Consider the following 57,671-nt stretch of genomic DNA (forward strand, 5'->3'; position numbering starts at 1 on the left):
GGGACGCTCAACCTTTATGATGGAAATGGTTGAAACAGCAACGATTCTCAATCATGCTAGCCACCATTCCCTTGTTATTCTAGATGAAATAGGACGTGGGACATCAACCTTTGATGGACTTTCTATTGCCTGGGCTGCTGTTGAATATCTCCATGAAGTTAACCATTGTCGTGCTATTCTGGCTACCCATTTTCATGAAATGACTGCTCTTACCGAAAAACTTGACAGACTGCATAATGTAACCATGAAAGTCAAAAATTGGGATGGTGATGTAGTTTTTCTTCATGAGGTCACACCAGGAGCTGCTGACCGTTCCTATGGTGTACAAGTCGCAAAGCTTGCTGGACTTCCCCCAACCGTTATTACACGAGCAACAGATGTACTCCATCAATTAGAACAAGGTGAAATGGCTGGAAAAGGACATAAACTCATTGATGATTTACCACTCTTTTCTCTTAAAGCAACATCTCCCGTCAATGAAGCAAGAAACAAACATTGTGTACTTCACGAAGCTTTAAAAAATATCCATCCCGATGAACTCTCTCCTAAACAAGCTTTAGAAGCAATTTACCACCTCAAAAAGCTTGAAAAGAGTAACCCTTTATAGAAAAAAGATGTTATTTTTTATTAAAAAGCTTCCTTAATAGAAGAAAGTATCCCTTTTTGATATGCCACAGCACAAACTTTTGTTTACCGTATTCCCATCGCTTTTCTACACAATATATTTTGATAAGTGTAATGCATATAGAAGCAAAATCCTATGCATTTATATTTCATATTTCCTTAAATCAATATTGGCTCTTATACACAAAATTGGTCAATATCAACTATTTTTACAAGATAGTCGTTTTTTGTAAAGATTGTCATGAAATCTCCTCCACCTTGCAAATATGTAATATTTAATGAATTATGCTTTTTCACGATCAATATTATCGTTATCATAGCAACAGTTTTAGTTTAAAGCTGTCAGTGTTTGGATATCACCTCATTTTATATAATAAATTCATGGATAATGGGTCTCACATTTTCTTCACATTTTAAGTTATAAAGAGCTCTTTTACTGTTTTCATATGAAGCATATAATCAGATATATCACAGTAGCATTTTATTTTCCTAAACATCATTTGAACTCCTTTCTGCACCTCAAAGGATAAAGATTTTCATTCGAAGTCTGCAAACAGACTAGATTCTAACAGACGTACCTTGACTTCCTAGTCATCTGATTCACTTAAACTCAAAGCTTGACAAACAAGTCTAAGAATATTCACACACACTAAAAAACACTTAATATATTAAGAAGGATGCCGTACATTAAAGCCCTAAATGACAGTATTTTACGGTACAACAAGATAATGCCACCAATACAATAAATATCTTTCATAAATATGAGAACAGGAAATCGTAATTTCGTATAAAACTGGAATATGATATGAAAAATAATCATATCATATTTATCTTTATCTATCTTACATAGTTGCTACAATAAACAATCCGCAGCAGCTTTTAGTTATATTGATAGCTTTTTAATCATACTTATTATGACTTGAAATATTCTGATAAGTTCATAAACTCATAAAATAATTAGCTTAGAATATCGTGCAAAAGGTGCAAAAAACAGAATACTATCTCTCTTTTTAAGATACTTCATTCATCTCATCAAATATTACGTACTGCACCCTTTGCAGCAGATGTGGTCATCGCTGCATAGGCTTTGAGAGCCTTTGAAATTTTACGCTGACGCTTCTCAATCGGTTGCCAAGCGCCTTTTCCTTTTGCTTTCATCTTAGCACGGCGCCGCTTCATCTCAACGTCATCCACAAACATATGAATTCTACGATTTGGAATATCAATTTCTATGATATCCCCCTCCTCCACTAACGCAATTTCTCCTCCTTCAGCAGCTTCTGGTGAAATATGTCCTATCGAGAGCCCTGAACTTCCCCCTGAAAAACGTCCATCCGTAACAAGTGCACAAACCTTGCCCAATCCTTTAGATTTGAGATAACTTGTTGGATAAAGCATTTCTTGCATTCCAGGTCCACCACGTGGACCTTCATAACGGATTAAAACGACTTCACCTGTTTTAATCTTATCAGTTAATATAGCTGAAACCGCTGAATCTTGGCTTTCAAAAATTCTTGTCGGACCTTTAAAAGTTAAAATTGATTGATCAACGCCTGCTGTTTTTACAATGCAGCCATCTTTTGCAAGATTTCCATAAAGAACTGCCAATCCTCCATCTTGTGAATATGCATGTTCTCTATCGCGAATCACACCTTTTTCACGATCAAGATCAAGGGTCTCATAGCGACAAGATTGGCTAAAAGCTGTCTGTGTTGGAATACCACCAGGAGCAGCACGATAAAATGCACGAACTGTTGGTTCATTAGTTTGTTTTACATCCCAATGGTAAAGAGCTTCTTGCATCGTTTTTGCGTGAACCGTATAAGTTGACGTATCAATGAGTCCCGCCGCATCCAGTTCGCCTAAAAGCCCCATAATACCACCAGCGCGATGAACATCTTCCATATGTACATTCGCAACAGCAGGAGCAACCTTACATAAAACCGGAACACGACGTGAAAGATGATCAATATCCGTCATGGTAAAATCCACCTCACATTCTTGCGCCGCGGCTAAAAGATGCAGTACTGTATTGGTTGATCCCCCCATGGCAATATCAACGGTCATTGCATTTTCAAAAGCCTTGCGTGAAGCAATAGAACGCGGCAAAACTGTTTCATCATCTTTTTCATAATAACGTTTAACCAATGCAACAATCTGTTTTCCAGCTTCTTCAAAAAGCATCCGTCGATCTGCATGTGTTGCTAACATTGATCCATTTCCGGGAAGCGAAAGCCCCAATGCTTCCGTTAAGCAATTCATGGAGTTGGCCGTAAACATTCCTGAACAAGAACCACATGTAGGACAAGCAGCACGCTCCATTTCAGCAACTTCTTCTTCTGAGTTCTGTTCTGAAGCCGCTGCAACCATGGCATCGACCAAATCAACTTTTAGATCTCGATCCTTCCATTTAATCTTACCTGCTTCCATAGGACCACCTGAAACAAAGATTGTCGGAATATTCAACCGTAAAGCAGCCATTAACATACCAGGCGTAATTTTGTCACAATTAGAAATACAGACAAGTGCATCCGCACAATGTGCATTAACCATATATTCTACAGAATCAGCAATAATTTCACGTGAGGGCAAAGAATAGAGCATTCCATCGTGCCCCATCGCAATTCCATCATCTACAGCAATGGTATTAAATTCTTTCGCAACACCACCGGCAACTGCTATCTGTTGTGCGACTAATTGCCCAAGATCTTTTAAATGGACATGCCCTGGTACAAATTGTGTAAAAGAATTCGCAATCGCAATAATGGGTTTACCAAAATCTGTATCTTTCATCCCTGTTGCACGCCAAAGCCCGCGGGCTCCTGCCATATTACGCCCGTGTGTCGATACTCTTGAACGGTAAGAAGGCATTGTTTTTTCCCCTCAAATAATTCCATTTTTCTTGTTGTGCTGTAACTTCATTATAAAAACAAGAGCTTTAATATTCAAAAGAGAAAAATATCTTGTTGAAGCAGTTGAAGCACAAAGTTAAAAACTCTGCATAAACTTTTTCGTAAAGCTTTTGTTTTTTTATTACCTGTTAATCAACATCTAATCCCTGTGCAATTCCACGTTTGAGACAAATATCAAAACGTTTCAATGTGGTACGAACTGTTCCAGATTTTTATATGCCAGATTGGGTCAATATTTTGGTCAATATATTGTATCTATCTGTTTGCGTAACTTCCGGAACAAGAAGACAGCCTAATTTGGAAAGAATATAAAGGCATCATGGTCAAAATCTATCATCTCCTTACAATTCAGCTTTACATTTTTCAAAAGCATTCATAGCAATATCTTTTAAATAATGATGACGCATTATCTCATGCTTTTGTTTTTACACTCTTCAATGGAGTTACTACCCTCAGGAAGAACAGAACACCCCAAACAAAATACATTTGTATAGCCTTCATATACTCATTTTAAAGAAACATCTTTCAATGCACTCGAGCCCATTCCACGATAGCGCCCATGAATGGTATAACAGCCCCCGTGAATAATATAAATCTATAGAGGACATCTTCACACTTATGAAGAAGCAAACTGACACCATCATACATTTTTCTTATCCCCAATATTGCGAACGTCCTTGGTAAGTAAGACAATTCACAAGACATATTTTTATCCCTTTCTTCAAGTGTCTTTTATCCACACAACTCTCCCTGCTTATGACATACAAGTAAATGACTTTAATTGTTGCAATATAAGAGGATCTCACATGAGAGAACCTTACGATATTCAGGACTCTCATTCCAGTTGTAAAAAATTAATTATGAACATAAATCAATACTTATCTGATTATAACTCACATTACACCCTTTACGAAAAAACAGATAGAATTTATTAAAGAGTACAGCTTCTTCTCGTAAGGTAATCTAGTGCAGAGTTACAATTTGTAGTTCATGCTCATTAGCTCCAGCAAGGGCGATAGAACGCTCATCGGATAAAATGATAGGATAACCTGTTTCACCAAAGAGAGCCCATATCGTAATGCCTGGAGTCATTGGTGGAAGATCTGGAAAGTTTTTAGCCAGATCATCTGTACAAACTTTTTTTAAATAGGCAATCTGTCCTGCATCAGAGTAGGATGTGTTCTGAAACGACAAGTTTTGTTTATGTTCTCCCATTTCACTGTTCCTTTACGCCTTAACTTTTATGACTCACCACTACTGACTTTAATTGGAATCTGTTTTACTTCTTTTTTTAATTTCGGTTGATACAGACTAATTGATAAAAGACCATTTTTCAACTCTGCATTTGTAACATGCATCCCTTCCGCGAGAACAAAGGTTCTCTGGAATTGCCGCGCAGCTATACCACGATATAAATATTGATGATTTTGGTTGTCTGTTTGTTTACCATGAATAACCAATTGATTATCATCGAGCAAAATATTAAGATGGTTAATCTTAAATCCAGCAACAGCCAAAGTTATCCGGATATGATTTGCATCATCATTTTTATGCAAACGTTCAATGTTATAGGCTGGGTAAGCCTCATCAGCTTTACCGATACGTTGCAATATTTTTTCTACGGTTTCAAACCCTAAAAGAAAGGGATTGGAGAAAGGTGTCACATGTGTCATTCATGAGTATCCTCTTTAAAACGGCTTTACTTAACCAAACTCTATAAAAGTGTTCGCTGCATTCCTCTCATATGGCGAGCGTGAATAATAACTTCAAGAGAAAAGATTTAAGAGTGTTCAATGCCTCAAAGTACCATAAAATTGTCAAAAGTGCGAAATTTATCTGGTATATTATATAATGAAAATGAAATTGCAGAAATATTTCGCCGTTTTTCTGTGCAACGCCCAGCGCCTAAGAGTGATCTTATCTATATAAATACTTTTACACTTTTAGTTGCCGTTGTGCTTTCGGCTCAAGCGACAGATGGAAGCGTTAATAAAGCGACAAAAGAATTATTTTGCCTTGCTGATCAACCGGAAAAAATGGTTGCATTAGGAGAAGAAGAAATAGCAAATCATATCCGTTCAATTGGCCTTTGGCGTGCAAAAGCACGTAATGTTTATGCGCTTTGCAACTGTTTAATTGATTATTATGGCGGTCAAGTACCCGATACGCGTGAAGCACTCATGGCCCTTCCTGGAGTGGGGCGCAAAACCGCTAATGTGGTCTTGAATGTTGCTTTTGGTCAGCCTACATTGGCAGTAGATACACATATTTTTCGCTTAAGCAATCGTCTTGGTTTGGCGCCTGGCAAAACACCAGAAATTGTTGAGAAAAAATTATTAAAGATTATACCGGTTCATTATATTCGCCATGCGCATCATTGGCTGATTTTACATGGTCGCTATATTTGTCAAGCCCGTAAACCACAATGTACGCAATGCATTATTGCCGATTTATGTAAAGCAGCCATCAAAACAAATGCAATTCCAGCACCTTTGGTTGAGCTTCAAGGCAATGGAGCGCCGATTTTTTTGTAATACGGTCTTGCTATTTTGTGTATACTAGCTTATGAAAACGTCTTTAAGAGCCGCCCGGCAGGGCATGCCGTGGCTGTTTAAATGCTTGTTCAAGCGTTGGTCCGCTTGAGTGAATAAAATGTTTGATTGAATAAATTAATGTACGGAGTAGCAAAATGCCCAAGATGAAGACCAAATCATCCGCTAAAAAGCGGTTTAAAATCACTGCGTCAGGCAAAATTAAAGTAGCAGCTGCCGGTAAGCGCCACGGCATGATTAAGCGTTCGAATAAATTTATTCGCGATGCACGTGGAACAATGGTTTTGTGTGAACAAGATGCTAAAAAAGTCATTCAGCATTATTTGCCGAATGGTATTTAAACCTTACGCTTTTGATTTTGAGGAGATTATAATATGGCTCGTGTGAAAAGAGGTGTGACAGCACACGCTAAGCACAAAAAAGTTCTTAAACAGGCTGAAGGTTTTTACGGTCGTCGTAAAAATACCATTCGTGCAGCTAAAGCAGCGGTTGATCGTTCAAAGCAATACGCTTATCGTGATCGCAAAAATAGGAAACGTACTTTCCGTGCTTTGTGGATTCAGAGAATTAATGCGGCTGTTCGCGCAGAAGGTTTAACTTATGGACGTTTTATTGATGGCTTATCAAAAGCCGGTATTGAGGTTGATCGTAAGGTTCTTTCAGATATAGCAATCCATGAGGCAGAAGCATTTTCTGCTTTAGTAGCTTCGGCAAAAAAAGCTTTAGAATATTTAAAAGATACGACACCTAATGCTTTCGAAGGCGCTGTCAAATAAGCCAGTCGTGTTCTCTTAAAGCATTCATTTATTCGAGGTCCCGTGCTGGCTGTTGCGAGTGCGGGTTTTTTCATTAAAAAAATAGGCAAAAATATGAACGATATTGAGCGTCTGGAACAAGAAATTTGTTTAGCCTTAGAGGCAGCGGATGATGAACAGGCACTTGAAGCAGTGCGTATTGCAGCATTGGGTAAAAAAGGTATAATTTCTGAAAAATTAAAAGCATTAGGGAAGATGGATGCTAGCGAGCGCCATAAAGTTGGACCAGTTCTTAATGGATTAAAAAATCGCATTTTAGAATTATGGGCACAAAAGCGTGATCTTCTGAAAAGACAGGCAATAGATGCCCGTCTTTCTCGTGAAACAGTTGATGTTACCTTGCCTGTTCGCTCTTCACCTATAGAACGGGGACGCATTCATCCTATTTCACAAGTGATTGAGGAAATTATTGCCATTTATACAAAGTTGGGTTTTTCTCTTGCAGAGGGACCTGATATTGAAACAGATTATTATAATTTTACGGCATTGAATTTTCCTGAAGGGCATCCAGCGCGTGAAATGCATGATACCTTCTTTTTTGATGTTGATAAAATGGGAGAACGAAAATTATTGCGAACCCATACATCACCCGTACAAATTCGTACACTAGAAAAACAAAAAGCACCGATACGAATCATTATTCCTGGAAAAACTTACCGCATGGATTCGGATGCAACACATTCTCCCATGTTTCATCAGGTAGAAGGTCTTGTTATCGATAAAACCTCCACCATTGCCCATATGATGTGGCTACATGAAACCTTTTGTAAAGAATTTTTTGAAGTTCCTTCTGTAAAAATGCGTTTTCGTCCCTCTTTTTTCCCTTTTACCGAACCATCTATGGAAGTGGATATTCAATGTGATCGTTCTGGTTCAGAAGTAAAGTTCGGAGAAGGACAGGATTGGTTGGAAATTTTAGGATGCGGAATGGTGCATCCCCAGGTTTTGAAAAATGTTGGTTTAGATCCCGATGAATATCAAGGTTTTGCATGGGGCATGGGCATTGATCGTGTTGCCATGTTGAAATACGGTATGCCTGATTTGCGGGCTTTTTTTGATGCTGACCTGCGTTGGTTAGACCATTATGGCTTTCGTTGCTTTGATATGCCTGCTTTTTTTCCTAATAAAAACGTGTGATCTTAGTCATCGCTTTCATGTGAGGTTTTAAAATGAAGTTTACATTGTCGTGGTTAAAAGATCACTTAGAAACAAATGCATCTTTGAATGAAATTTGTGAAAAATTAACCGCTATCGGTCTTGAGGTTGATCACGTTGATGATCGGTCTTCTTTAAAAGGTTTTATGATTGCAAGAGTTTTAACAGCAATAAAACATCCTGATGCCGATAAACTTCAAATTTTATCAGTGGATACAGGAACTGCTACACCTGTTCAAGTTGTTTGTGGAGCACCAAATGCACGAGCAGGTCTTGTAGGTGTTCTGGCACTACCAGGCACTTATATCCCAGGACTTGATGTGACATTATCTGTAGGAAAAATCCGCGGGGTTGAAAGTTTTGGGATGATGTGTTCGCAAGCGGAGCTTGAATTATCAAATGAACATGAGGGAATTATCGAACTTCCAGAAGATGCACCTATTGGAGATTCATTTGCAGCTTATGCTGGTTTAGGTGATCCGATCATTGATATTGGTTTAACCCCCAATCGTTCCGATTGTACAGGTGTTCGCGGTATTGCCCGTGATCTTTCTGCCACTGGAATGGGAAAATTAAAAGAATTATCTTTGTCAAAATTTGAGCCTTCTTTTGAAACACCTCTCGATGTTTCATTAGATTTTTCGCAAGGTTCATCATTATGTTTAGGTTTCGCTTGGCGTGAAGTACGCAATGTTCAAAATGGCGAATCACCACAGTGGATGCAACAGCGTTTGAATGCAATTGGTTTGAGACCGATTAATGCGCTTGTTGATATGACCAATTACATCAGTTTTGACCTTGGTCGTCCACTCCATGTTTTTGATGCAGATAAAATTAAAGGTAATTTGTGTGTACGTTGCGCGCGTGAGGGAGAGCAGCTTCAAGCACTGAACGGAAAAATCTATCATCTGGGCGCTAAGAATTGTGTCATTGCAGATGATGAGGGGGTTGTTTCGATTGCCGGTATCATGGGCGGTGAAAGAACGAGTTGTGATGAAACAACACATCGCGTTATTATTGAATCGGCGCTTTGGGATGCGCGAAGCATTGCACAAACAGGAAGAGCATTAGGTCTTATCAGTGATGCACGTTATCGATTTGAACGAGGTGTTGACCCGGCTTTTATAGAAACAGGACTTGAGATTGCAACAGAATTGGTCTTACGTCTTTGTGGTGGTGAAGTATCTAAAAAGAGGATCGTTGGCTATCAGCAACAAGAAATCAAACAGATCGCTTTTCCTTTTTCTGAAATTAAACGTTTAACAAATTTGGAAATAGAGCCTGAAAAAGTCATCTCTATTTTAACAAAACTTGGATTTTTTGTTGAAGGAAAAGGAGATGTTATTACGGTAAAAGTACCATCATGGCGCCCTGATATTATGGGTAAAGCCGATTTGGTGGAAGAGGTTATGAGAATTTATGGGTTAGATAAAATTAAACCTATTCCTTTGGAAAACTTTGCAGAAGGAAAAGATCAAATTTTAACATGCGCACAAATTCGTTCACGTGCTACACGTTTGGCTCTAGTGCAACGTGGTATGAAAGAAGCGGTAACATGGTCTTTTATTTCTGAAAATCAAGCTCTTGCTTTTGGAGGAGGTCAAGAAGAGCTTAAATTAGTTAATCCTATTGCTGCTGATATGTCAATGATGCGTCCTTCCCTTTTACCTGGTTTGATTATAGCGGCACAGAGAAATGCTGATCGGGGTTTTTCCGATCTTGCTTTGTTTGAAGTTTCCAGTATTTATGAAAGCGATACCCCTGATAAACAGCACCGTGTTGTTAGTGGGATTCGTCGCGGAACAGAGCAATTTAAAGGGGCTGGGCGTTTTTGGAATGGAAATGCAACCGTCGTTGATGTTTTTGATGCCAAAGCAGATGCTTTAGCTATTTTAGAAGCATGCAATATGGATATTAGGAAAGTGCAGATTGAAGTTGGAGCGCCCGATTGGTATCATCCTGGTCGTTCAGGTGTCATAAAACTTGGATCAAAGATTATTCTTGGTTTTTTTGGTGTTTTTCATCCTGCTACATTAGAAAAGTTAGATGTCAGTGGCCCTTTATGCGGCTTTGAAATTTTTCTAGACCGAATTCCAGAATCAAAGAAAAAAACGACCAAAAGCCGTCCTCCTTTGAAACTCTCACCTTTTCAAATGGTGCAACGTGATTTTGCCTTTATAGCGGATAAAACTGTTGCCTCTTCTCTTATTATTCGTGCGGCAAGTGGAGCCGATAAAAAACTTATTCATTCAGTGCAGGTTTTTGATATTTTTGAAGATTTAAGCTTTGGTGAAGATAAAAAATCTGTTGCGATTGAAGTAACTATTCAGCCCATAGAACGGACTCTAACAGATGAAGACTTAGAAAAGCTCGCCTTAAAGATCGTGGATAATGTTACCAAAATGACAGGTGCATATTTGCGCTACTGAGTATTCTTATTTTTTATGAGATATTTTATATGAAGTGGGAGCATTTTTGAGTGCTTCCTTTTGGTTTGGCATTCAAGAACTATAAAGCTTCTTGAAAGCGAAGCTCCTTACCAAAACAAGCTGCTTAAATCATTAATTTTTTCAATATGAAAAAAGTTGTTTTTAAACATCTTGAAAAGTTATTTTTTCTCTTAATCCTTCATTGCAAATGTAAAGGATAACTGCTATTGCTAAATGATAATGCAAATTATTTGCAATAAAAAAAGGCATATAAAGGAAAGAGAGAATCAATGAACGTAAGAACGTTTTTCACCATAGTTTTTGCAAGTGTTATGTTTTTTACACCCAATTTTGCTTTGTGTGTTGGTAAATTTAAAGCTGTTACAACATTCACTATCATTGCTGATATGGCACGCAATGTAGCGGGTGATGCCGCTGATGTTGAATCCATTACAAAACCAGGTGCGGAAATTCATGAATATCAACCCACCCCACGCGATCTTATGCGTGCTCAGGGAGCTAACCTTGTATTGTGGAATGGATTAGAGTTAGAGCTTTGGTTTGAAAAGTTTTTTCAAAATATCAAGGATGTTCCAAGTGTTGTTGTTTCAAAAGGTATTGTACCCATTAAAATTGGTGAGGGCCCCTTTAGCGGTAAACCCAATCCTCATGCGTGGATGTCACCGACCTCTGCTTTGATTTACGTCGATAATATTCGCGATGCTTTTGTAAAATATGATCCTGAACATGCTGCTATTTATAAAGAGAATGCTGAAATTTATAAACAGAAAATTCGTGCAACGATTGATCCAATTAAGGCTGAATTAAAAGCCGTACCGCAAGATAAACGTTGGCTTGTGACCAGTGAGGGAGCTTTTAGCTATTTGGCGCGTGATTTTGATCTAAAAGAACTTTATTTATGGCCCATTAATGCTGACCAACAAGGAACACCACAGCAAGTCAAGCATGTTATTGATATGGTTCGCAAATACAATATTCATGCAGTTTTTTCTGAAAGCACTATTTCCCCTGCGCCTGCTAAGCAGGTTGCCAGAGAAACAGGGGCTAAATACGGTGGTGTTCTTTATGTTGATTCTTTAAGTGAGAAAAATGGTGAGGTACCCACTTATATTGATTTATTACGTGTCACGAGTGGGCGTATTAGCAATGCTTTATTAGAGGGAGTAAAAAGCCAATGACGGAATGTGGAATATTTGCCCAAGGAGTAACGGTAACTTATCGTAATGGACATACAGCTTTACGCGAAGTAAATTTTGAAAGTCCAAAGGGTTCTATTACGGCATTAGTTGGTGTTAATGGATCCGGTAAGTCAACGTTATTTAAAGCGATTATGGGATTTGTACGCCCCTCAAAGGGAAAAATTCGTATGTTTGATTTGCCCGTTGATATAGCTTTGAAAAAAAACCTCATTGCTTATGTTCCTCAAAGTGAAGATGTTGATTGGGATTTTCCTGTCTTGGTTGAAGATGTTGTATTGATGGGGCGGTATGGTCATATGAATTTCTTTCGCTATGCCCGTACACAAGATTATGAAGCCGTTCGTATTGCCTTAGAACGCGTTGATATGTTGGCTTTTGCCAAGCGCCAAATTGGAGAACTTTCTGGTGGGCAGAAAAAGCGTGTTTTCCTAGCGCGCGCTCTTGCACAAAAAGCAAAAGCTATTCTGTTAGATGAGCCGTTTACAGGGGTTGACGTTACAACAGAAGATAAAATCATTGCTTTGTTACAAGATCTTCGTAAAGAAGGAGCAGTGATCTTGGTTTCAACTCACAATTTGGGTTCTGTTCGCGAATTTTGTGATCATACAGTTTTAATAAAAGGAACCGTTTTAGCTTCTGGGTTAACAGAAAAAATCTTTACAAAGGAAAATCTGGAGAAAACTTTTGGAGGGTCTTTGCACCACCATATTTTTGATCTTCAAAGCACAAAAAAAAATGATGTTTTCATGGGAAGAAAGCAGTCTGCAGTTTGTGAAGATATTGAAAGAGTGGAGCACGTTGCATGATTTCTTGGTTGCTTGAGCCACTGAGCTATCAATATATGGTGAATGCAATGTGGGTTTCTGGGTTAGTTGGGTGTGTTTGTGCCTTTCTTTCGGCTTTTTTGATGTTAAAAGGTTGGTCATTGATTGGTGATGCTCTTTCCCATTCGATTGTTCCTGGTGTAGCAGGAGCTTATCTTTTAGGGTTACCTTTTTCACTCGGCGCTTTTTTTTCTGGTGGTCTTGCAGCAGCAGCAATGCTCTTTTTTAACCACCGGACAAAGCTTAAAGAAGATACCATTATTGGGCTCATTTTTTCTTCCTTTTTTGCCTTCGGCTTATTTCTCAAATCATTAAAACCAATGGCTGTTAATATTGATACCATTGTTTTGGGAAATATTTTAGCAGTTAGTTTAACAGATATTCTACAATTGGCTTTTATCGGCTTTTTTTCTTTACTTATATTGCTTTTGAAATGGAAAGATCTTCTTGTTTCGTTATTTGATGAAACGCATGCGCATGCCATTGGATTAAACGTAAAGTTTTTAAAAATTCTCTTTTTCACATTGCTTGCCGCTTGTACTGTTGCTGCTATGCAAACCGTTGGAGCGTTCTTAGTCATTTGTCTTGTTGTGACACCTGGAGCAACGGCCTACCTTTTAAGTGATCGTTTCGTGAATATCTTGGTTATTGCAGTTGTAATTGGAACCTTCACAAGTATCTTGGGTGTTTATGTGAGTTATTTTTTGAATGCACAAACGGGAGGGGTTGTTGTGCTTTTTCAAGCATCTTTATTTTTTTTGGCTTTTATTTTTGCTCCTAAACACGGTTTTATTGCTGCGCGCTTACGCAGAAATGCGGCAAAAAAGGGTGTAATATTATCATGATTGATCAGTTACTGCTTCCGTTTCAGTTTTCTTTTATGCTTAAAGGTATGCTTATTGTCATGATTCTTTCTATTCCCATGGCGATGCTTTCCTGTTTTCTTATTTTGAAAGGATGGGCGCTGTTAGGCGATGCCATTTCTCATGCAGTTTTTCCAGGTGTTGTTGTTGGTTATATGACAACACCATGGGTAATTGCATTTTTAACTTCTTTGCCACTTGCTTGGTTTCAGCATATGCGTCCAGAGAATATTACAATGACTTTGATTACTTGCGGTGCTTTTGTTGCAGGAATGGTGTGTGCACTATTAACGGGTTTTTTAGGTAGCAATAGCCGTATCAAACAGGACACGGTGATGGGAGTGGTCTTTTCTTCGATGTTTGGTTTGGGGCTTGTTTTAGCCACGTCTATTTATAGTAGCTTAGATTTGAATCATATTCTATTTGGTAATCTCTTGGGTGTTAACTGGCTTGATATAACGCAGACGGCGATCATTTCTGCTGTTGTCACTTTTATTTTAGCAGCAAAATGGCGCGATTTTATGCTGTATATTTTTGATACAGTTCAAGGACATGCAATGGGGTTACCAATATCTCTACTCCACTATACCCTTCTAACGATGATTTCTCTTACAATTGTTGCGGCTTTGAAAGCTGTAGGTATCGTGCTCGTTATTTCTTTACTGATAGCACCAGGAGCAATTGCCTATCTTGTTACAAAGCGGTTTTCTTTTATGTTAATGATCGCGATACTTGTTGCAGCTTTTTCTGGTTTTTTAGGGATTTATCTCAGCTTATTTATCGGCTCAGATTCTGCTTCCACAATTGTATTGATCTTGACGTTGATTTTTATGGCTATTTTCATGATAATTTTCTTTCGGCGAAACACAGTTCAAGAAACTCGAAAGTGTTAAATTTCATGCATATCAGCCATGCATTTTTATATATTGTTTCTCATTTTTATTTTAATTAGAGTTCTGAGTGCTAGGTTATTTTTCCTCCTAATGTCTAGCAGATGAATGCAGTGCATTTTCTCCCCCCCAAAGCTGCATTCTTAATTAAGAGGCTGCATTGATTTATTCTGCAGCCTTTTTATTTTTTTGGTTTTCTAAAATCTCTTTTCTTCTCTTTTCTTGAAATCACTTAAAATGATTATCATATTGCATAAGCTATTCGGTATTTTCAAGGAACTTATAACAACAAAAACGCTTACGGCATGAAGGGGTAGAGCGTAATTTTGCACTCAGACATGTAAACAGAAAAAAACAGATACAATGTTTTTGTATAGAGTTTTGCGTAGAGGAAAATAGTACGAGAGAATGAAAAAAGATTTGAAGATATCGCACCTTTTGCGTATCTGCTATTATATAGCAGGATGGGCAATGGTTATATTAGGTATTATAGGTGTAGTATTGCCTATTATACCAACCGTGCCTTTTTTGTTGGTTGCCTCATGGTGTTTTACACGTTCTTCTCCACGTTTTCATCAATGGTTGAATAATCATCGTATTTTTGGTCCCCCTATTAAGCGATGGGAAGAAAAAAAAGCAATCTCTCCATTCGTTAAAGTTTTTGCAATAATGAGTATGATAGGAGGATTTTTATCTTTTTTCGTAATGGTACACCCTCCTTTGTGGATTGCCTTACTTTTTGCGGTTATATTATTGCTGATTGCCATTTATATTGTAACACGTCCATCTTCATAATGATAGAAAAGGTTATGAGATACTCTTTTTAGATTCGACTTATTTGTAAAAAAACTATGAGGACTTTTAAGTTGTGAATATAAACCCTTCCATATCCAAAATGCATATGAAATAGTAAGCTTTTTGAAAGCAATTAATTAATAATATGTTGGTGAAATATTTTTATGGACAAAGAAGACTGTTTACGAACACTAAAAATGTTCTCACTTGGTAAACAATGATAAATCAGATTCATGGAAAAGATCATTATTTTTGTAAGGCATGTTTGTATGAATCTCTATACATACATCATGGATATGATAGCTATTTCTTTCTAAAAAGACATTTCATTTGTTTTCATATCTCTTAATGAGGAGATAATACGAAGCTTACTAAACAGCATCATTTTTATACTTATACAGTTAAGAAGCCGGCCTATTATATCAATCTTTAATGTTATATCTGTTCTTAGCTTAAGAATAATTCATAAGAAACAGCAGAGTTTTTCAAATAGTTTTATACATACACGCATTCTTATTATAATATGCAAATAAATAAATTCTCTGTCTTTTTATAAAGCTTATTCAAAATAAAAATATTATTGCATTCTCTATTTTTTAATGAGGTCATGCCCCTCACGTAAAACAAAAGTCCTCCCAAATCATGTTATTTACACATTTATTTTAATGAAACATTTCTCAACGCTTTACTCATTTCATGATAGCAAACCATACATAGATAAAGTAAAATCTCCTGTAAAGTGTATAAAATCTATTTGAGCACCATCATCCTTGCCTTGCAAAATGCACACCGATAGTCACTATGTATTTGTCATCCTCCAATGTTGCCTTAGCAATTCCTAATGTTACAATTGTAGCTTATCATCTGGTTTTGTACCAATTTATTTTTTTCAAAGAGTTTTAAAGGTGTCCTCAAAGGGTTTTCAAAGCCTTTTCTCATTTTTACTATGGAAACACACTTTTTTCTAATTTTCGGTAATTTTTGCAATTTTAGGTGTCAAAATCTATTTTGACAAAACGCGCATTTAATAGTAAAAACTGTACATAAAAACAACAAATTACCACGTATCCCTCCTTAATCCTTTCCCACTTAGTACAAAACCTACTGTCAAACTACAACAATAACCCTTAAAACATGAAACCTTCATACATGCAAGGAGATGAGTGTGCTTGATTTAACAGGGTTGAAATGAGAAAACTTATGATATTCGTGCGCGCTCATTCAACATGCAAAATGATCGTATCTTGTTATGCCGTATAACACCGTTATGTATGACAATGATATAAGGAGGACTCCTTGGCTAAACTTCCCTAGCATGTTAAGTATTTTTTAATGCCTAGTAGAATATTTTAAATCTGATCTGTCGATCCTTATGTAAGTGAAGCGTACGCGTGGTAGGCCGAGTAGAATCTGCTCAAAAAACAGCCGAACTATTTACAGACCAGCAAAGGTTAAGAATCCTCATCCTTAGGGTAGGACAAAAATCAATCTTATAAACAATATGATGAGTCAATATACTCGTTTTAAAGAACCGGAAACTACGTCTTTATAGATCTAGCAATTCGCTTTTTATTACCAAAAAAATTGAGATAACGTTGTACTTCTTTTGAATCACCGATCGTTTTTTCAGGATTATCTGAAAGTTTTACGGCTGGTCGACCATTGGCATAGGTTACCTTACAAACAAGGGAAAGAGCATCAAGAGTTTCGATTTCCTGAGGTGCACAGCCTGTAAAGTCATTGGTAAGATCTGTGCCCCATCCAAAACTCATGCGCACTCTACCATGGAAATGATGATAAGTTTTTTCAATTGTATTGACATCAAGAGCATCAGAAAAAATTAAAAGTTTTTCGCGTGGATCTTTTCCTTTTTCTTTCCACCATTGAATAATACGTTCGCCCCCTTCAATAGGGGGTGCACTATCGGGTCTGAAACCCGTCCAATCAGCGACCCAATCTGGTGCATCGCGTAAAAATGTTTCTGTACCAAAGGTATCAGGTAAAACAATGAGAAGATTTCCACCATAATAACGGTTCCAATCTTGCAAGACTTGATACGGAGCTCTGCGTAATTCATCATCTTTGTTGCTGAGAGCCGCAATAACCATGGGCAATTCGTGTGCATTGGTTCCAAGAGCTTCTAAATCCGTATCCATGGCAAGAAGAACATTAGAAGTTCCAGTAAAAGAATTACCAATGCCTTCTTTCAATGCTTCTACACACCAGCGCTGCCATAAAAAAGAATGGCGGCGCCTTGTACCAAAGTCAGATATTTTAATATCAGGCAATTTTTTAAGACGTTCAACTTTACTCCACATTTTTGCTTTAGCACGCGCATAAAGCACATCAAGAGCAAAACGATCTAGTTTTTTGAGAGCAGCACGTGAACGTAATTCACTGATGATAGCAAGAGCTGGAATTTCCCACATAGAGCTATAAGCCCACGAACCATAAAAATGAAGAATATACTGGCCATTTTTACGGGTTAGTTCATATTCTGGGAGTTGAAAATTCTCAAGCCACTGAAGAAAATCTGGTTCAAAAATTTGTTTGCGTCCATAAAATGTATTACCAGCAAGCCAGATCATTTCTTTTTTTGTAAAGCGCAAGCTAAGAGCGTGATCAAGTTGAGCACGTAATTCACTCTCATCAATATCATCAGCAAGACGTATTGTTTTAGAGCGATTTATGAGGGAAAAAGTAACATTAACATTAGGATACAACCCCCAAATCATCTGTACCATAAGAAGCTTATAAAAATCCGTATCAAGAAGTGAACGAATAATGGGATCAAGTTTCCAAGTATGATTGTAAACACGTCTAGCAATATCCGGATGATTCATAACCTTTTTCTTTCAATTTCATAAAATCTAAAATATTATGCACCAAAACGGACAATATAGGTGGTGCAATATAACAAATCTACAGTTTTGGGCAAGAATAAAAAGGTCTGCTCTCTTTTTTCATCTTCATCTTTAAGATTTAACAATACGTATAATTTCATGCTGACCTGTTTTGTGTAACTTTATCCCTGCATGAACTTCGGTATATTTTTTGCCATTAACATGAAGCATATTTTTAGGTCCCCATTTTACTTTAATGGTATAAACGGCATCATAAAACTTCATTGTTGCTTCATATTTTGGCCAAATAGAGGGTAAATGTGGCTGTAAAAAAAACAGATCTCCCTGACGCTGTATTCCAAGAATAGCTTGTGTTGCGGCGCGATAAAACCAACCGGCTGAGCCTGTATACCACGTCCAACCGCCTTGACCACATCGTGGTTCAACAGAATAAATATCTGCGGCCATCACATAAGGTTCAACACGATAAGTTTCAGGATCTTGTCCATGGGTAATCGGGTTAATCATAGAAAATAACGCATAAGCTTTATCGTTTTGCCCCATTTTTGCCAATGCTAAAATACTCCAAATGGCACCATGCGTGTATTGACCACCATTTTCTCGGATTCCTGGAGGATAACCTTTTATATAACCGGGCTCAAGTGTACTTTTATCAAAAGGTGGCCAAAAAAGGCGAATGAGTCCGCTTTTTTTATCATAGAGATGTTCTAACATTGATGTCATTGCTTGCTTTTGATGTTCAGGCGACGCCATTTGAGAAATGACAGCCCAAGATTGAGCTATGGTATCAATTTGGCATTCATCATTGATTTTAGAACCAAGAGGTGTTCCATCATCAAAATAACCACGTCGATACCAAGCACCATCCCAGCCGTTTTCCTCTAGGGATTTTGTTAAGCGTTCAAGGTATGTACTCCATATTTGCATGTGGCTGTTATCACCACGTTTTTTGGCCAAAGGAATAAATGCTTGTAATGTAGTGCCAAGAAACCATCCTAACCAAGTACTTTCACCTTTTTCTTCCACACCTACCAAATTCATGCCATCATTCCAGTCCCCACCTAAAATAAGAGGGAGACCATGGGGTCCACAACGTTTAATGGCAAGATCTAAAGCTAAAGCACAATGTTCATAAATTGTTGCAACCTTTGAGGATTGGGTGGGTTGAAAATAAGCATCCTGTTGCCCACTTTTGAGAACATCGCCTTCAATAAAAGGAATGAGCGTATCAAGAAAGGCATCATCGCCAGTGGTATTGACATAAAGAGCTGTTGCATATGCAAGCCAAACGATATCATCAGAAATGCGCATACGAACACCAGCATTTGTATCAGGTAACCACCAATGTTGCACATCCCCTTCAAGAAATTGGTGCGCGGCGGCGTTTAACAATTGTGCACGTGCCAGTTGTGGTTCCAGCAATAATAAAGATAAGCTATCTTGTAACTGGTCACGGAAGCCAAATGCACCACTAGCTTGGTAAAATCCTGCGCGTGCCATGATACGGCATGCATAGGTCTGATAAGGGAGCCAATGATTGACCATAATATCAAAAGAGGGATCCGGTGTTTTAACTTGAAAAGGAGAAACAAAATCACTCCATTGCTGTTTTTGTTTTGTGAGTAGAATTTCAAAATCACTTGCACGTACTTGATTGAGTAATTTTTCAGCTTCTTGTCTATTTTCAGCACTGCCAAGATAGAAGATGATTTCTTTTGTTTGCCCTGCTTGAAGATCAATATCATAGGAAAATGCTGAACAAGGATCACATCCTGCTTCAATGGTATTTGAAAGAGCACCAGCTTTACGGATCACAGTTGGATGCGTTACGGTTCCCGTTGCACCAATAAATTCAGCACGATTGGTTGTGGTGCTGTTTGGCATTTCAGATGCCAATAAAAATGTGACTTGTTGAGATTTTTCAATGTGATACGGATTTTGAATAAAATGTACACCCCTTTTGTCCTCATAAGAGAAAATAATGAAGGGGGCATATTTTGTATCGATATTTCCCAAAACCCATTCAACATAATTATAAAGGCGTAAACTGCGTGGTTTTTTCCCTTCATTCGTGAGGGTAAGACGTGAAAAGCGAACTGGTTTTTCCGGATCGAGTGTATGAGTTAGTTCTAATGCAATTTCTGAATGTGTCGATTTAAAAGTTGAAAATCCAAAACCATGACAAGCCTCATAGACAATATTTTCATCACATTCTACAGCAGAAACGGGTGAAAAACGTTTTAAAGACTGGCGATCAACCAGATAAAGTGCTTCTCCTGGCCGGTTAGACGTTGGATCATTTGCCCAAGGAGTTAATTTATAATCGCGGCTATTGTTAACCCAAGTAAAAATTGCTCCTTCAGCAGAGACATGAAAACCAAATTTGTGATTAGCGATGACGTTAATCCACGGGCGGGGTGTAGTTGTACGTCCATGAAGACGTATTATATAATGGTTATACTGGTTAAAACCACCGTAACCATTCCAATATTTTAGATCTTCTCCATTTGTGGGAAAAGGTGATGGTTTTTGTTGGCTAATAAGACCAATGGAAGCAAAAAAATTTTGTTCAGTTTGTGTTGTAACTTTCTTTCCTTCGTTATATTTTGGGGAATCTAATTGATCATGAAATTCATGATGATTTTTATGAATTGTAAGATCAAAATCACTCTCATCAAGTCGTTTAAGCTGTTCAGATAAAGAGCCATTTTGGGCATCAAGAACGATGCGCGCTGATGCAAGAAGCGTTTTAAAATTTTGTTCATTTATTTTATCACGCTGAAGTATGAAAATATGTTGGCGTTCATCTGCTTCTTGTGTGTGGTGTCGATAAGATTCACAGACCCATTCAAGAGCCCGTTGTGTATTTTGTATATAAGAAAATGCTTGTTCATTGAGAACCACCAAATCAACGATGAGGCCGCGCATACGCCAATACTCGTGTGCTTTAAGGAGCTCACGTAGTACAGTAATATTTCCCTCGTTATTTAATCTAAGGAGACAGAGTGGATTGTCTCCTGAAATGGACACAGGCCAAAGATCAGACTGTTTTCCAAGCGTTTTTGCTAATATTTCAGGAGGAAGACGCCATGTTCGATCAAGGTAGATAAGCGATGTGGCATATTTTTGATAGACAATAGCTTCTTTAGGCTGGGTTCCGCTCTGATACAGTGCGACTTGTGAGCGCGTCCATGCCCTTGAAAGTTCTTTTTGAAACATATCAGGTTGTCGATAATGTTTTATATGATTATGCAGCGCTTCTTTTGTATGAGCAGCAAAAGTCCAAAAAATAAGTTCTGCTTTTCCATATGCTGAAATTTTTATACGGCATCGCAATGACATAATAGGATCAAGAACACAACCTTGACTGTTACTGAAATGAGCATTTTGGTCAAATGCAGCGGGCCGATGAATGGATCGACCCCGCCCAATAAACAACGAACGATCCGTTTCAGCTTCTGTCTCTTGAAGAATATCTGTTGTACTGGAGACAAAATGGGCAACATAGATTTCAGGATCGCTAGGTGAGCGTTTGCGCCTTTTGGCAAAAATTGTTTTACCTTCCTCAGCAATTTCTGTCTCTATAAACATACGGGAAAAAACAGGATGAGCTTGGTCTGTATCCATTGTGGCAAGCGCTAATTCACCATAAGAAGTCACTTCAATGAGGCGGTCTTTATTTATCGTATTCATCAGTTGAATACGTCTACCTTCTCCACATCCTTCAGATGTAATAAGACATTCAAGTGTTGATTTTATACCATCAACCATTTTTGTGTATTCAGCCTTTTCATCTGTAAAAATGCTGACAGATTCTTCTTCAATAACACGTGTTGGTTCACCAGTAACAGACCACCACCGCCCACTATGCGTATCGCGTAAGAAGAATAAAGTACCTTGTTGATCTTCTGTTGCATCAGGAATAAAGCGCGTAATCGCATAATCATGCCAACGGCTATAACCAGAACCATTTGCTGTTAACATAGTAAAATAAAAGCCATTAGACAAAAGTAAAGTTGCTCGTGGTTTAAGCAATGGATTTGTAATAATGCGCAAAGAGGCTGCGTCAAATGCTTGAGACTTATTGCGCATACGATTAATAGCTTTGGTATGAATAATAGGAATGAGATGAGGCGCTCTTTCCTGTAACAGCAATTGCGTTGCTTCAACAACGGGATCACGGTGAAAACGATCACGCATTCGCCCTTGAAAAATAACATTGTTAAGAGCAAGGATAGACATACCATGATGGTGCGCATAATAATTGCGTACAACAGCGTATTTTTCCCCTGTTTTCACGCGTGAAGGGGTAAAATCGACAGAGTCATAATAACCATATGTTCCTAAAGCTCCAAGATTACGGAGTCGTTTTAAATTAGCGACAGCGCAAGCAGGAGCATATTGTGCCGCTAGAAGGCTAGCATAGGGAGCAATGACAGCATTGCGTGAAAGACCACGTTGGAGTCCGAGGTTTGGAACACCAAAATGAGCGTATTGATAATTCATTAAATGATCGCGAGCGTTAAATGCGGCCTCTGAAATCCCCCATGGCAATCCCCGTTTATGAGCATATTGTATTTGACAACGAATAATCAATCGATTTGTTTGATCTAGGAGAGATCCTAAAGGTTCATGCATTACGAGAGATGGCATAAGATATTCGAACATCGATCCAGACCATGATAGGAGCGCACCTTTCCAACCTATGGGTACGAGGAGTCGACCAAGACGAAACCAATGTTTAAGTTTTATATCTCCTTTTGCGATGGCAAAAAAGCTTGCAAAACGTGCTTCTGAAGCAAGTAGATCATAACAATTTTCATCGAGTTTGTTTTCTTGAACACGATATCCAATGGATAAGAGATGCCGTTTAGGCTGTTCTAAAAAGTCAAATTTCATATCAAAGGCTATTTGCCGTGCCACTATAGCCAGCCTGTTTAGTTTTTTACGTAATTTTTCAGTATCACAATGAGCAGTCGCATCATGATGATAAGCGTTACAGGTATCGATAAGGCATTTAGCCCAAGAAAGCGCACGAGAAGATTCTATCGTTTGAATTTTGTGGTCAAGTTCATCGACTAAGTGCACAATATCGTGGGCTGCAAGTGAAAGGTCTATGATGTGAGAAGGAATCTCATTTTCTTGTTCTACAAACGTGAAGACAGAGTCATGAAAACGAGTGATGTTTTCTTCGATTTTTTGGCGTAAAGAGCGTAAACTGGGTTGATGATCTGGAATTTCTCTGACAGTTTCTTCAAGAATAGCAAGAACATCTGATAAGCCTTCTCGATTACTTTGAAAAAAAAGATGCGGTTTTTCCGCCCATTCACTTAAGGCAGAAGAGAGTGTTACCAAATGACCGGCAAGATTTCCTGAATCAACGGTTGATACATAAGTAGGTAAAAGAGGCTTGAGTGTATCTGTTTCATACCAATTATAGAGATGACCACGGAACTTTTCCATTTTTGTAAGAGAACGTAATGTACATTCAATACGGGTAATCGTCTCTTCAAAACCAGTCCAGCCAAAATCACGTGCAGCAATAATAGAAAGGAGATAAACGCCAATATTCGTAGGAGATGTACGTTGAGCAACAAGAGGTTCAGGATCTTCTTGAAAATTATCGGGAGGCAAATAGTTGTTTTGTGCATTGACAAAGGTTGCATAATAAAGCCATGTCCGCCGTGCAATAGAGCGAAGTTGTTTTTCATCTTTTGAAGAAAGATCAAGGCTATCTTGAAAGGTTGAAGGTTGACTCACAATCCAAGCAATGAAGGGTGAAAAAAACCATGCTATCCCAAAAGGTAGAGCAATCAAGCTTGCAAAACTATCAGAAAAAAGAGGGAGTGCTACAGTAAGGACACCAATAAGCGATGCTGGTGCCATTGTAAAAATATAGAAAGGCAAACTATTGGGCATTGATTTTGTTGAGGAAGAAGTTTTCCATTCAAGAAGATGCTGTTTTGAAATCGTCATACGATAGAGTGTACGAATAATCGCATCGCTCATAAAATACGCCGAATGAGCAAGAAACGTCGTTTTAAGAAATATATCAGCGCTTGTAAGAGCAGTTTTGTTCCAAATTAATTGAAAATGTCCACGCAAAGAATGATCTATATTGGACGAGACAAGCGTTTTTAATACACATAGAATGGGTGAAATGAAGGAGCTAAACAACAAGAATATTTGCCAGACGATTGCACTCTTTAAAGACAAAAAAGCCCATCCTGCAAATGCTGCAATTAACCACATAAGTGGAGTGAGAGAACGACGTAAATTATCCTGCATTTTCCAACGCATCACGGAACTTATTTGACGGTGGGAAAAAAGATAAGGCAAAAGTTGCCAATCACCGCGAATCCAGCGATGATAACGCATAACATCAATATTATAAGCGGTTGGATAATCTTCAATGACTTCTATGCTACTTACCAGAGCAGTACGAGCATAACCTCCTTCTAAGAGATCATGACTAAGAATAGTATTTTCTTTAATTTTGCCATCAAGCGCTTGTTCAAATGCATCAATATTATAAAGACCTTTACCGATAAAGGTGCCTTCTCCTAAAAGATCTTGATAAGTATCAGAAACAGCAAAAACATAAGGATCAATGCCACGGTTGATAGAAAAAACCCGTTGGAGAATTGATGTTTTTTTTCCTGTTGTAAGAGAAGGAATAATGCGTGGTTGTAAAACGCTATAGCCTTTTACAACCTTTCCACTTTGCGGATCAAAAATGGGATGATTGAGTGGATGGTTAAGCTTTCCAACAAGTTTCGTAATGCTGTCTGGAGTAAGACGTGTATCACAATCCAGCGTCATAACAAAACGGCAATCCATAGGAAGATGTGGATTGGGAGGATAAAAGCTTGTGTTTTTATCGCCTCTTAAAAGCCGATTAAGTTCATGAAGTTTTCCTCGCTTTCGTTCCCATCCCATCCAACATTTTTCGCTTGTATTATAAAGGCGTCGGCGATGTAAAAGGAAAAAAAGAGGAAGTTCATCACCATGATAACGACTATTGAGTTTATCAATACTCTTTTGCGCATAGTGCAATAAATCAAGATCATCTTGCGTTTCTCTCAATGGTGCATCCACCCAATCTGTAATTAGTGCAAAATGAATGGCACCTTTAGAATTGGAAAGATAGTGCACTTCAAGATTGCGCACTTGTTCATCAATATCATCGCGTGATGTCATCAAAGTAGGTACAACAACCATTGTCCGTGCATGTTTTGGAATACCTTCTTTATATTCATAACCAATGAGTTGTCTTGATGGGACAAACCACGAAACAACAGTGTTAAATAAAGCAAAAGCAGCATCGATAGCAGGAAAAAGCGCTAATACAGTAAAGCAAAAAGTCATCCATTGTGTCATGCCAGATATTTGTAAAAGGGCGTAAATTACAAGCAAAAGAGCGAGCGTCAGAAAAGAGACAGGAATGGCGATCACTCTCAATTTTGAACAATAGGAAGCGCGTATCCATTTTATGAGAAAGGGCGGGATATATCCACAAGCCTTTTCAAATATGCCACGACCCTCATCAACAAGGTACCATCCCACACAAGAATGATGAGGCATATCTTTAGAAGTGGAATTTGCCATTTCTACAACTTTATGTGCAATTTCCAGCTCACTAAGAGGCGAAAAGCGTGCAACTTTTTCAATGACTTGTCGGTAAATATTGCGTGAGTGAGAATCAATTTCAGAAAAATCACTATTTTTACGCAAAATAGAATCGACACAACTCACTGTTTCAAACCATGCTGTCCAATCAACATCATCTATAGCTTTAAGAGCACGGATGATATTTCCCATGGTCACACCATCTGCTGCTTGTCGGGTATGTTCATCGGCTGTTGCAATCTCTAAGCTACTTCCTTGGCTTTTCAATTGGTTTTCAAGCCAAGTTAATGCTATGGTTGAATCAACAGATGCACTGCGCAGGCGATAGAATAAATGTGCTGAAAAAGTTGGATCAACAGTAAATGGTTTATACTGTGTAAAAAGAGAGTGTAGATTTGTTTTATTTTCTACAAGAGAAATTTTATCGGCCACTTGACTAGCAAGATGGCGCATATGTCGGGCTTTTTCGATACGTACTGAAAGACGACGGACATTTTCAATGAGCAGCATTTGCATAACAGAAGGAAGAGCCCACAATTCACCAATTGTGAGCGCACAAACTTCTTGAAATCCATTGGTCATAGCCGTGAGTGTTTCTTGTGAAAAGCTGCTATCGGTATGCGCAATATAAAGCCACGTTAAAGCAAAAATTCGTGGTATTCTCGCTTTGTGTGTAGAAAGAGGAAGTTGCTTTATAAAGGACTTGGGTAGATTACGACGTAGCTTTTGTATGGTTTTATCAATGGTGTAATGATTATCAATGAGCCATTGAGCAGACGGTGCGATAGTCTCATCATTTCGGGCAGCAAAATCACTGGTATGAAAGGCATGAAAAATAAGTTTAGCATTTTCATTCAATCTCTTGCGAAAATCTTCTACTCCTTCATATTCAGGGAGTAAAATTTCTTTACCAGAAGCTATATCATGCCCTAAGTTATAAAGATCTTCCTGTACCTTATAAATTGCGCGAAGAGGAAAATCCGTATTAATAAAATGATTTTTTTCTCTTTTTGAGAAAAAAAGCACTTTATGAAAGGTATTATGCACGTCATAATGTCCTATTGTTATTCAATTACATCATTTTTTATTTAAATTGTAAGCATTTTATCTGAATAGTGAACCGTTGATAGACAAAAAACAAACTTTTTGTTTTTAGTTGCAAGCATTTATAATTTTTGATGCAATAATTAGAAAATAAGCAGACAATTTTTTTAGAAAATAAAAAAGGTCACCCTAAAATGAGTGACCTTAATAACACCGTCAACTTTAATGATTGATGATTAATCTTGTTCTTGTTTTTTCAAAGCTGCACCAAGAATATCACCAAGAGAAGCACCTGCATCTGTAGAACCATATTGTGCAACAGCTTCTTTTTCCTCTGCAATTTCTAAAGCTTTAATCGATACTGAAATTTTACGTGTTTTTTTATCAAATGCTGTGATGCGAGCATCAACCTTTTGCCCAATTGCGAAACGCTCAGGACGTTGCTCATCACGATCACGCGCGAGATCAGCACGCCGAATGGTTGTCTCAAGGTTGTGGTCAATCAATTTCACACCAATGTCATTGTCGTTAACAGCAATCACTTCGCATGTTACAACAGCACCTTTTCGCAATTCGCCAGAAGCAGCTGCTTCTCCAACTTTATCACTGGAAAGCTGCTTAATTCCAAGAGAAATGCGCTCTTTTTCAATGTCAACATCAAGGACTACAGCTTTAACGATATCGCCTTTATTGTAAGTATCAATGACTTGTTCACCAGGACGGTTCCAATCAAGATCAGACAAATGAACCATACCGTCAACATCGCCTTCAAGCCCAATAAACAGACCAAATTCTGTTTTATTTTTAACCTCTCCTTCAATTTGAGAATTGACAGGAAATTTATTGGCAAAAGCTTCCCATGGATTTTCAAATGTTTGCTTTAAGCCAAGAGAAATACGCCGTTTAGAAGGATCAATCTCAAGAACAACCACTTCTACTTCTTGTGATGTAGACAGAATTTTTCCAGGATGAACATTTTTCTTTGTCCAGCTCATTTCAGAAACATGGATCAGCCCTTCGATTCCTGGCTCAATTTCAACAAAACCACCGTAATCAGTAATGTTGGTAACAGCACCCGTAATTTTTTTACCAATCGGATACCGAACACTGATGCTTTCCCAAGGATCACTTTCAAGCTGTTTCATTCCAAGAGAAATACGGTGCGTATCTTGATTAATGCGAATAATCTGAACTTTAATCGTTTGACCAATTGTGAGGACTTCAGATGGGTGGTTAACACGCCGCCATGCCATATCTGTAACGTGCAAGAGACCATCAATCCCACCAAGATCAACAAAGGCACCATAATCTGTGATATTTTTCACTACACCTTCAACGATTTGGTTTTCTTCAAGGTTTTGTACAATTTCTGAACGTTGCTCGGCGCGACTTTCTTCTAAAACAGTACGACGTGAGACCACAATATTGCCACGACGACGATCCATCTTCAAAATTTCAAAGGACTGAGAATTATGCATGAGAGGTGAAACATCACGAATGGGACGAATATCCACTTGGCTGCGCGGCAAAAAAGCAACAGCACCATCAAGATCAACTGTAAACCCACCTTTTACTTGGCTAAAGATCACTCCATTAACGCGTGCACCAGCATTGAATTTTTCCTCCAAACGGACCCAACTTTCTTCGCGCCGTGCTTTTTCACGCGATAAAACAGCTTCACCCATCGCATTTTCAATGCGTTCAATGTAAACCTCAACTTCATCGCCAACTTGCAAAGAACCGTCTTTTGCTTTAGCTCCAAATTCTTTGAGAGGAATACGTCCTTCGACTTTAAGACCAGCATCAATAATGGCCATATCTTTTTCGATTGCAATAACACGACCTTTAACAACAGATCCTTCATTAAGGTCATTGGTTTGAAAAGATTCTGTTAAAAGGGCTTCAAAATCCGCTGTTGTGGGATTGTATTGTGACATAAGAACTCCTAATATATACCTTGTATTACAAGGTATGAGCGCTAGGTTAGTGTTAACATAAGGAACTCCCTGCCTTTTTCCTTGAATAAAGGAAGAAAAGTTAGCGCTAGGCTGGAAGTCACCTGAACGAATTTATCTAATTATATGCATTTTTATGATTGGATCAATAAAACTACATGCAATTTCAAATGTTGCTTCTATACTCAATTCTGACGTATCAAGCAAGTGGGCGTTTTTTGCTGGTTTTAGTGGACTTTGTTTGCGCGTTATATCGCGACTGTCGCGCTGTTCAAGTTGAGCTAGAATTTCATGATAATTTGCTTGAACACCCTTTTTTAAAATCTCTTGGTAGCGACGTTTTGCGCGTGTTTGAACATTGGCTAGAACATAAAACTTGATATCGGCATCAGGAAAAACAATAGTTCCGATATCACGCCCATCAAGCACACATCCGGGCAAAACTTTAGCAAAGTCGCGTTGTTTTTCGACAAGAATTTTGCGTACAGCAGAGTTAATCGCTATTTTTGAAGCCGCTTCACCAAGTTCATGTGAAGAAAGAAGATCAGGATTTAAAGTATTAAAATCAAGTTCTTTAGCATAAATAATAGCATTTTTTTCATCATTAAGAGCTAAATTTTGTTGTAAAAGCGTATGAGCAACACTACGATAAGTGAGACCAGTATCGAGATGGTGAAGACGATAATGTGCAGCAATTTTGCGTGCTAAGGTTCCTTTGCCTGAGGCTGCAGGTCCATCAATGGCAATAACAAAAGGATTCAAGCGATTTTCCCCCCAAGTTGTTTTATAAAAGGAATAAATTCTGGAAAGCTCGTAGCGATCATTCGTTTATCATCAATGGTAACAGGTTTTTCTGATACAAGCCCAAAAATGAGAAAACACATAGCAATTCGATGATCAAGATGTGTAGAGACATGTCCACCACCCAAACCTTTGGCAGAACCTTTCCCATAAACAATAAGAAAATCTTGACCTTCTTCACAGTCTACGCAATTAATTTCGAGTCCTTGAGCAACAGCAGACAGTCGATCTGATTCTTTTACACGCAATTCTTCAATTCCTAGCATCACTGTTTTGCCTTCTGCAAAGGCTGCTGCTACTGACAAAGCAGGATATTCATCAATCATCGATGGAGCACGTTCTTTGGGCACCGTAACGCCTTTAAGAACCGATGATTTTATCCGTAGATCAGCAACATCCTCTCCACCTGTTTGACGTCGGTTCAAAAATTCAATTTGAGCCCCCATTTCCCACAATGTTTCGATCAATCCTATTCGAGAGTTATTTATCAAAACATTTTCAATGGTGATATCAGAGTCTTCTACAAGAAGGGCTGCGATAATTGGAAAAGCAGCAGAAGAAGGATCACCTGGAATATGAATTGTTTGCCCAGTAAGATGAGGTTGACCATTAAGATGAATCAAACGCGCACCTTCGTTATCTTTTTCTATTTCAAGTTGCGCACCGAATGCTTTTAACATTTTTTCCGTATGATCTCGTGTCAGAACTGGTTCAATAACAGTTGTAATGCCGGCGGTATTGAGTCCAGCAAGCAGGATTGCTGATTTAATTTGGGAGGAAGCTATTGGAACACGGTAACGAATCGGATTAGCCATTTTCGGACCATAAAGAGTTAAAGGAAGGTGATCTTCGTGCGTTGCCTCAATTTCAACCCCCATGAGACGCAGTGGATCAAGGATACGTCCCATTGGACGTTTAGAGAGAGAAGCATCACCAATAAAGGTTGTTTTCATATGATACGGACCAACCATTCCCATAACCAAACGAGCACCTGTTCCAGCGTTTCCAAAGTCTAAAGGTTTTTGTGCAGCTAAAAGGCAACCATTCCCTGTTCCTCGTATGGTCCAGAAGTCATCTTTTTTAATAATACAGGCACCCATAGCTTGCATAGCAGCAGCTGTATTGAGTACATCAGCGCTTTCAAGTAATCCATGAATATATGTCTCACCACTTGCTAATCCTCCCAATATAAGAGAGCGATGAGAGATTGATTTATCTCCTGGTATTTGAATTTTTCCAGAGAGATTACTCGATTTATAGGTGGTTATAGGGATTGCTTTTTGCATGGAAATTCTATTTAATTCTATCTAACTTTTATGAAATTGTGTATCCTTTAGCACATGCTTTAAAAGACGTCATGAAAAAATCACTGTGGAACAGTGTATTTATCTTTGACAAAGGCATTATTTTTCGATTAAGCACCATAAAATTTATCTTTTAATGGAATAATAGTTAATCAAAGAGGCACGGTTTATGGCAAAACAAGAACTTGGAACTAAACGTGTTGATCCAGAAACAGGAAAAAAATTTTACGATCTAAATCGCGATCCTATTGTGTCGCCCTATACAGGAATTTCTTATCCGCGTTCTTACTTTGAAGTTGCAGCAGCTGAAGCAAACAATGAAGAAGAAGTTGATACTGAAGAGCTTGATACAGCACTTGAAAAATCTGCTTTTATGCTTCTTGAAGAGGATGATGAGGATTCTAAAGATGACGATCTTCCTGATTTAGAAGATAGTGATGTAGATCTCGGTGATGACGATGATACATTTTTATCTCATGATGATGACGATGAAGATGATGATGTTACTGATATTCTCGGAGGCGGTGTTTCTAATGATGACGATGCTTAAGAGAAGTAAAAGAGGACATCTTTTCCATTGAATGTAAATTCTTCTTGATCTTCAATTTTGATCGTTCTAGAAAAGCTGAAATTGTATACTGTCCTTTTGGAAAAAATTTTTTTTATAGGGGCTATAGCTCAGTTGGGAGAGCGCTTGCATGGCATGCAAGAGGTCAGCGGTTCGATCCCGCTTAGCTCCACCACAAGGACCAGCTTATTCTATCAAGGGAATTAATTATTATAGAGAATGTGTGCATTAATTTAAAGGTTTATGTGCTATTTAATCATCATTCCAATAGTGCCTGTTCCTTGCATTTTAATGATATTATAATACATTTTTAATCATTTGTTGGGTTATGCAATTTTACTGTCCTAACCGTGAAAGTAGATAATTTTTTATGCTTTGCACAGAAATAGAAAATGAGCTGTTTAACTTACGCCTTGTTTTAAAGAACAAAGTTTGAATTCCCTTTACTACAATATTTCCACAAAGTCATAATATGTTGATTATCGATGTCTTTTTAAAAGGTACGAAGTACCTAAACAAAGATTAGAGAATAAAATATTAAAATATACTTCTCAATTATTGTGAAGCAGGACTTTTTTCGAGTATTTTTAGCCTGATCATATGTCCTGCAAATTAAAAAATTATCCACCTCGAGTAGCATCTACCTGCTCAATACTAGGTATATTAATGCTTAGATAATATATTGAATCAATTAATTTTGTTTCCTTGCACATCACAAACAAGGTTGGGGTATGAGAGCAAAGGGCGCCATCATTATATGTGCTAATTCCCAATATTACCGATAATTCTTACATTTGAGAATGTTCATAAGAAATATTTTTAGTCTTTTCTTTCACAGTTTTTATCCACATGCCAATTGCGCTTGTTATGTGCAAGCCAATTGTTTTTATTGATTCAACCTCAAGAGATCTGAAACGATAAAACCCTACGCATTCGAGATTCTTACTTTAATATGGATAACGATATATTATCTTTATAAATCAATATGCTGTAAACCATTTAAGAAAAGAATAAAAATGCTTCTCATAAATATTCTCAAATGCAAAAGCTATCACAACATTGGAGGCTGACTTGTTACTTCATAGGTGCCACAGACAAATCTTTCTCTGAATATTCCCTACCCTTAATATTCATTGTTTGTAAAGTTGCATATACTTTACCATCCTATAAACGATAGTATTTCTACAATACAATCAGATAACTTCTTTCAATTAAGATGGACTGGATAGACGAATATGTTTCATTTCATACAATACTAAATACTATTAGTCCTTTTGTCCTTTTGAAAACTGTAGCGTCCTCTTTATACAAAGCAACGTTTTATGAAGCAATGTTTTTTCGTTTAATGCATTTCTCATTTTTTTATATTGAATGTTTTACCTTTTTTATGATGCTCAAATTGCATTTTTTTGATTGCTATTTTATACGCCTAGCAAAGAAAATATTCATGTAATAATCAGCCAATAATATGCATAATGAAAATAAAAAATGATATTATATTTTAAAATTTTTCTTCAATAATCTCTGGTACTTAGCCCTGTACGAAATGCCAGTGCCAAATAAAAGATAGTTTCCATTGTAAATTTTTTAAACAACGGAGGTAGAAATATCGAGAGCGCACTCAAATATATTGTGCATTGCAAAAGCTTTCTGTCTTTTGGGTTTATTCTAAAAAATAACAATTTATTTCATTTGACAATCAGAAAAATGATACAGCCTTACCATGCCATAAGAAATTTGGCTCTCAAATAATTTTACCACAACAATTCCCTAATTGAGATTTTCAAAAATCTTCCCTAATACCATCCACATCTCTTTAATTGCTGTTCATAAAGCCTCGATATTCTTGCCATGCGCTGTGCGGCCTGTGAAAGTGCAGCAGTGGCATGCCCGCCACTACGCGCATAAGCACCATGTCCCATATGATAATTTAAATAAAGGCTATATGCATCATTAAATCTCACTCCATTGCGTTGAACACTTTGGCGATGGTACCAAGCAATAAAATCAGCAGAATCTGCAAAATTCGTACGCCATGCAAAAGATCTATCCGTAGAGCGAAGATACATTGCCCATGTACTGTCAAGCGCTTGAGAATAACCATAGGCTGTCGATTGACGCTTCCATGGAATAAAACCAAATAGTTTTTTACGTGGAGGACGTGCATTGTGTCGAAAGCTCGATTCCATATTAATGGTTGCAAGAATAATAGGCATAGGAATCCCATAGCGCATTTCTGCACGTTTAGCAGCTTTACCCCAATTGTCAAAAAAACCATTTTTTTGTGCTAAAATAGCACAAACATTGTTTGTGTGTATGGGAGTAGTTGTTGCACATCCCTCTAGCAGAAACACCAGTGCCCCTAAAAACAAAAGGTGTCGCATATTCCTATTCCTCTCGTTTAAGAAATAAAACAAGATAGAGATACTAAAAAAGTATTACCAATCAATAAAGAACATGATCTGACGTGTGATATTTAAGAAGCTTGCTTTGCTTTATTCCTCATCAGCAAAACGCAATGTTTACGATTGATCCAATGTTGTCATTTTTGTTGGTTCAGAGTAATTTTCTTTTAATTCGACAGTTTCAATGCGATTTGCCCGTTTCATAATTTTGGAGGACGATATCAAAATTCCCTCTATATCTTCACCTGCTTTGTGAACGTGCTTCTGTAACGCACGAACACGCGTATCCATTCGTCCAAAATCTTCCATCAATTTTGCTACTTCTGATTGAATTAAATGCGCTTGTTCACGCATCCGTGCATCTTTCATAATGGTTTGTACCACTTGAACAGAGAGCATCAACAAAGATGGTGAAACAATAATCACATGGGCTCTATTGGATTTTTGTACCAATGCCTCAAAGTCCTCATAAATTGTTGCAAAAATCGATTCAGATGGCACAAAAAGGAAAGCAGTGTCATGGGTTTCTCCAGGAATCAAATATTTTTGTGCAATATCACGAATATGGACTTCCATATCAGTACGAAATTGGCGTTCTGCCTCTTGACGCTCTTGCGCTGATTCTGCCTTACGCATAGCATTCCAAGCCTCCAGAGGGAATTTAGCATCAACAACAAGAGAAGGGGCTTTATTGGGCATATGAATGAGACAATCTGGGCGCTTTCCATTGGAAAGAACAGCCTGAAAAGCATAAGCATTTGTTGGTAAGGCATCGACAATAATTGCTTCCATCCGCCCCTGACCAAAAGTACCACGTGTCTGCTTATTGCTTAAAATGGACTGCAACTGAACAACTTGTCCCGTAAGCGATTGAATATTATTTTGTGCCGCATCAATTACTGCTAAACGCTCTTGCAAACGATTCAAATTTTCATAAGTGGATTTGGTCTGTACCTGAAGTGTTTGGCCTAAGCTTGTTGTCATCCCATTGAGTTGCTCACTGAGTGATTTATTTAATTCAGCCTGCCGTTGACCAAAAATTTCCGCCATCGTTTGCATTCGCCCTTGCATTTCAGCTTGTGTTTTCAGCAAGGTAGCCATCTGCATTTTTGCCTCACGTGCGCGTTCAGCAATTTCATTTTCCCAAAATGCTTTTTTTCGATGAGAATGTATCAACATAAAAAATGCCAAACAGACAAGTACAAATAGAAGTAAAAGCATTAGTTTAGAAAAAAAATCACCAGCGAGTATGGAAAAAAACGAATCAAACATAAATTGTAATATAACGCTCTTATTTTAAAAAAATGCAAGAATCCGTTATTCAATATTGACCAATAACAAACCATTGATTAATCTCTACTTATGCCAATGAGGTCTTTAGTTACTTTACCTGATCCGATTTTACGGGAAGTGTCCAAACCCGTTGAGCAGGTTGATTCAGCTCTCCAAAAACTTGCGGATGATATGTTGGAAACCATGTATAATGCTAAAGGCGTTGGTCTTGCTGCTATTCAAATTGGTGTGCCGCTACGTATGTTGGTTATAGATGTCTCTGGGAATGCTGAAGATGAGCAGAAAAAACCATTTGTTATTATCAACCCTGAAATTTTATGGCTTTCAGATGAGCGTAATATTTACAAAGAAGGTTGTCTGTCTATTCCTGACTATTTTGCAGAGGTTGAACGTCCTAAACGCCTTTGTGTTCGCTATCAGAACCGTGAAGGAAAACAAACAGAAATTGAAGCAGACGATCTCTTGGCAACTTGCTTGCAGCATGAAATTGATCATTTAGATGGGCGCCTTTTTATTGATTACATTTCAAAGATCAAACGCGATATGGTGATACGAAAATTTAAAAAACGCGCAAAAGAAAAAAACATGCAGGAATCAGTTTTGTAATGGCTTTACGATTAAGTTTTATGGGGACACCAGATTTTTCTGTTCCTATTTTGCATGCTTTATTGGATGCAGGTCATGATGTTATTGCTGTTTATAGTCAACCCCCTCGCCCAGCAGGACGTCGAGGACTTAAATTAATCCCCTCATCTGTTCAAAGTGCAGCGCAAGAAAGATCCATACCTGTCTTCACGCCTCAAACGCTTAAAACAATCCAACAACAGGAGCAATTTGCAACACTTTCTATTGATGCTGCTATTGTGGTAGCTTATGGACTCCTTTTACCCAAAGCTATTCTCGAAACGCCGCGTTTTGGTTGTTTTAATGCCCACGCTTCACTCTTACCACGTTGGCGTGGTGCTGCACCTATTCAACGAGCGATTATGGCTGGTGATAAAGAAACAGGTATCATGATCATGAAAATGGAGGAAGGACTTGATACGGGACCTATCGCTCTTTCTCGCTCCATCCCCATTACTGATAACACTACCACTGCTGAGCTTTCAAACAAACTTTCACATATTGGCGCAGAACTTATGATAGAAACTTTATCAACTCTTGAAAAAGGACAACTTAAACTGACCCCACAATCAGAGGAAGGCATCACCTATGCTGCCAAAATCAAAAAGGAAGAGACTCGCATTGATTGGACAAAACCTGCAGAGTTTATTCATAGGCATATCCATGCGCTCTCTCCTTCTCCTGGTTGCTGGTGCAATATGAGTATTGGGGGACGAGAAGAACGTATAAAAATTCTTGATAGTCGCTTAACAACAGGCCCTTCTCTTGAAATTGGACGGATAGAACCAGATTCTTTGATTGTCCATTGTGGACAGGGGCGGATAGAAATAACCTCTCTCCAAAGATCTGGCGGTAAAGTCCTTGAGAGCGCAACCTTTTTGCGAGGTGCTCATATTTCTGCTGTTTTTTAAGATGCCACGTTTTAAACTCACTCTTGAATATGATGGTTCAAATTATGCTGGTTGGCAGCGTCAAGCAAAACTTCACACTGTACAAGGAGCTCTTGAACAGGCACTCTTTTCCTTTAGTGGACAACAATTGACCATAACAACAGCAGGAAGAACCGATGCGGGCGTACACGCTACAGGACAAGTTGCGCATGTTGATTTCATAAAAAACTGGCTTCCCCATACTGTACGTGATGCGCTCAATGCTCTTTTACGTAAACAGAGAGAAGCGATTTCAGTCTTAAACGTACAAAATGTCCCTGATGACTTTGATGCACGATTTTCCGCTGTAAAACGCCATTATCTTTTTAAAATTCTTAATCGTCGCTCTCCACCAGCCTTAAATGCCAAACGCGTGTGGTGGTTGCCAAAGCCTCTTAATGCTGAAGCCATGCATGAAGCTGCTCAAAAGCTTGTAGGAAAACATGATTTTACCACTTTCCGTTCAGCACATTGCCAAGCTAAAAGCCCTATTCGCACCCTTGACCGCCTCGATATTCAAAGAGAAGGTGAAGAAATTTTCCTTTATGCGCAAGCTCGTTCTTTTCTTCATCATCAAATCCGTTCATTCGCAGGAAGCCTCATGGAAGTGGGTATCGGACGTTGGACAGCTCAAGATCTCGAAGCAGCTCTTCATGCTAAAGATCGTAAACACTGTGGTGTTGTTGCTCCTCCTTCAGGACTTTATTTAACCAAAGTAGAATATTAATTATCCTTCAAGAGTGAACGTCTTAAAAGTCGTTAAGGCAGTTTATAAAAAGAACGAATTTCTTCAAAGGCCTCTGCTGCTGTATTGACAAATTTCACAAAATTAACATCAGTAGGAGAAATTGTACCTTGTTCAGACAGATACTCAAAATTGATAGTATTGCTCCAAAATTCTTTGCCAAACAATAAAATTGGTACCTGTTTCATACGCCCTGTCTGTACTAAAGTTAACGTCTCAAACAGCTCATCCAGAGTCCCAAATCCTCCAGGAAAAATAGCTAATGCTTTCGCTCGTACTAAAAAATGCATTTTGCGCATCCCCAAATAATGAAAATTGAAACACAAATGCGGCGACACATACGAATTAGGTTCTTGCTCATGTGGTAAAATAATATTCAAGCCAATCGTTGGGGCACCAACATCACAAGCACCACGATTTCCTGCCTCCATGATTCCTGGTCCGCCCCCCGTAACAACCACAAATTCACGATATTCTGTCGTAGCAGAATAAAGTGAGCACAAACGCGCAAATTCTCTTGCTTCATCGTAATAATGTGACATAGCATGCAAATTTTTCTTTTGTATTTCATTTTTTGCAGCCCACGCTGCTTGCCCAGGTTCAGGAATACGCGCACCACCAAACAAAACAACTGTTGATTGAATATCATATTCTTTAAGGGTTATTTCCGGCTTTAAAAATTCAAGACCAATACGTTGTGAGCGCAACTCTGGTCGCATCATAAAATCTTGATCGATATAGGCTAAACGATAAGTAGACGAACACATTTGTGCTGAATTAGAGATTTTATGTATTTGTTGTAGAGCATCCTTCGTATGGAGAAGTGGTGTCCAGTTTTCTTGCTTTCCTTTTCTTTTTTCTTTACAGCCTTTTTTCATGCACCTGTCCTACTTCCTCATCGTTTTATTGACTGAACACATTTCTTCGCGTAGTTCATAGAGAATAAATCTTGAAGCTTTCAACTTGTTTAACGGAACTCTCGTCATGACCCATCTCACACAACTTGAAATGATTATTGAACAAGCTTTTGACGATCGCGATTCTATCAATACTACCACAAAAGGCGAAATCCGTGAGAGTGTCGAACATGCATTGCACCTTCTTGATAAAGGTGAAATCCGTGTTGCAGAACAACAAAAAAATGGACAATGGCATGTTCATCAATGGTTGAAAAAAGCGGTTTTGCTCTCTTTTCGGCTTAATCCTATGCAAATTATTACTGGTGGAATCAATGGAACACATTGGTGGGATAAAGTTCCTTCAAAATTCTCTGGTTGGCAAGAAGCAGATTTTAAAAGTGCTGATTTCCGTTCCGTTCCTGGAGCCATTGTACGTCATTCTGCTTACATTGCACCCAACGTTATATTGATGCCATCCTTTGTCAATCTTGGTGCTTTTGTCGATGAAGGCACAATGGTTGATACATGGAGCACCGTTGGTTCTTGTGCACAAATTGGTAAACATGTCCATCTTTCTGGCGGTGTTGGTATTGGGGGTGTTTTGGAACCCCTGCAAGCAAATCCAACAATCATTGAAGATCATTGCTTTATCGGTGCTCGCTCTGAAATTGTTGAAGGCTGTATTATTCGTGAAGGTGCTGTTTTGGGAATGGGAGTCTTTATCGGAAAATCTACAAAGATTATTGATCGTACAACAGGTGAAATTTTTATCGGTGAAGTACCAGCCTATTCAGTGGTCGTGCCAGGTTCTTTCCCTGGAAAACCTTTACCAAATGGTGAAGCAGGACCAAGCCTTTATTGTGCTGTTATTGTAAAACGCGTTGATCAAAAAACACGAGAAAAAACATCCATTAATGATCTTTTACGTTCTTAGACATAAGATTAATTCACAATAATATTTCATCGTTTTTTAACTTGAATAATAAACTCAAATACAAGGATTCTCTCATTTCAAATTCTTTCATAGTGAATCAATCACTATCATTTCCTTGCACATTACAAACGCAGTTGGTGTGTGGGTAAGAAACACTTTAAGAAAAGAGTATGATAGGTACGCTTTGCACCTTTGTAACGCGTAAAGACGGTGATGCCAAATGGATTTTATATCATTCACAATGTATTTTACTTTATATTTTTCACAACCCCCATTGTGAAATGGAGTTTGATGCATTGAGTGATGATTCACTAAAACAAGCACGCCAATATGCAACATAAATGTTTTTCGTTTAAAGCATTCTGTTTTACGTGAGAAGCATGACACCATTACGCAATACACAAAAACACGAAGCACAGCGCAATTCTATTTAAAATTGTTCTTTAAGCATCTGTACCAATCGACAAAAGCAACAGCGCAATCAATGAGAGAAAATACTCCTTTTTTCATTATTTGTTCATTTTGAGCGCTTGAATAAATGCCGATTGTGGAATTTCTACTTTTCCAAATTGACGCATCCGCTTTTTGCCTTCTTTTTGCTTTTCCAAAAGTTTGCGCTTACGCGTGACATCACCCCCGTAACATTTCGCTGTTACATCTTTACGCAAAGCACGAATTGTTTCGCGCGCTATAACTTTACCACCAATAGCCGCTTGAACTGGAATCTGAAACATATGCTGGGGAATAAGATCTTTCAGTTTTTCACACATGGAACGCCCGCGCTTTTCTGCAATCGTTCGGTGCACAAGCATAGACAATGCATCAATAGACTCTCCATTTACCAAAATAGACATTTTAACTAAATCCCCTTCTGCATAATCTGCCATCTGATAATCAAAAGAAGCATAACCCTTTGAGATTGATTTTAGCCGATCATAAAAATCAAAAACAACTTCATTCAGTGGTAAATCATATGTTACCATAGCGCGGGTTCCAACATAGGACAAACCAACCTGTATTCCCCGACGCTCTTGGCATAGTTCTAAAATTGACCCAAGATAATTATCAGGAGTCATAATTGTCGCACGAATCCATGGTTCTTCGATGGAAGAAATTTTAACCACATCAGGCATATCTGCTGGATTGTGCAACTCTTTAACAGAACCATCATTCATATTCATGCGATAAACAACCGAAGGTGCTGTCGCAATTAAATCCAAATTAAACTCACGCCCTAATCGCTCTTGAATAATTTCAAGATGAAGAAGTCCTAAAAAGCCACAGCGAAAACCAAACCCCAAAGCCGCAGATGTTTCCATTTCAAAAGAAAAACTCGCATCATTTAAGCGTAATTTGCCCATGGCTGCACGCAAATCATCAAAATCGGCAGCATCAATTGGAAAAAGACCACAAAATACAACTGGTTGCGCCAGCTTAAAACCAGGCAAAGCATTTTCACAAGGACGACGCTCTTCAGTAATCGTATCCCCAACTCGTGTATCTGCTACCTCTTTGATAGAGGCAGTGATAAAACCAATCTCTCCTGGTCCTAATTCATCAACCTGTACCATTTTAGGTGTAAACACTCCAACGCGCTCAACTGGATATTTTGCCCCTGTACCCATCATACGAATCGTTTGGCCTTTTTTTAAAATACCATCTATCACCCGTACCAAAACAATGACACCAAGATATGCATCATACCAGCTATCAACCAACATTGCTTTCAAGGGGTTTGTAACATCGCCTGTATGGGGAGGTGGTAATTGTGTAACAATTGCCTCCAAAACATCAGGAACACCCAAACCTGTTTTTGCTGATATTTCTACTGCTTGAGATGTATCAATGCCTATCACATCTTCAATTTGTTCTTTAACACGCTCAGGTTCTGCTGCTGGAAGATCAACTTTATTGAGCACAACGACCAACTCATGGGAATTATCAATGGCTTGATAAACATTTGCTAACGTCTGCGCCTCTACACCTTGACTTGCATCCACCACCAACAGAGAACCTTCACAAGCTGCCAATGAACGTGAAACCTCATAAGCAAAATCCACATGACCAGGTGTATCCATAAGATTTAAAATATAGGTTTCACCATTCTTTGCCTTATAGTGTAAACGTACCGTTTGTGCTTTAATAGTAATTCCACGTTCACGCTCAATATCCATAGAATCGAGTACTTGTTCTTTCATCTCACGTGTATCAAGCCCACCTGTGATTTGAATTAAACGGTCAGCTAAAGTGGATTTGCCGTGATCAATATGCGCCACGATGGAAAAATTACGAATATAATTACGATCTATTGTCATATAAGGCGATTTAGCAAAGAATAATACAAAACGCAAAGACCAATTATGCTCCGGCTTCTATCAAAAGAATATAAACCTAAAGAGCTTCTCAAAACACAATTTTTCATAACCTAAAAAATGAGGCTTTTATTTGCTAAATTAAATCCAAGGGTACTAAAACATATGCTGGATAAGCCGGTACCATCACACACTTTGCCAACCTCCAATGTTGCGACACTCCTTTACACTTGAAAGAGATATGCCTTTCTTGTACAGTTTTTACCCACATAACCCATCCGCTTGTGACGTGTACGCAAGTGGTTTGGATTGATTTAACATGAAAACGATTTGAAGTGAAAAAGTTTTACGGTATTCAGGGTTCTAATTCAATGTGAATAACGATATATTATACATTATAAATCAATGTATTGTAATGATGAGCGTGTATATCACTTAGGTTTGCAATAAAATTCGCAAGAAATGCTTTTTATTTATACGCAATAACCTACTTTTTTAGCAATCTTATATAAAATAACATGAATATCGAGGGCGTTTCTTCTCAATTTTTAAAACTTTAGAAATATGCTCTATTGAGTGATGTTTTTATGTATTTTTATACAATTCCTTCCTCTCTCTATTAAAGATAAAAAACACAAATCTTTCTCGATTTATTGGATAATACATTGATTTATAATGATTGTTTATTGTTTTGCAATTTAAATGAAAACTCTGAATATCGCGAGCCTCTTTCATTTTAAATCTTCTCATAGTGAATCAATCAAATTTTTTGCTTCCCCATTATAAATCAAGGCTATAGTGTATGGATTAAAACGTTTAAGAACGGACCATCAATGAATATGATGTATATTGAGAAAATTGTCTTTTAAAAAAACGCGTTAATATACAACATTATGGGAGGCTGATTTAGGCGTTCTATTTTACGTGAAAAGCGTGATCCTATGAAAGAACAAAAAGCATAATGTGCAGCAGTGCGTAATTTTTATTATTCAAAAAAATTACCGTGGATGTTTTTGAAACTTGTAAAGCTAAATTTTAAAATAACAGTAAAGATGAGAGCTGTTTTTGTCTTTACCACTTCATGCTTTGACTCAATGAAGGTTGATTTCCCGTTTCAGAGGTTAAGCAAACAGATAAATATTATTGCTCCAATTTGCTATACAAAAGCTGGAATAGCTTATAAAACCTTCCTTATCTTCATATTAAAAAAAGCCTCAAAACTGAAAACTTTGCAAGCAAAAATCTCATGCAATAAAATCGTAATAGAAAAGGTGCATAGCTAATCAATTTTTTCAATTGCTTTATTTTTTTTACGCCATTGTGAAGGTTGTAATTCAGCCACAATGATCCCAATCAGAATAAGCAAGCCACCTAATAATGCTAACGAGGATAAATGCTCTCCAGCCAAACGCCCTACAATACCAGCCCATACCGGTTCACCTGCGTAAATGAGTGTTGCACGTGTAGGGGAAATAGACCTTTGTGCCCAATTCATAGCCAATTGAATGATGGCACTCATTAATGCTAATCCGATGCCAATACTAAACCATACCCACGAAAATTCAGGAATGCTTTCACCCATCAAAGGCATACAAGCAAATGAAAAAAAACCACTAAAAAATAACTGGATAATGGTCACACGCCGACTATCAACCTTATTGGCAAAAATTCCGATGAGTATGACTTCTCCAGCAATCGCTAAAGCGCCTAACAAAGTCAAAATTTCGCCTTTTGAAAAATCAAAATTTCCCGGCTTTTGTCCTGAAATAAGTACAAGCCCAATAAAAGCGAAAATAATACCAACCCAACAAGTAAAACGGGGAGGTTTCTTAAAAACAATCCATTGCAAGATTGGAACCATAGGTACATAAAGCGCTGTAATAAAAGCCGACTGACTACTAATAATCGTTTGAAGACCAGCTGCTTGAAAAGCATAACCTAAGAACATGGCTAAACCAATCGCCATCCCAGCGAAAACTTCATAAACCGTTACACCTTTTATAGAGCGCCAAAAAATTGTCCCACATATAAGAGATGCAACAATAAAGCGAAATCCAACAAAAAATAGAGGACCACTATAGCGTACCGCAATATGAATGACTAAAAATGTGATACCCCACAATATTGTTGCAGCAAATATTGCCAATTCTGGCTTACTTAATAAAGGATATTTAAACTGTTTTATATTTGTCATGAAAGGCTTTCTCCTCCAATTTTCCGCACAATTTATGAAACAATAAGCGTTCCAACTCCCTGTTCGGTAAACAGTTCTAGTAAAACAGAATGAGGAGTTTTACCATTTAAAATGACAACACCTTCAACACCATTTTGAAGGGCTTTCATACAAGTCTCTACTTTTGGAATCATGCCTCCTGAAATTGTCCCATTTTTGATAAGTTTCTCTGCTTCAGAAACTGTCAATTCTTTTAAAAATTTACCCTGTTTATCCAAAACACCAGGAACATCAGTAAGAAATAAAAGGCGTTTAGCCTCTAATGCACCAGCAATAGCCCCAGCAAAAATATCAGCATTAATATTATAGGTTTTACCATCGCGTCCTGGAGCCACAGGAGCAAGAACTGGTATCATTTCAGAACATGCTAAAAGATCCAGCAATGTGCGATCAACTTCAATAGGCTCACCAACAAATCCCAAATCTAAAACACGTTCAATATGCGAATCAGGATCAATGACAGTTTTATAAGCCTTTTCGGCAAAAACCATATTGCCGTCCTTGCCACATAATCCTATTGCCCATTCACCTTCTGCATTGATGAGAGCAACAATTTCTTTGTTTATGGAACCGGCCAAAACCATTTCAACAACTTCAACAATCCGCTCGTCGGTTACCCGTAAACCATTTTCAAATCGTGATTCAATCCCCATTTTTATCAAAATTTCAGCAATTTGAGGTCCTCCACCATGAACAACAACAGGATTAATTCCCGATTGCTTTAATAGAGCAATATCACGCGCAAATGCTCGCCCCAAGGCAGGATCACCCATAGCATGACCGCCATATTTTACTACAACTGTTTCATTTTCGTATTTTTGCATATATGGTAAAGCAGACGATAAAAATGCTGCTTGTTTTTCTAAAACATCTACAGCACCGTTTTTAGCATCATCCATTAATAGAGCCTCCTCATCACTTTTTACCATCTTTTAGTGGAATTTAGGAAAAGTAATAACGAAATGAAACAAGAAAACAACTTCCTCAAAAAATTGACAGCGAAGAATTAAACAAAACAGGCATACAAAAAGTCTTTATTTTATGATTTTATGTATAAAATTGAAAAGCAAAATTCTGAAAAATTTTAAGCTATGCTGTACATTCAACTCGTTAGTTTACGCCTATGATACTTAACAACGAATAAGAATATATACAACCATTGATTTTGAAAACAAAATTTTCTTATAATAATAAAATTAACATATCACCAAGATAAGCAGTGGATTGACTTAGCACTGTAACCTTATCCAAGCAATTTTCTAGAAGAGATCAGTAAAGCTATACGATGGTTTCTTTATGTTAACTGTCTTCATGATAATTGAAATTGTTCGGAAATCCGAATGAAAAATCTTTCTAAAGCTTATCTATATAAAAAACTTTTAAAAGAATTCTGAAGGATTTTACTAAAATTTTACGATACAAATAAATTCTGCTTTTTATATCCCATTAATTACTGTCTTTAATCAGACAACATCAATCCCTACAAAAGGCAATAAAAGAAGTACGCTACAGTGTAATCCTTATACCTCTCTATAATATCTTGTTATAGAATATTATCATAGCTTGTAAATTTATTGCGAATAGCTCTTAATGCTCTCCAGAAGTATCTTTATAAAATCATTTAATTGTTTAGATTGCTACCTTCGTAAAGTTTTATAAAATTTTTCATTTTCATGATCTGTTTATTAAGTTTTTCTTTCTGTACAGAAAGACATGCTTAAACTATTCAATGTCTTTTAGAATTTTTTAATTCTCTTAAGGCATTGTTTTAATTATGTTATTTTATGACAAAAGATTTACTTCATAAACTTCTCTTTCCATATCACTAATCACTTTGGACAATATATCATACTGTTTTTTAAGCATATCGTGCCATTTTTTTATTGTGTTTATTTTTTCTTTTTGAAAGTAACTCCCTCTTTCTCTCCATAAAATTTTTATCATGTCAATAAATTCAACTAGGTGAATTCCATCGAATTCTGTTTCTCCAAAAGAGAGGTGTATCAAGTATCTCAAGACATGTTTTGTTATGTCTTCTTTAGTATTCAACATGAATCATCTCATTTCATAATTTCTTTGGAACAAAATAAATTTGATTATAGCGTTTTTTTATTATCTGGAAGAAGTATTTTATGACACCAGAAATACAAAACAAAATCCGAAAAAAACAAATGAAGCTGGTATGAGGCATGTAAAAGCTATTCCGAATAAAACCCCTTATTTAAAGGGAGACAGTAGCTAAGACTCTCAAAAATGCCAAAAATAAAATTGGTTATGAGGAATTAATATTTTGTTTGAAAGAGATGAATTGTCTAACAGCTTATTTAGCATTTTTTGGTAAGCTACTACCTATTTTACAGTTTTAGTATAGGGCTTTTAAAAAGGAATTATTGAATAAAACAATAAATACAAAAAATTCTGAATGCATAAAGGCAGTTATCATGACACTGGAAATCAGTCACTCAATTGCGTTTTTCCTGTATGGATAAGCCCTTTTTAAAATATCATAGACACTCAAAAATAAGACTTATCCATAAAACTTGTGAAATGTAAAAAACTATCAGTGGCAGGAACTCATCCTAAATTAATCGTTTCTTTCTTTTCAAGAAAAAAATGCTTTTCAAAGACGATAAAACTATAGAAAGCTTAATTAAAATAACTTTCCAAAAGTTTTTTCTAATCTATTCTGAGAACATTCACATATTTTAACCAGAAATATTTTCAAAAAATTCTTTCATACGTGAAAAAAAGCCATGTGATTGCGGTGAATTCTCATGATTTGAAAGTTTTTCAAATTTTTGCAATAGTTCACGTTGCTCTTGCGTTAATTTCTGTGGTGTCTCAATCGTGATATGGATGTAAAGGTCACCCCTTGCTTGCTGCCGACGCAACATGGGCATACCCTTGCCTTTAAGGCGGAATTGACGTCCATTTTGTGTCCCTTCTGGGATCTTAACACGCGCTTTAACACCATCAAGATCGGAAACTTCAAACTCTCCTCCTAAAGCAGCTGTTACCATTGAAATAGGAACGCGACAGTGAAGATCTGCTCCTTCTCGCTGAAAAAATTCATGTGGTTTAACAGAAAGGAAAATATAAAGATCACCATTGGGGCCACCACGAATACCAGCATCACCCTCACCAGAAAGGCGAATACGCGTTCCATCTTCAATACCAGCTGGAACATTCACGCTCAATGAACGTTTTTTCTCTATGCGTCGTGTCCCCTGACATTTAGGACATGGATCCGTAATAGTTTCACCACGTCCATGACATGAAGGACATGTTCGCTCAATGGAAAAGAAACCTTGTGCAGCACGCACACGACCAGATCCATGACATGTTCCACAAACTTGCGGCTTAGAGCCCTTTCTCGCTCCTGAGCCTTCACAAACATCGCACGTAACGGAACTGGGAATAGTAATTTCTGCAGTTTTTCCTGAAAATACCTCTTCTAAGGTTATTTCCATATTATAACTCAGATCTGCACCACGTTCGCGACCATCACCACGCTTACGGTGCGCACCTCCCATAATTTCGCCAAAAAAATCTTCAAAAATATCAGCAAATCCACCACCAGCAGCAAAACCGCCAAAGGGATTCTCTCCCCCTTGACTACCGCTATTTTCAAAAGCTGCATGACCAAATCGATCATAAGCAGCACGCTTTTGGGGATCTTTAAGGACTTCGTAGGCTTCGCCAATTTCTTTGAATTTTCGCTCTGCCTCTTTATCCCCGGCGTTGCGATCAGGATGATATTGCATTGCCAACTTACGAAAAGCAGATTTCAACTTTTTATCATCACATTCACGAGTCACGCCAAGAATTTCATAATAGTCAACCTTCATCATGTATTCCTGATAATTTCTCTATCATCCATCTTTATGGATAGGATTTCTTTTAATTTATATTTTTAGCAACAAAGTTGCAACTCACTCAAATAATAAAGCCCAGCCTTATATTTCAAAGGCCGGGTTTATAAATTAATCAACATATATGCCGACACTATTTCTTCTTATCATTAACTTCTTCAAAAACAGCATCAACAACATCATCATTTTTTTCTTCTGTTTCAGTGTCAGCGCTCGCTGCTTGTGAAGCTTCATACATAGCCTGTCCAAGCTTCATACTGACTTCAGCTAATTTTTGCATCTTTGTTGTTACTTCTTCAGTATCACTGCCTTCAAGCGCAGATTTCAAATCAGATATTGCTGTTTCAATCTGTCCTTTTTCTTCAGTTGATACTTTATCGCCATATTCACTGAGTGACTTTTCAGTTGAATGAATAAGGGCTTCCGCTTGATTTCTGGCTTCAACACCTTCACGGCGTTTTTTATCCTCAGCTGCATGCTCTTCCGCATCCTGTACCATTTTTTCAATATCAGCTTCACTCAAACCACCTGATGCCTGAATACGAATTTGATGCTCTTTACCAGTTCCCTTATCTTTGGCTGAAACATTAACAATACCATTCGCATCAATATCAAAAGTAACTTCAATTTGAGGTATACCACGCGGTGCTGGAGGAATACCAACAAGGTCAAATTGAGCCAATAACTTATTATCACTCGCCATTTCCCGTTCTCCTTGGAAAACACGAATAGTCACAGCACTCTGGTTATCATCAGCTGTTGAAAAAACTTGAGATTTTTTCGTTGGGATAGTGGTATTGCGTTCAATGAGACGTGTAAAAACCCCACCCAAGGTTTCGATCCCCAAGGATAAAGGTGTTACATCCAGAAGCAACACGTCTTTGACATCGCCTTGCAATACACCCCCTTGAATGGCAGCACCCATTGCAACAACTTCATCAGGATTAACGCCTTTGTGTGGATCCTTACCAAAGAAGCTTTGCACGACTTGCTGGATCTTGGGCATACGTGTCATACCACCCACTAAAACAACTTCGTCAATCTCACCGGACTTTAATCCAGCATCTTTCAACGCAGCTTTACAAGGCTCGATGGTGCGCTGCACTAAATCGTCAACCAGAGATTCAAATTTTGCCCGAGTCAATTTCATTGTTAAGTGTTTAGGACCTGATTGATCTGCCGTGATAAATGGTAAATTGATTTCTGTTTGCTGTGACGAAGAAAGCTCAATTTTTGCTTTTTCTGCCGCTTCTTTTAAGCGCTGTAAAGCTAATTTATCATTTTTCAGATCAATTCCTTGCTCTTTTTTGAATTCATCTGCAAAATAACCAACCAAGCGCATGTCAAAGTCTTCACCCCCTAAAAACGTATCTCCATTGGTTGATTTAACTTCAAAAACGCCATCTCCAATTTCAAGTACTGAAATATCAAATGTACCACCACCAAGGTCGTAAACAGCAATTGTTTTTCCATCCTTTTTGTCCAAACCATAAGCTAAAGCAGCAGCAGTCGGCTCATTAATAATCCGTAAAACTTCAAGTCCAGCAATTTTACCCGCATCTTTAGTCGCTTGACGTTGCGCATCATTAAAATAAGCAGGAACAGTAATAACCGCTTGTTCAACTTTTTCACCCAGATAAGATTCAGCTGTTTCCTTCATCTTTTGCAAAATCATAGCTGAAATTTGCGATGGAGAATATTTCTTACCTGCTTCTTCAACCCATGCATCACCATTGTCACCTTTAACAATTTTATAAGGTACAAGTGCTTTATCTTTTTCAACCATAGGATCATCAAAACGACGCCCTATCAAACGTTTAACTGCAAAAACTGTCCCTTCAGGATTTGTTACCGCCTGCCGTTTAGCAGGCTGTCCAACAAGCCGCTCTCCCCCATCAGTAAAGGCAACAACGGAAGGTGTTGTTCGTGCTCCTTCTGAGTTCTCGATAACTTTTGCGTTTTTGCCATCCATAACAGCCACACAAGAGTTCGTTGTCCCCAAATCAATACCAATTACTTTTGCCATATTATAATCTCCATTCAGCAAGCTACCTCAACCTTCATAAAGCATCTTTTTAAGACAGCTCCTCATCACACTCAAAGCCCGTATATTGCTTCAAGCAACATAAAATAATAATAAATCGCAAGATCGCAATAAGCCTTGCTGCCTCGTATATAAGAACAGGCTTTTATTGCTACAAGAGAATAATGAGAGAAACATCTCCAAAATAAAAAATTTATTTTAAAATAAGCGTTCTAATGACCCATAAATACCATATTCATAAGAGACTTGAGATTATAATATATTTTTCTTGCAATTCTCAATAAATATACCCTTCTATAAAAATTAAAAAAATAAAAGAGTGATTGCACTCTCGCTCTTGATCTTCTCATCATTAATAAAAGATACTCACGTAAAAGCTTTTTAAAAGGCGAATAATTTATATCACGAATATTATAAATTTTCCTTGGACTAAAATAGTCAGCATATCTAATGCTCATATCAGTAAAGATATTATCTATCGATCTCCTTTCAAAATTCTCCTTCTAACGGTTTCATTGTTTATTGCTATTTGAAAGATGTGCTTTAAACTCACCTAAAGCGTTTTTTCTTAACTGTATAATTTGAACTTTGAAAATATATAAAAATGCCTCTGTATAAACGCTTTAAAATGCTAAGAGTTGTCGTAATATTAAAAACTGGTAAATTAGTTTATGATTGTTCTGTATTATATCTTTATTGAGTAAAATAGTAGTGCATCATAGATTTTATACCATTTACAAATAATATTGTGAGATGAACACGGAAGCGTTGAGGAATGTTTTGTCATTGTAAACCTTATTTACTTCCTTTAGAATCCAAGCATTCTATGATTTTTATTCTCATATTCAAATCAATTTCATTTTAGCATTTCTTTCTTTTATTTTAAATAAAAGCTCTGCTAAAATAAAAAAATATTCAAAGTGTAAATCTTATGAAGGAGGGTAAATCAATGATGACATCTATTATTAAGAAAATAACAAATCTCATCTTTAAGAATATAATACATACACAATATACATACAAAAAGGTTATCATAAATATTGTGTGTGCTCTTCTCTTTGCTGGTATAACCCTGCCAGCAGGTGCTCAGCAATATAAACTTGGCGACATAGAAATTCTCAATCCTTGGACACGCGAAACACCTAGAGGTATAAGAGTTGGTAGCGGTTATCTTTACATTATTAATCACAGTAATACCCCAGACCGTTTGGTTTCTATTTCCACAAACGGAGTAAAAACAACAGAGATACACTCTATGGCTGTCGTTAATGATATTATGAAAATGGAAAAAATGCACAATGGCATTGAAATTCCGGGAAATGGCGAAATCATGCTTAAGCCTGGCGGTGATCATATTATGTTTATGGAGCTTTCACAACCATTCAAGTTAGGTGATAAAATTAGCGCAAAATTGACATTTGAAAAAGCAGGAACGATTGATGTTGATTTCTCTGTAAACGCTATGAAAGCACCATCACCTTCTAAATCCTCTCCTGTTCACTAAGCTCCTTTTATTGTAAATACACATATTATAAATACACACTTTTAAAATGAAGAAGCGTGAAATTTTTATACGCTTCTTCATTTTTTGTTTAATGCCATCAGTAAAAATTATCCGCTTTGATGCATTAACTATGGTCAATTTCAGGAATACGCAAAACTTGTCCAGGATAAATTTTATCAGGAGATTTTAGCATTGGCTTATTGGCTTCAAAAATAAATGTGTTTTTATTACCTTGCCCTTTTCCATAAACCTCTTCAGCAATTTTCCAAAGATTATCACCAGATTTAACCTCATAAAAGCGAGAAGGTTTTCTAGGCGTTGTATCTATAACCTTTAATTGATCAACGTCTACAGAAGAGATACCTTGTGAGTTGCCAACAACCAGCAGTGCTTTTTCAAGTGTCTCCCTGTCTAGAACTTCACCGCTTAAAATAGCTTTACCGTCTTCAACTTGAATATTTACTTTTTCTGTACCGAGTTGAAAATGATCAAATGCTGTCTTAAAATCTTTTTCTTTTGGTTCATGGTCCCCAATACCTAACTTTTCCCCTACAGTTTTAATAAAATTAAAAAATCCCATTACAACCTCCTTTCGTGTAGCAGAAACAAATTTTTGTGCATATATTGCCACATTCTTTTCTTTGCTCTTAAAACAAATAGGTAGATTTTCTAAACTTCAACAATCAAAACTATACCTGTTCAATTATGGGACAAATACAATAATAAACTTTGTAATAAACCTTGATAGAAAAAGCCTTTATGAAAATTTTCTCTCAAACGAAGGGATCTTAATAGACGTAGAAACATTATAAATTATGAAAGCAAAACAAGATTTTACAGTAATGACAAAAGGTTTTTTACTTTGCTACAATTTGTATCATATTTGTTTTGCAAAAAAAATATGAACTCCCATATAAATAAGTGTGGGTAATTTGCTACCACAGCAATAGAAAGGTCTAAGAAACCATGAAAGATACACCAACAATCACGCAAACGATTGTACTTGTTGATGATGATCGCAATATTTTGACATCTTTATCTTTTGCGCTTGAGACAGAAGGATATCGGGTTGAAAGCTATACAGATGGAGCATCTGCACTCAAGGGTCTCACACTTCACCCTCCACACTTAGCTATTTTTGATATTAAAATGCCCCGAATGGATGGGATGGAACTCTTGCGTCGTTTACGTCAAAAATCTGATCTTCCAGTTATTTTTCTTACCTCTAAAGATGATGAAATTGATGAATTATTTGGTCTCAAAATGGGAGCTGATGATTTTATCACTAAACCTTTCTCCCAACGTCTTCTCATTGAACGCGTGAAAGCTATTTTGCGCCGTTCTAATGCACGTAACCAACCGCTTTCTATAGGAACTTCTTCCACCTCTTCTCTTAAACGTGGAGATCTTGTGATGGATCAAGAACGCCACACCTGTACATGGAAAGATAAACCTGTTATTTTAACCGTTACGGAATTTTTAATTCTGCAGACCTTAGCACAAAGACCAGGAGTTGTAAAAAGTCGTGATGCTTTAATGGATGCTGCCTATAGTGATCAAGTCTACGTAGATGATCGCACCATTGATAGTCACATTAAACGTCTGCGTAAAAAGTTTAAACAAGTGGATGATGATTTTGCAATGATTGAAACACTTTATGGTGTAGGTTATCGTTTCCACGAGGTGTAAAACTACTTTGTCGCAAAAATTTGAACGGCAATCAAATCGATGACAGACAATTCTCAACTGGAAACTTTACAAAAAACAACCGTTAATGGTACGTCCTCAACGCCATTTCTTATGTTTGCTCGTTTGCATCTTCGAACACAACGTCTCTTTAGACAATTGCTTTTTTCCAGCCTCACACGTCGCATTGTTATATTAAACATTGCTGCCCTTGCCGTTTTAGTTACAGGCATTTTATATCTTAACCAATTTCGCGATGGTTTAATTGAAGCAAAAATTAAAAGTTTATGTACCCAAGGAAAAATTATTGCTGGGGCTATTGCTGCTTCTGCAACAGTAGATACAAATTCTATTCTCATTGATCCCCAAAAACTCTTAGAGTTACAGACTGGTGAAAGCGTTACACCTGCCCCTCAATCAACCGATTCCTGGGATTTTCCTATTAACCCTGAGCAAGTTGCCCCTCTTTTACGGCGTCTCATCACACCTAAAACGACAAGAGCACGTATTTATGATCGTGATGCTACTCTCCTTCTTGATTCGCGCGTTCTTTATTCTAGTGGAGAAGTTTTTAGTTATGATTTACCCCCACTTAAAAAAGAACAAAACATGTGGGATCGCCTTACTTCATGGTATTTAAGCACATTTTATGGCAAAGGTATTGCTCTTGACAGAGAACAAACAAAAACCAGTGGTATTGCTTATCCAGAAGTGTATCGCGCATTAAACGGATCTCTTGCTACGGCTAAAAGACGCAACAGACAAGGTCAATTAATTGTTTCTGTTGCCGTTCCTGTTCAACGCTATCGCGCAGTGGTTGGAGCTCTTCTTCTTTCAACCACTGGTTCCGATATTGATAACATTGTAAAAGGCGAAAGACTGGTTATCTTTAAAGTTTTTGCCGTTGTAGGCAGCGTACTTTTGGTTCTTTCTCTCTTTTTAGCCCATACGATTGCCCATCCATTAAGTAAATTATCTGCCTCGGCTAATCGAGTACGTAATGGCAATAATCAGCGTGTAGAAATTCCTGATTTCTCAATGCGTGAAGATGAAATTGGTCACCTTTCAACCTCTATTCGTGATATGACCAATGCCCTTTATATGCGTATTGAAGCCATTGAACGCTTTGCTGCTGATGTAAGCCACGAACTAAAAAATCCTCTCACCTCTCTACGCAGTGCTGTTGAAACGCTCCCTCTGGCTAAAAATGAAGAAGCACAAGAGAAATTGCTTGAAATTATTCAACATGATGTGCGCCGTCTTGATCGGTTGATTACAGATATTTCTGATGCATCGCGGCTCGATGCAGAGCTTGCACGAGAAACCGCAGAGATTGTTGATATGAAACCGCTTTTGGAAAGTCTTGTTCATGCTGTTCAGGAAGTGTATCGTAATACGCAAACCATTGATATAAGCCTTAATATTGTCCCACGTCCTCATGGAAAAGCCTATCTTGTATTGGGACATGAACTCCGTTTAGGGCAAGTGATTTCAAATCTTCTTGAAAATGCACGTTCTTTTATTCCTCGGAATCGTGGCAAAATTTGTATTACTATGAAAAGTCATGCTTCAACCCTTATTTTAACCATTGAAGATAATGGCCCAGGTATTCGTTCAGAAAATATTGAACGCATTTTTGAGCGTTTTTATACAGATCGACCAAACGAAGATGTTTTTGGACAAAACTCTGGACTTGGCCTTTCTATTAGTCGGCAAATCATCGAGGCTCATAATGGGACAATTACAGCCGAAAATATTATTGATCCTACGCTTGGGAAGTGTAAAACTGGTGCACGTTTTATTATTATGCTTCCCCTCGCTAAATAAATCTTTTATCCAAAGTAAAAGGTATGAAAACAAAATGTGAAATACTCCACGCAAATTGCCTTCAATTAGGCGGCAAGGGGCTGTTAATTATAGGTCCATCGGGATCAGGAAAATCAACCCTTACCCTTTCTTTGCTCGACCGTGCTGAGTGGTCAAAACGTGAAGCGAAGCTTATCAGCGATGATTATACAATGTTGCGTGCGGAAAATGGAAAGCTCCACGGATACACTCCTGATAATTTAGAGGGCGGTATCGAGATTCGTGGCGTTGGTCTTTATATGATAGAGTTTGAAAAGCACACAACTATCGATTGTGTTATTTTTCTTGGTCCGGAATCTGAACGTTTTTCCACAAATAAAACTTTTCAATTTGAAGATTTGCACGTTCCTCTCTTAAAACTTCCCTCTCTTCGTGAAGCCGATTGTACAGCCATTTGTCAAGCTATTGAAGCATTTTTGTTTAGAAAAATATGGCAAAAATCTGTCTAATTCTTTTCTAAAGATAAAAAAATCACAATTTTTGCCTTTTTTTTGCAAATTTTTCTTGGCAGCAAGACAAAGCCTTGTAAAATGTCTTTCCCACCAATATGGTCGGATCTTATTAGTTAACAGGAGTTTGCGTAAATGATTGGACTCGTGCTTGTAACGCACGGTGAGCTGGCTGTTGAATTTTTACATGCTGTGGAACATGTTGTTGGAGCACAAGAAAAGTTCGCAACAATATGCATTTATCCCGATGACGATATAGATCAGCGTCGGGGTGATATTATAGCCGCAGTAACTGATACAGATACGGATCATGGCGTAATTATATTAACAGATGTGTTCGGTGGAACACCATCAAATATAGCTATTCCTGCTATTGAAAAAGGACGCGTTGAAATGATTGCGGGTGTTAATTTGCCTATGCTTATTAAACTGATTTCTATTCGCAAATGTCCTGATATTTCATTATCAGACGCGTTAAGAATAGCACAAGAAGCAGGGCGTAAATATATTAATGTACCAAGTATGATTTTATAGCGGATAATAAAATACCAATGTTTTCCAAAGATACCCTCCCATGTATAAGTCGTCATTTCAATATCTGTAATAAACGTGGGTTGCATGCACGTGCTTCTGCAAAATTTGTACAAACTGTTGACAATTTTAATGTTACTGTTGAAGTTGAAAAGGATGGAAAAATCGTTGGTGGATCATCAATTATGGGACTTATGATGCTAGCGGCTTCATCTGGTTGCAACCTCACCATTCGTGTTTCAGGACCAGAAGCAATAGATGCTCTTAATGCTCTTGAAAAGCTTATCAATAACAACTTTGGAGAAGAGAACTAAAACTTCTCACAAAATAAAGAAATGTGATCATCCCTGAGATAAAAAGAGACTTCTTCTAATAATTATTTTGTTAATTTCTTCGTTTTTTCTTAATAATATCTGAGTTCATATTCGTTTAAATTGGCCTTGGATTTATCGTAGGTATAAATACTTGTAGCAATTGTGTTATACATAATATCTGTATGAGTTTTCTTTTCCATTGCTATTTGATGAATTTGCATGTTTGTTGAATATTAATCGTTGTCGCCGCTTTTAAAACACATAATTAAATGTTTATAGAGATATGCTAAAGTGGCTTTGAATCTCTTTTTGACCGCTGTAAAGATGATCCCACAATCAAAAATCTATCAACTTGCTTTATTTAGGCTATGTTTATGGAGTTGATAATGAAGGCATGAGTGATATTCTAACTCCATATCTTTGCAATAACTTCATGCAAACATGGTTTTATGAGCATTATTTTAGATTTATAAGCTTTATAAATTCAATTGATAATTATGCTAGCCATTTTTCAGCTTTTCTTTTTCTATATGATTGTCTCATTACTAGTGGAGCAATCCATTATTCATTCATACATCATTGCGCTCATAGTGATGTTTCCTAATTATAAGGAGGTAACATGCAACGTTTGTTTAGTGCACTTCAAATTCCACAAGAAACAACAAATGCTCTCATATCGCTGCAAAATGGCTTGCCAAATGCGCAGTGGATTAACCCGCAAAACTTCCACATCACTTTATCTTTTTTTGGTGAAATTGAGAACTCTGTAGCAGATGAGATTATTTGTGCCTTTGAAGCAATAAAGCTTCCACCTTTTGCGCTAAAAACGAAAGGTTTTGAAGTTTTTGGTTCAAAAGATGCTCCCCACTCTCTTGTTGTCTGCATTGAGCCTTGTGAAACTCTTAATCTTTTACACGAACAGATGCAAAAAATCCGGAGCCGCTTGAAATTAGCTCCTGATGAAAAACAATTTATGCCTCATATCACTCTTGCACGGCTACTCGATATTAGACCTGAAGATCTTCCTGCTTATCTAACTTCTCGAGGTGATTTTTCATTTCCTCCTTTTGAGGTTGACCGATTCGTTTTACTGTTATCGCCATCTCCTGAAAGCAATGCCCCTTATATTGTAAGAGGTACTTGGCTACTTCAAAAATAAAGGGTGTTTTTACACCCTTTTAAAACCTTTTCGATGAACTGCTTCAAAATTTGAAGCGGCATATGTTGTAATGATGTTATCTCGCGTTGCAGATGTTTCTTTTGAAACATTTATCCCGAATCAGATTCAACAGACGCTTCTTTTACTCCCCCTTTAGCTACACCAACTATCGCTGGACGTAAAACACGCTCACCAATAATGTAACCTGCTTGAACAACTTCCTGAACAGTGTTATCTGGAACATCGGCATTAGGAATTTCAAACATCGCTTGATGAAAATGAGGATCAAATTTTTGTCCCTCTGGATGAATTTTTTGCACCCCATGACGTTCTAATGCTGCCATCATGGCACGCTCAGTCATTTCAACACCTTCTGCTAATGATTTCAAACCAACATCACTCTCCCGCGCACCTTCTGGAATAGCTTCCAGAGCACGATTGAGATTGTCAGAAACTGATAACATATCCCGTGCAAAATTAGCAATGGAATAAGCCTTTGCATCCGCCACATCTCGCATAGTACGGCGTCGAAGATTTTCCATATCTGCAACAAGACGTAAAAGCTGATCTTTCAGTTCTTTATTTTCATCCTGCAAAGACGCTAAAAGATCACTAACCTCATTGCTTT

At 37.6% G+C, this 57,671-nt stretch carries 42 protein-coding genes, 1 tRNA gene and 1 pseudogene (2 of these 44 cut by a window edge); 25 read left to right on the forward strand and 19 right to left on the reverse strand.

What is annotated here, in order from left to right; all coding sequences use genetic code 11:
• Positions 1-607 carry the final stretch of a DNA mismatch repair protein MutS gene (gene mutS, locus ACFIJS_RS00240; protein ID WP_375648723.1) on the forward strand. 2,138 nt of this gene lie to the left of the window's left edge, so only the last 607 of its 2,745 coding nucleotides appear in the window; the start codon falls outside the window, past its left edge; it ends in the stop codon at positions 605-607.
• A 1,049-nt stretch (positions 608-1,656) separates the two neighbouring features.
• Here the strand turns inward: mutS and ilvD are convergent.
• The 3 genes from ilvD to ACFIJS_RS00255 all read right to left on the reverse strand — a co-directional run bounded on the left by ilvD (position 1,657) and on the right by ACFIJS_RS00255 (position 5,209).
• A complete protein-coding gene (ilvD, locus tag ACFIJS_RS00245) occupies positions 1,657-3,495 on the reverse strand; it encodes a dihydroxy-acid dehydratase (protein WP_375648725.1) in 1,839 nt (612 codons plus the stop codon).
• 1,004 nt (positions 3,496-4,499) lie between these two features.
• On the reverse strand, positions 4,500-4,751 hold the full coding sequence (locus tag ACFIJS_RS00250) for a DUF1150 domain-containing protein (RefSeq protein ID WP_012754519.1): 252 nt from the start codon (positions 4,749-4,751) through the stop codon (positions 4,500-4,502).
• Between the two features lie 26 nt (positions 4,752-4,777).
• Positions 4,778-5,209, reverse strand: a complete 432-nt coding sequence (locus ACFIJS_RS00255; RefSeq protein ID WP_375648727.1) for an Hsp20 family protein — start codon at positions 5,207-5,209, stop codon at positions 4,778-4,780.
• Positions 5,210-5,329: 120 nt separating this feature from the next.
• Between ACFIJS_RS00255 and nth the strand changes: the two genes are divergently transcribed.
• The 10 genes from nth to ACFIJS_RS00305 all read left to right on the forward strand — a co-directional run bounded on the left by nth (position 5,330) and on the right by ACFIJS_RS00305 (position 15,079).
• Complete coding sequence (nth, locus tag ACFIJS_RS00260) at positions 5,330-6,070, forward strand: endonuclease III (RefSeq protein ID WP_375648729.1); 741 nt, start codon at positions 5,330-5,332, stop codon at positions 6,068-6,070.
• Positions 6,071-6,225: 155 nt separating this feature from the next.
• Positions 6,226-6,429: a 50S ribosomal protein L35 gene (gene rpmI, locus ACFIJS_RS00265; RefSeq protein WP_183193590.1), complete on the forward strand. Its 204-nt coding sequence runs from the start codon at positions 6,226-6,228 to the stop codon at positions 6,427-6,429.
• Positions 6,430-6,462: 33 nt separating this feature from the next.
• Entirely contained in the window at positions 6,463-6,864 is a 402-nt protein-coding gene (gene rplT, locus ACFIJS_RS00270; protein ID WP_012754515.1) for a 50S ribosomal protein L20, read from the forward strand.
• Between the two features lie 93 nt (positions 6,865-6,957).
• Positions 6,958-8,040 carry a phenylalanine--tRNA ligase subunit alpha gene (gene pheS / locus ACFIJS_RS00275; protein WP_375648731.1) on the forward strand — a complete coding sequence of 361 codons (1,083 nt, stop codon included), beginning with the start codon at positions 6,958-6,960 and terminating at the stop codon, positions 8,038-8,040.
• A 32-nt stretch (positions 8,041-8,072) separates the two neighbouring features.
• Entirely contained in the window at positions 8,073-10,487 is a 2,415-nt protein-coding gene (gene pheT, locus ACFIJS_RS00280) for a phenylalanine--tRNA ligase subunit beta (RefSeq protein WP_375648733.1), read from the forward strand.
• A gap of 290 nt (positions 10,488-10,777) precedes the next feature.
• A complete protein-coding gene (locus ACFIJS_RS00285; RefSeq protein WP_375648735.1) occupies positions 10,778-11,686 on the forward strand; it encodes a metal ABC transporter substrate-binding protein in 909 nt (302 codons plus the stop codon).
• Positions 11,683-12,513 carry a manganese/iron ABC transporter ATP-binding protein gene (locus tag ACFIJS_RS00290; RefSeq protein WP_375648737.1) on the forward strand — a complete coding sequence of 277 codons (831 nt, stop codon included), beginning with the start codon at positions 11,683-11,685 and terminating at the stop codon, positions 12,511-12,513. The genes ACFIJS_RS00285 and ACFIJS_RS00290 overlap by 4 nt, the downstream gene beginning before the upstream one ends.
• Entirely contained in the window at positions 12,510-13,376 is an 867-nt protein-coding gene (locus ACFIJS_RS00295) for a metal ABC transporter permease (RefSeq protein WP_375648738.1), read from the forward strand. Before ACFIJS_RS00290 ends, ACFIJS_RS00295 begins: the two co-directional genes overlap by 4 nt.
• Positions 13,373-14,287, forward strand: a complete 915-nt coding sequence (locus ACFIJS_RS00300) for a metal ABC transporter permease (RefSeq protein ID WP_375648740.1) — start codon at positions 13,373-13,375, stop codon at positions 14,285-14,287. Before ACFIJS_RS00295 ends, ACFIJS_RS00300 begins: the two co-directional genes overlap by 4 nt.
• A 405-nt stretch (positions 14,288-14,692) precedes the next feature.
• Entirely contained in the window at positions 14,693-15,079 is a 387-nt protein-coding gene (locus tag ACFIJS_RS00305; protein ID WP_375648742.1) for a YbaN family protein, read from the forward strand.
• A gap of 1,538 nt (positions 15,080-16,617) precedes the next feature.
• Here ACFIJS_RS00305 and pncB read toward each other — a convergent pair.
• The 5 genes and pseudogenes from pncB to aroA all read right to left on the reverse strand — a co-directional run bounded on the left by pncB (position 16,618) and on the right by aroA (position 30,658).
• A complete protein-coding gene (pncB, locus tag ACFIJS_RS00310) occupies positions 16,618-17,922 on the reverse strand; it encodes a nicotinate phosphoribosyltransferase (protein ID WP_375648744.1) in 1,305 nt (434 codons plus the stop codon).
• A gap of 132 nt (positions 17,923-18,054) precedes the next feature.
• A pseudogene (locus ACFIJS_RS00315) lies at positions 18,055-26,624 on the reverse strand (GH36-type glycosyl hydrolase domain-containing protein).
• 228 nt (positions 26,625-26,852) lie between these two features.
• Complete coding sequence (rpsA, locus tag ACFIJS_RS00320) at positions 26,853-28,553, reverse strand: 30S ribosomal protein S1 (RefSeq protein ID WP_375648746.1); 1,701 nt, start codon at positions 28,551-28,553, stop codon at positions 26,853-26,855.
• A 132-nt stretch (positions 28,554-28,685) separates the two neighbouring features.
• The gene (gene cmk / locus ACFIJS_RS00325; protein WP_375648748.1) at positions 28,686-29,333 is read right to left on the reverse strand and encodes a (d)CMP kinase; all 648 of its coding nucleotides are present in this window, start codon (positions 29,331-29,333) and stop codon (positions 28,686-28,688) included.
• Positions 29,330-30,658, reverse strand: coding sequence for a 3-phosphoshikimate 1-carboxyvinyltransferase (gene aroA, locus ACFIJS_RS00330; RefSeq protein WP_375648750.1), 1,329 nt, complete (start codon positions 30,656-30,658; stop codon positions 29,330-29,332). The genes cmk and aroA overlap by 4 nt, the downstream gene beginning before the upstream one ends.
• Positions 30,659-30,845: 187 nt before the next feature.
• Between aroA and ACFIJS_RS00335 the strand changes: the two genes are divergently transcribed.
• Complete coding sequence (locus tag ACFIJS_RS00335) at positions 30,846-31,226, forward strand: TIGR02300 family protein (RefSeq protein WP_330168465.1); 381 nt, start codon at positions 30,846-30,848, stop codon at positions 31,224-31,226.
• A gap of 117 nt (positions 31,227-31,343) precedes the next feature.
• Positions 31,344-31,419 (forward strand) — tRNA-Ala (locus ACFIJS_RS00340).
• 1,621 nt (positions 31,420-33,040) lie between these two features.
• On the opposite strand, the gene ACFIJS_RS00345 is transcribed toward ACFIJS_RS00340, so the two are convergent.
• Together ACFIJS_RS00345 and ACFIJS_RS00350 are read right to left on the reverse strand one after the other, a co-directional pair.
• On the reverse strand, positions 33,041-33,628 hold the full coding sequence (locus tag ACFIJS_RS00345; protein WP_375648752.1) for a hypothetical protein: 588 nt from the start codon (positions 33,626-33,628) through the stop codon (positions 33,041-33,043).
• 138 nt (positions 33,629-33,766) lie between these two features.
• Positions 33,767-34,921 carry a DNA recombination protein RmuC gene (locus ACFIJS_RS00350; RefSeq protein WP_375648754.1) on the reverse strand — a complete coding sequence of 385 codons (1,155 nt, stop codon included), beginning with the start codon at positions 34,919-34,921 and terminating at the stop codon, positions 33,767-33,769.
• Positions 34,922-35,011: 90 nt separating this feature from the next.
• On the opposite strand from ACFIJS_RS00350, the gene def reads away from it, so the two are divergent.
• Genes def through truA form a run of 3 tightly spaced genes read left to right on the forward strand, consistent with a single transcriptional unit; the run spans position 35,012 to position 37,222 of the window.
• Positions 35,012-35,548: a peptide deformylase gene (gene def, locus ACFIJS_RS00355; RefSeq protein WP_375648756.1), complete on the forward strand. Its 537-nt coding sequence runs from the start codon at positions 35,012-35,014 to the stop codon at positions 35,546-35,548.
• Positions 35,548-36,477, forward strand: coding sequence for a methionyl-tRNA formyltransferase (gene fmt / locus ACFIJS_RS00360; protein ID WP_375648758.1), 930 nt, complete (start codon positions 35,548-35,550; stop codon positions 36,475-36,477). The genes def and fmt overlap by 1 nt, the downstream gene beginning before the upstream one ends.
• 1 nt (position 36,478) lies before the next feature.
• Positions 36,479-37,222 (forward strand): tRNA pseudouridine(38-40) synthase TruA, encoded by a 744-nt coding sequence (truA, locus tag ACFIJS_RS00365; RefSeq protein WP_375648760.1) that lies wholly within the window; start codon positions 36,479-36,481, stop codon positions 37,220-37,222.
• A gap of 32 nt (positions 37,223-37,254) precedes the next feature.
• On the opposite strand, the gene ACFIJS_RS00370 is transcribed toward truA, so the two are convergent.
• Positions 37,255-38,118 (reverse strand): LOG family protein, encoded by an 864-nt coding sequence (locus ACFIJS_RS00370; RefSeq protein WP_375648762.1) that lies wholly within the window; start codon positions 38,116-38,118, stop codon positions 37,255-37,257.
• A gap of 106 nt (positions 38,119-38,224) precedes the next feature.
• On the opposite strand from ACFIJS_RS00370, the gene dapD reads away from it, so the two are divergent.
• Complete coding sequence (gene dapD / locus ACFIJS_RS00375; protein ID WP_375648764.1) at positions 38,225-39,073, forward strand: 2,3,4,5-tetrahydropyridine-2,6-dicarboxylate N-succinyltransferase; 849 nt, start codon at positions 38,225-38,227, stop codon at positions 39,071-39,073.
• A 170-nt stretch (positions 39,074-39,243) separates the two neighbouring features.
• Positions 39,244-39,414, forward strand: coding sequence for a hypothetical protein (locus ACFIJS_RS00380; protein WP_375648766.1), 171 nt, complete (start codon positions 39,244-39,246; stop codon positions 39,412-39,414).
• A gap of 168 nt (positions 39,415-39,582) precedes the next feature.
• Here ACFIJS_RS00380 and lepA read toward each other — a convergent pair whose 3' ends face one another.
• The 6 genes from lepA to dnaK all read right to left on the reverse strand — a co-directional run bounded on the left by lepA (position 39,583) and on the right by dnaK (position 49,516).
• Positions 39,583-41,388: a translation elongation factor 4 gene (gene lepA / locus ACFIJS_RS00385; protein ID WP_375648966.1), complete on the reverse strand. Its 1,806-nt coding sequence runs from the start codon at positions 41,386-41,388 to the stop codon at positions 39,583-39,585.
• Positions 41,389-42,664: 1,276 nt separating this feature from the next.
• Entirely contained in the window at positions 42,665-43,579 is a 915-nt protein-coding gene (locus ACFIJS_RS00390; RefSeq protein WP_375648768.1) for a DMT family transporter, read from the reverse strand.
• Positions 43,580-43,611: 32 nt separating this feature from the next.
• A complete protein-coding gene (gene argB / locus ACFIJS_RS00395; RefSeq protein WP_375648770.1) occupies positions 43,612-44,517 on the reverse strand; it encodes an acetylglutamate kinase in 906 nt (301 codons plus the stop codon).
• A gap of 883 nt (positions 44,518-45,400) precedes the next feature.
• A complete protein-coding gene (locus ACFIJS_RS00400) occupies positions 45,401-45,670 on the reverse strand; it encodes a hypothetical protein (RefSeq protein WP_375648772.1) in 270 nt (89 codons plus the stop codon).
• Positions 45,671-46,323: 653 nt separating this feature from the next.
• Positions 46,324-47,466, reverse strand: coding sequence for a molecular chaperone DnaJ (dnaJ, locus tag ACFIJS_RS00405; RefSeq protein WP_375648969.1), 1,143 nt, complete (start codon positions 47,464-47,466; stop codon positions 46,324-46,326).
• A gap of 157 nt (positions 47,467-47,623) precedes the next feature.
• Entirely contained in the window at positions 47,624-49,516 is a 1,893-nt protein-coding gene (gene dnaK / locus ACFIJS_RS00410) for a molecular chaperone DnaK (protein WP_375648774.1), read from the reverse strand.
• A gap of 967 nt (positions 49,517-50,483) precedes the next feature.
• On the opposite strand from dnaK, the gene ACFIJS_RS00415 reads away from it, so the two are divergent.
• The gene (locus ACFIJS_RS00415; RefSeq protein ID WP_375648776.1) at positions 50,484-51,038 is read left to right on the forward strand and encodes a copper chaperone PCu(A)C; all 555 of its coding nucleotides are present in this window, start codon (positions 50,484-50,486) and stop codon (positions 51,036-51,038) included.
• A gap of 124 nt (positions 51,039-51,162) precedes the next feature.
• On the opposite strand, the gene lysM is transcribed toward ACFIJS_RS00415, so the two are convergent.
• Complete coding sequence (gene lysM / locus ACFIJS_RS00420; protein WP_375624767.1) at positions 51,163-51,618, reverse strand: peptidoglycan-binding protein LysM; 456 nt, start codon at positions 51,616-51,618, stop codon at positions 51,163-51,165.
• Positions 51,619-52,004: 386 nt separating this feature from the next.
• Between lysM and ACFIJS_RS00425 the strand changes: the two genes are divergently transcribed.
• From ACFIJS_RS00425 to thpR, 6 genes are all read left to right on the forward strand, one after another.
• Complete coding sequence (locus ACFIJS_RS00425; protein ID WP_375624768.1) at positions 52,005-52,727, forward strand: response regulator transcription factor; 723 nt, start codon at positions 52,005-52,007, stop codon at positions 52,725-52,727.
• A gap of 39 nt (positions 52,728-52,766) precedes the next feature.
• Positions 52,767-54,551, forward strand: a complete 1,785-nt coding sequence (locus ACFIJS_RS00430; protein ID WP_375648777.1) for a stimulus-sensing domain-containing protein — start codon at positions 52,767-52,769, stop codon at positions 54,549-54,551.
• A 23-nt stretch (positions 54,552-54,574) separates the two neighbouring features.
• Positions 54,575-55,039: an HPr kinase/phosphatase C-terminal domain-containing protein gene (locus ACFIJS_RS00435; RefSeq protein WP_375648779.1), complete on the forward strand. Its 465-nt coding sequence runs from the start codon at positions 54,575-54,577 to the stop codon at positions 55,037-55,039.
• A 135-nt stretch (positions 55,040-55,174) separates the two neighbouring features.
• On the forward strand, positions 55,175-55,573 hold the full coding sequence (locus ACFIJS_RS00440) for a PTS sugar transporter subunit IIA (protein WP_375648781.1): 399 nt from the start codon (positions 55,175-55,177) through the stop codon (positions 55,571-55,573).
• A 17-nt stretch (positions 55,574-55,590) separates the two neighbouring features.
• Positions 55,591-55,884 carry an HPr family phosphocarrier protein gene (locus ACFIJS_RS00445; RefSeq protein ID WP_375648783.1) on the forward strand — a complete coding sequence of 98 codons (294 nt, stop codon included), beginning with the start codon at positions 55,591-55,593 and terminating at the stop codon, positions 55,882-55,884.
• A gap of 619 nt (positions 55,885-56,503) precedes the next feature.
• Positions 56,504-57,043 carry an RNA 2',3'-cyclic phosphodiesterase gene (gene thpR / locus ACFIJS_RS00450; protein ID WP_375648785.1) on the forward strand — a complete coding sequence of 180 codons (540 nt, stop codon included), beginning with the start codon at positions 56,504-56,506 and terminating at the stop codon, positions 57,041-57,043.
• Positions 57,044-57,153: 110 nt separating this feature from the next.
• Here the strand turns inward: thpR and grpE are convergent, their stop codons facing one another.
• Positions 57,154-57,671: the 3' portion of a nucleotide exchange factor GrpE gene (gene grpE, locus ACFIJS_RS00455; protein WP_375648787.1), read on the reverse strand. 145 nt of this gene lie beyond the right edge of the window; the window shows 518 of its 663 coding nt (coding positions 146-663); the start codon falls outside the window, past its right edge; its stop codon occupies positions 57,154-57,156.

It is taken from the genome of Bartonella sp. OT172YNZD (genome assembly GCF_042193725.1).
GTDB classification, from domain to species: Bacteria; Pseudomonadota; Alphaproteobacteria; order Rhizobiales; family Rhizobiaceae; genus Bartonella; species Bartonella grahamii_A.

Excerpts from the sequence above, each read along its gene's own strand:
- ACFIJS_RS00345 (WP_375648752.1), bottom strand. The coding sequence starts at position 33,628 with ATGCGACACCTTTTGTTTTTAGGGGCACTGGTGTTTCTGCTAGAGGGA.
- aroA (WP_375648750.1), bottom strand. The coding sequence starts at position 30,658 with ATGCAAAAAGCAATCCCTATAACCACCTATAAATCGAGTAATCTCTCT.
- ACFIJS_RS00435 (WP_375648779.1), top strand. The coding sequence starts at position 54,575 with ATGAAAACAAAATGTGAAATACTCCACGCAAATTGCCTTCAATTAGGC.
- ACFIJS_RS00400 (WP_375648772.1), bottom strand. The coding sequence starts at position 45,670 with ATGTTGAATACTAAAGAAGACATAACAAAACATGTCTTGAGATACTTG.
- ACFIJS_RS00350 (WP_375648754.1), bottom strand. The coding sequence starts at position 34,921 with ATGTTTGATTCGTTTTTTTCCATACTCGCTGGTGATTTTTTTTCTAAA.
- rplT (WP_012754515.1), top strand. The coding sequence starts at position 6,463 with ATGGCTCGTGTGAAAAGAGGTGTGACAGCACACGCTAAGCACAAAAAA.
- argB (WP_375648770.1), bottom strand. The coding sequence starts at position 44,517 with ATGGATGATGCTAAAAACGGTGCTGTAGATGTTTTAGAAAAACAAGCA.
- ACFIJS_RS00255 (WP_375648727.1), bottom strand. The coding sequence starts at position 5,209 with ATGACACATGTGACACCTTTCTCCAATCCCTTTCTTTTAGGGTTTGAA.
- dnaK (WP_375648774.1), bottom strand. The coding sequence starts at position 49,516 with ATGGCAAAAGTAATTGGTATTGATTTGGGGACAACGAACTCTTGTGTG.
- rpsA (WP_375648746.1), bottom strand. The coding sequence starts at position 28,553 with ATGTCACAATACAATCCCACAACAGCGGATTTTGAAGCCCTTTTAACA.
- dnaJ (WP_375648969.1), bottom strand. The coding sequence starts at position 47,466 with ATGAAGGTTGACTATTATGAAATTCTTGGCGTGACTCGTGAATGTGAT.
- ACFIJS_RS00430 (WP_375648777.1), top strand. The coding sequence starts at position 52,767 with ATGACAGACAATTCTCAACTGGAAACTTTACAAAAAACAACCGTTAAT.
- ACFIJS_RS00380 (WP_375648766.1), top strand. The coding sequence starts at position 39,244 with ATGATAGGTACGCTTTGCACCTTTGTAACGCGTAAAGACGGTGATGCC.
- ACFIJS_RS00370 (WP_375648762.1), bottom strand. The coding sequence starts at position 38,118 with ATGAAAAAAGGCTGTAAAGAAAAAAGAAAAGGAAAGCAAGAAAACTGG.
- ACFIJS_RS00415 (WP_375648776.1), top strand. The coding sequence starts at position 50,484 with ATGATGACATCTATTATTAAGAAAATAACAAATCTCATCTTTAAGAAT.
- thpR (WP_375648785.1), top strand. The coding sequence starts at position 56,504 with ATGCAACGTTTGTTTAGTGCACTTCAAATTCCACAAGAAACAACAAAT.
- truA (WP_375648760.1), top strand. The coding sequence starts at position 36,479 with ATGCCACGTTTTAAACTCACTCTTGAATATGATGGTTCAAATTATGCT.
- nth (WP_375648729.1), top strand. The coding sequence starts at position 5,330 with ATGCCTCAAAGTACCATAAAATTGTCAAAAGTGCGAAATTTATCTGGT.
- def (WP_375648756.1), top strand. The coding sequence starts at position 35,012 with ATGCCAATGAGGTCTTTAGTTACTTTACCTGATCCGATTTTACGGGAA.
- lysM (WP_375624767.1), bottom strand. The coding sequence starts at position 51,618 with ATGGGATTTTTTAATTTTATTAAAACTGTAGGGGAAAAGTTAGGTATT.
- ilvD (WP_375648725.1), bottom strand. The coding sequence starts at position 3,495 with ATGCCTTCTTACCGTTCAAGAGTATCGACACACGGGCGTAATATGGCA.
- ACFIJS_RS00425 (WP_375624768.1), top strand. The coding sequence starts at position 52,005 with ATGAAAGATACACCAACAATCACGCAAACGATTGTACTTGTTGATGAT.
- ACFIJS_RS00295 (WP_375648738.1), top strand. The coding sequence starts at position 12,510 with ATGATTTCTTGGTTGCTTGAGCCACTGAGCTATCAATATATGGTGAAT.
- ACFIJS_RS00285 (WP_375648735.1), top strand. The coding sequence starts at position 10,778 with ATGAACGTAAGAACGTTTTTCACCATAGTTTTTGCAAGTGTTATGTTT.
- ACFIJS_RS00290 (WP_375648737.1), top strand. The coding sequence starts at position 11,683 with ATGACGGAATGTGGAATATTTGCCCAAGGAGTAACGGTAACTTATCGT.
- ACFIJS_RS00305 (WP_375648742.1), top strand. The coding sequence starts at position 14,693 with ATGAAAAAAGATTTGAAGATATCGCACCTTTTGCGTATCTGCTATTAT.
- rpmI (WP_183193590.1), top strand. The coding sequence starts at position 6,226 with ATGCCCAAGATGAAGACCAAATCATCCGCTAAAAAGCGGTTTAAAATC.
- dapD (WP_375648764.1), top strand. The coding sequence starts at position 38,225 with ATGACCCATCTCACACAACTTGAAATGATTATTGAACAAGCTTTTGAC.
- lepA (WP_375648966.1), bottom strand. The coding sequence starts at position 41,388 with ATGACAATAGATCGTAATTATATTCGTAATTTTTCCATCGTGGCGCAT.
- ACFIJS_RS00440 (WP_375648781.1), top strand. The coding sequence starts at position 55,175 with ATGATTGGACTCGTGCTTGTAACGCACGGTGAGCTGGCTGTTGAATTT.
- ACFIJS_RS00445 (WP_375648783.1), top strand. The coding sequence starts at position 55,591 with ATGTTTTCCAAAGATACCCTCCCATGTATAAGTCGTCATTTCAATATC.
- pncB (WP_375648744.1), bottom strand. The coding sequence starts at position 17,922 with ATGAATCATCCGGATATTGCTAGACGTGTTTACAATCATACTTGGAAA.
- pheS (WP_375648731.1), top strand. The coding sequence starts at position 6,958 with ATGAACGATATTGAGCGTCTGGAACAAGAAATTTGTTTAGCCTTAGAG.
- ACFIJS_RS00390 (WP_375648768.1), bottom strand. The coding sequence starts at position 43,579 with ATGACAAATATAAAACAGTTTAAATATCCTTTATTAAGTAAGCCAGAA.
- pheT (WP_375648733.1), top strand. The coding sequence starts at position 8,073 with ATGAAGTTTACATTGTCGTGGTTAAAAGATCACTTAGAAACAAATGCA.
- ACFIJS_RS00335 (WP_330168465.1), top strand. The coding sequence starts at position 30,846 with ATGGCAAAACAAGAACTTGGAACTAAACGTGTTGATCCAGAAACAGGA.
- fmt (WP_375648758.1), top strand. The coding sequence starts at position 35,548 with ATGGCTTTACGATTAAGTTTTATGGGGACACCAGATTTTTCTGTTCCT.
- ACFIJS_RS00250 (WP_012754519.1), bottom strand. The coding sequence starts at position 4,751 with ATGGGAGAACATAAACAAAACTTGTCGTTTCAGAACACATCCTACTCT.
- ACFIJS_RS00300 (WP_375648740.1), top strand. The coding sequence starts at position 13,373 with ATGATTGATCAGTTACTGCTTCCGTTTCAGTTTTCTTTTATGCTTAAA.